This is a genomic window from Mycolicibacterium neoaurum (assembly GCF_036946495.1).
Classification (GTDB): domain Bacteria; phylum Actinomycetota; class Actinomycetes; order Mycobacteriales; family Mycobacteriaceae; genus Mycobacterium; species Mycobacterium neoaurum_B.
The window spans coordinates 173,015-230,685 of the sequence record NZ_JAQIIX010000001.1 but is presented as its reverse complement, the minus strand read 5'-3'; the positions used below and the strand labels follow the sequence as shown (position 1 = coordinate 230,685).

At 67.5% G+C, this 57,671-nt stretch carries 52 protein-coding genes and 1 pseudogene (2 of these 53 running past the window's edge); 21 read left to right on the top strand and 32 right to left on the bottom strand.

The genetic code is table 11. The annotated features are described in order from the left end of the window. Window positions 1-556, bottom strand: partial view of a 2-isopropylmalate synthase gene (locus tag PGN27_RS00965; protein ID WP_335325183.1) — the 5' portion only. 1,082 nt of this gene lie to the left of the window's left edge; the window shows 556 of its 1,638 coding nt (coding positions 1-556); it begins with the start codon at window positions 554-556; its stop codon lies beyond the left edge, outside the window. A 191-nt stretch (window positions 557-747) separates the two neighbouring features. Between PGN27_RS00965 and PGN27_RS00960 the strand changes: the two genes are divergently transcribed. Both PGN27_RS00960 and PGN27_RS00955 read left to right on the top strand, forming a co-directional pair. Beyond that, the gene (locus PGN27_RS00960) at window positions 748-1,419 is read left to right on the top strand and encodes a FadR/GntR family transcriptional regulator (RefSeq protein ID WP_335325182.1); all 672 of its coding nucleotides are present in this window, start codon (window positions 748-750) and stop codon (window positions 1,417-1,419) included. Beyond that, entirely contained in the window at window positions 1,416-2,213 is a 798-nt protein-coding gene (locus PGN27_RS00955; protein ID WP_335324400.1) for an ABC transporter ATP-binding protein, read from the top strand. The genes PGN27_RS00960 and PGN27_RS00955 overlap by 4 nt, the downstream gene beginning before the upstream one ends. Here the strand turns inward: PGN27_RS00955 and PGN27_RS00950 are convergent. The 10 genes from PGN27_RS00950 to hisD form a co-directional block, all read right to left on the bottom strand. Then, the gene (locus tag PGN27_RS00950; protein ID WP_335324399.1) at window positions 2,210-3,214 is read right to left on the bottom strand and encodes a hypothetical protein; all 1,005 of its coding nucleotides are present in this window, start codon (window positions 3,212-3,214) and stop codon (window positions 2,210-2,212) included. The genes PGN27_RS00955 and PGN27_RS00950 overlap by 4 nt on opposite strands. Next, window positions 3,204-4,823, bottom strand: coding sequence for an N-6 DNA methylase (locus PGN27_RS00945; protein WP_335324398.1), 1,620 nt, complete (start codon window positions 4,821-4,823; stop codon window positions 3,204-3,206). Before PGN27_RS00945 ends, PGN27_RS00950 begins: the two co-directional genes overlap by 11 nt. A gap of 35 nt (window positions 4,824-4,858) precedes the next feature. Further along, the gene (gene hisI, locus PGN27_RS00940) at window positions 4,859-5,206 is read right to left on the bottom strand and encodes a phosphoribosyl-AMP cyclohydrolase (RefSeq protein ID WP_335324397.1); all 348 of its coding nucleotides are present in this window, start codon (window positions 5,204-5,206) and stop codon (window positions 4,859-4,861) included. A 113-nt stretch (window positions 5,207-5,319) separates the two neighbouring features. Then, entirely contained in the window at window positions 5,320-6,093 is a 774-nt protein-coding gene (gene hisF, locus PGN27_RS00935) for an imidazole glycerol phosphate synthase subunit HisF (protein WP_335324396.1), read from the bottom strand. A gap of 1 nt (window position 6,094) precedes the next feature. Beyond that, complete coding sequence (locus PGN27_RS00930; RefSeq protein ID WP_335324395.1) at window positions 6,095-6,907, bottom strand: inositol monophosphatase family protein; 813 nt, start codon at window positions 6,905-6,907, stop codon at window positions 6,095-6,097. Next, on the bottom strand, window positions 6,907-7,641 hold the full coding sequence (priA, locus tag PGN27_RS00925) for a bifunctional 1-(5-phosphoribosyl)-5-((5-phosphoribosylamino)methylideneamino)imidazole-4-carboxamide isomerase/phosphoribosylanthranilate isomerase PriA (RefSeq protein ID WP_335324394.1): 735 nt from the start codon (window positions 7,639-7,641) through the stop codon (window positions 6,907-6,909). Before priA ends, PGN27_RS00930 begins: the two co-directional genes overlap by 1 nt. A gap of 23 nt (window positions 7,642-7,664) precedes the next feature. Further along, window positions 7,665-8,291, bottom strand: coding sequence for an imidazole glycerol phosphate synthase subunit HisH (gene hisH / locus PGN27_RS00920; protein ID WP_335324393.1), 627 nt, complete (start codon window positions 8,289-8,291; stop codon window positions 7,665-7,667). A gap of 2 nt (window positions 8,292-8,293) precedes the next feature. After that, complete coding sequence (gene hisB, locus PGN27_RS00915; protein WP_335324392.1) at window positions 8,294-8,914, bottom strand: imidazoleglycerol-phosphate dehydratase HisB; 621 nt, start codon at window positions 8,912-8,914, stop codon at window positions 8,294-8,296. Beyond that, window positions 8,911-10,041: a histidinol-phosphate transaminase gene (locus tag PGN27_RS00910; protein WP_335324391.1), complete on the bottom strand. Its 1,131-nt coding sequence runs from the start codon at window positions 10,039-10,041 to the stop codon at window positions 8,911-8,913. Before PGN27_RS00910 ends, hisB begins: the two co-directional genes overlap by 4 nt. Further along, a complete protein-coding gene (gene hisD / locus PGN27_RS00905; RefSeq protein WP_335324390.1) occupies window positions 10,038-11,363 on the bottom strand; it encodes a histidinol dehydrogenase in 1,326 nt (441 codons plus the stop codon). Before hisD ends, PGN27_RS00910 begins: the two co-directional genes overlap by 4 nt. A gap of 66 nt (window positions 11,364-11,429) precedes the next feature. On the opposite strand from hisD, the gene PGN27_RS00900 reads away from it, so the two are divergent. The 4 genes from PGN27_RS00900 (at window position 11,430) to PGN27_RS00885 (ending at window position 14,362) form a co-directional block, all read left to right on the top strand. Further along, window positions 11,430-11,852, top strand: coding sequence for a nitroreductase family deazaflavin-dependent oxidoreductase (locus tag PGN27_RS00900; RefSeq protein WP_335324389.1), 423 nt, complete (start codon window positions 11,430-11,432; stop codon window positions 11,850-11,852). A 48-nt stretch (window positions 11,853-11,900) separates the two neighbouring features. Then, window positions 11,901-12,536, top strand: coding sequence for a LysE family transporter (locus PGN27_RS00895; RefSeq protein ID WP_335324388.1), 636 nt, complete (start codon window positions 11,901-11,903; stop codon window positions 12,534-12,536). A gap of 162 nt (window positions 12,537-12,698) precedes the next feature. Continuing rightward, a complete protein-coding gene (locus PGN27_RS00890; protein ID WP_335324387.1) occupies window positions 12,699-13,268 on the top strand; it encodes a hypothetical protein in 570 nt (189 codons plus the stop codon). Then, window positions 13,265-14,362 carry a PrsW family intramembrane metalloprotease gene (locus PGN27_RS00885; RefSeq protein ID WP_335324386.1) on the top strand — a complete coding sequence of 366 codons (1,098 nt, stop codon included), beginning with the start codon at window positions 13,265-13,267 and terminating at the stop codon, window positions 14,360-14,362. Before PGN27_RS00890 ends, PGN27_RS00885 begins: the two co-directional genes overlap by 4 nt. Here the strand turns inward: PGN27_RS00885 and nadC are convergent. The 3 genes from nadC to nadA are packed head-to-tail and all read right to left on the bottom strand — an operon-like array spanning window position 14,359 to window position 17,890. Then, window positions 14,359-15,219, bottom strand: coding sequence for a carboxylating nicotinate-nucleotide diphosphorylase (gene nadC / locus PGN27_RS00880; RefSeq protein WP_335324385.1), 861 nt, complete (start codon window positions 15,217-15,219; stop codon window positions 14,359-14,361). The genes PGN27_RS00885 and nadC overlap by 4 nt on opposite strands. Window positions 15,220-15,233: 14 nt before the next feature. Next, window positions 15,234-16,844 (bottom strand): L-aspartate oxidase, encoded by a 1,611-nt coding sequence (locus PGN27_RS00875; RefSeq protein ID WP_335324384.1) that lies wholly within the window; start codon window positions 16,842-16,844, stop codon window positions 15,234-15,236. Next, complete coding sequence (gene nadA / locus PGN27_RS00870) at window positions 16,841-17,890, bottom strand: quinolinate synthase NadA (RefSeq protein ID WP_335324383.1); 1,050 nt, start codon at window positions 17,888-17,890, stop codon at window positions 16,841-16,843. Before nadA ends, PGN27_RS00875 begins: the two co-directional genes overlap by 4 nt. Window positions 17,891-17,937: 47 nt before the next feature. On the opposite strand from nadA, the gene PGN27_RS00865 reads away from it, so the two are divergent. Beyond that, entirely contained in the window at window positions 17,938-18,630 is a 693-nt protein-coding gene (locus tag PGN27_RS00865; RefSeq protein ID WP_335324382.1) for an NUDIX hydrolase, read from the top strand. 43 nt (window positions 18,631-18,673) lie between these two features. After that, window positions 18,674-20,023 (top strand): lipase family protein, encoded by a 1,350-nt coding sequence (locus PGN27_RS00860; RefSeq protein ID WP_335324381.1) that lies wholly within the window; start codon window positions 18,674-18,676, stop codon window positions 20,021-20,023. On the opposite strand, the gene PGN27_RS00855 is transcribed toward PGN27_RS00860, so the two are convergent. From PGN27_RS00855 to bioB, 3 genes are read right to left on the bottom strand one after another with little or no spacing between them, the layout of a single operon-like run. Next, window positions 19,959-20,639: a DUF2567 domain-containing protein gene (locus PGN27_RS00855; protein WP_335324380.1), complete on the bottom strand. Its 681-nt coding sequence runs from the start codon at window positions 20,637-20,639 to the stop codon at window positions 19,959-19,961. The two genes, PGN27_RS00860 and PGN27_RS00855, sit on opposite strands and share 65 nt — an antisense overlap. Further along, on the bottom strand, window positions 20,636-20,884 hold the full coding sequence (gene bsaP, locus PGN27_RS00850) for a biotin synthase auxiliary protein BsaP (protein WP_418888510.1): 249 nt from the start codon (window positions 20,882-20,884) through the stop codon (window positions 20,636-20,638). Before bsaP ends, PGN27_RS00855 begins: the two co-directional genes overlap by 4 nt. 25 nt (window positions 20,885-20,909) lie before the next feature. Further along, window positions 20,910-21,905, bottom strand: coding sequence for a biotin synthase BioB (gene bioB / locus PGN27_RS00845; protein ID WP_335324378.1), 996 nt, complete (start codon window positions 21,903-21,905; stop codon window positions 20,910-20,912). A gap of 70 nt (window positions 21,906-21,975) precedes the next feature. Here bioB and PGN27_RS00840 point away from each other — a divergent pair, with 70 nt between their 5' ends. Further along, entirely contained in the window at window positions 21,976-22,560 is a 585-nt protein-coding gene (locus PGN27_RS00840; protein ID WP_335324377.1) for a TetR/AcrR family transcriptional regulator C-terminal domain-containing protein, read from the top strand. Here the strand turns inward: PGN27_RS00840 and PGN27_RS00835 are convergent. The 4 genes and pseudogenes from PGN27_RS00835 to PGN27_RS00820 form a co-directional block, all read right to left on the bottom strand. Next, a pseudogene (locus PGN27_RS00835) lies at window positions 22,550-23,073 on the bottom strand (2'-5' RNA ligase family protein). The gene PGN27_RS00840 and the pseudogene PGN27_RS00835 sit on opposite strands and share 11 nt — an antisense overlap. Before the next feature lie 3 nt (window positions 23,074-23,076). Beyond that, window positions 23,077-23,754, bottom strand: coding sequence for a dethiobiotin synthase (gene bioD / locus PGN27_RS00830; RefSeq protein ID WP_335324376.1), 678 nt, complete (start codon window positions 23,752-23,754; stop codon window positions 23,077-23,079). 10 nt (window positions 23,755-23,764) lie between these two features. Continuing rightward, window positions 23,765-24,901 (bottom strand): 8-amino-7-oxononanoate synthase, encoded by a 1,137-nt coding sequence (locus PGN27_RS00825; RefSeq protein ID WP_335324375.1) that lies wholly within the window; start codon window positions 24,899-24,901, stop codon window positions 23,765-23,767. A gap of 29 nt (window positions 24,902-24,930) precedes the next feature. Continuing rightward, the gene (locus tag PGN27_RS00820; protein ID WP_335324374.1) at window positions 24,931-26,223 is read right to left on the bottom strand and encodes an adenosylmethionine--8-amino-7-oxononanoate transaminase; all 1,293 of its coding nucleotides are present in this window, start codon (window positions 26,221-26,223) and stop codon (window positions 24,931-24,933) included. Between the two features lie 92 nt (window positions 26,224-26,315). Here PGN27_RS00820 and PGN27_RS00815 point away from each other — a divergent pair, with 92 nt between their 5' ends. The 4 genes from PGN27_RS00815 to treZ are packed head-to-tail and all read left to right on the top strand — an operon-like array spanning window position 26,316 to window position 34,614. Next, on the top strand, window positions 26,316-28,472 hold the full coding sequence (locus tag PGN27_RS00815) for an acetyltransferase SucT (protein ID WP_335324373.1): 2,157 nt from the start codon (window positions 26,316-26,318) through the stop codon (window positions 28,470-28,472). A gap of 1 nt (window position 28,473) precedes the next feature. Continuing rightward, window positions 28,474-30,603, top strand: a complete 2,130-nt coding sequence (glgX, locus tag PGN27_RS00810) for a glycogen debranching protein GlgX (protein ID WP_335324372.1) — start codon at window positions 28,474-28,476, stop codon at window positions 30,601-30,603. Window positions 30,604-30,616: 13 nt separating this feature from the next. Beyond that, on the top strand, window positions 30,617-32,881 hold the full coding sequence (gene treY / locus PGN27_RS00805) for a malto-oligosyltrehalose synthase (RefSeq protein WP_335324371.1): 2,265 nt from the start codon (window positions 30,617-30,619) through the stop codon (window positions 32,879-32,881). Then, a complete protein-coding gene (gene treZ, locus PGN27_RS00800) occupies window positions 32,881-34,614 on the top strand; it encodes a malto-oligosyltrehalose trehalohydrolase (protein WP_335324370.1) in 1,734 nt (577 codons plus the stop codon). The genes treY and treZ overlap by 1 nt, the downstream gene beginning before the upstream one ends. Here the strand turns inward: treZ and ilvA are convergent. Then, window positions 34,602-35,876: a threonine ammonia-lyase IlvA gene (ilvA, locus tag PGN27_RS00795; RefSeq protein ID WP_335324369.1), complete on the bottom strand. Its 1,275-nt coding sequence runs from the start codon at window positions 35,874-35,876 to the stop codon at window positions 34,602-34,604. The two genes, treZ and ilvA, sit on opposite strands and share 13 nt — an antisense overlap. A gap of 113 nt (window positions 35,877-35,989) precedes the next feature. On the opposite strand from ilvA, the gene PGN27_RS00790 reads away from it, so the two are divergent. Further along, window positions 35,990-36,181 (top strand): hypothetical protein, encoded by a 192-nt coding sequence (locus PGN27_RS00790; RefSeq protein WP_335324368.1) that lies wholly within the window; start codon window positions 35,990-35,992, stop codon window positions 36,179-36,181. Here the strand turns inward: PGN27_RS00790 and PGN27_RS00785 are convergent. Continuing rightward, window positions 36,178-36,588 carry a MerR family transcriptional regulator gene (locus PGN27_RS00785; protein WP_335324367.1) on the bottom strand — a complete coding sequence of 137 codons (411 nt, stop codon included), beginning with the start codon at window positions 36,586-36,588 and terminating at the stop codon, window positions 36,178-36,180. The genes PGN27_RS00790 and PGN27_RS00785 overlap by 4 nt on opposite strands. 60 nt (window positions 36,589-36,648) lie before the next feature. Here PGN27_RS00785 and PGN27_RS00780 point away from each other — a divergent pair, with 60 nt between their 5' ends. Next, on the top strand, window positions 36,649-37,092 hold the full coding sequence (locus PGN27_RS00780; protein ID WP_335324366.1) for a PPOX class F420-dependent oxidoreductase: 444 nt from the start codon (window positions 36,649-36,651) through the stop codon (window positions 37,090-37,092). A gap of 24 nt (window positions 37,093-37,116) precedes the next feature. Here the strand turns inward: PGN27_RS00780 and dnaE are convergent, their stop codons facing one another. Beyond that, window positions 37,117-40,659: a DNA polymerase III subunit alpha gene (gene dnaE / locus PGN27_RS00775; protein WP_335324365.1), complete on the bottom strand. Its 3,543-nt coding sequence runs from the start codon at window positions 40,657-40,659 to the stop codon at window positions 37,117-37,119. 131 nt (window positions 40,660-40,790) lie between these two features. On the opposite strand from dnaE, the gene PGN27_RS00770 reads away from it, so the two are divergent. Genes PGN27_RS00770 through PGN27_RS00760 form a run of 3 tightly spaced genes read left to right on the top strand, consistent with a single transcriptional unit; the run spans window position 40,791 to window position 43,260 of the window. Then, complete coding sequence (locus PGN27_RS00770) at window positions 40,791-41,720, top strand: efflux ABC transporter ATPase subunit, DrrA-related (RefSeq protein WP_335324364.1); 930 nt, start codon at window positions 40,791-40,793, stop codon at window positions 41,718-41,720. Continuing rightward, the gene (locus PGN27_RS00765) at window positions 41,717-42,454 is read left to right on the top strand and encodes an ABC transporter permease (protein WP_335324363.1); all 738 of its coding nucleotides are present in this window, start codon (window positions 41,717-41,719) and stop codon (window positions 42,452-42,454) included. The genes PGN27_RS00770 and PGN27_RS00765 overlap by 4 nt, the downstream gene beginning before the upstream one ends. Beyond that, the gene (locus tag PGN27_RS00760; RefSeq protein ID WP_335324362.1) at window positions 42,451-43,260 is read left to right on the top strand and encodes an ABC transporter permease; all 810 of its coding nucleotides are present in this window, start codon (window positions 42,451-42,453) and stop codon (window positions 43,258-43,260) included. The genes PGN27_RS00765 and PGN27_RS00760 overlap by 4 nt, the downstream gene beginning before the upstream one ends. Here the strand turns inward: PGN27_RS00760 and PGN27_RS00755 are convergent. After that, on the bottom strand, window positions 43,150-44,499 hold the full coding sequence (locus tag PGN27_RS00755) for a mannosyltransferase (RefSeq protein ID WP_418888509.1): 1,350 nt from the start codon (window positions 44,497-44,499) through the stop codon (window positions 43,150-43,152). The two genes, PGN27_RS00760 and PGN27_RS00755, sit on opposite strands and share 111 nt — an antisense overlap. Window positions 44,500-44,756: 257 nt before the next feature. Here PGN27_RS00755 and PGN27_RS00750 point away from each other — a divergent pair, with 257 nt between their 5' ends. Beyond that, a complete protein-coding gene (locus tag PGN27_RS00750) occupies window positions 44,757-46,067 on the top strand; it encodes a mannosyltransferase (protein WP_418888541.1) in 1,311 nt (436 codons plus the stop codon). Here PGN27_RS00750 and PGN27_RS00745 read toward each other — a convergent pair. The 5 genes from PGN27_RS00745 to lspA all read right to left on the bottom strand — a co-directional run bounded on the left by PGN27_RS00745 (window position 46,055) and on the right by lspA (window position 53,309). Next, window positions 46,055-47,356 carry a UDP-glucose dehydrogenase family protein gene (locus tag PGN27_RS00745; protein ID WP_335324359.1) on the bottom strand — a complete coding sequence of 434 codons (1,302 nt, stop codon included), beginning with the start codon at window positions 47,354-47,356 and terminating at the stop codon, window positions 46,055-46,057. The two genes, PGN27_RS00750 and PGN27_RS00745, sit on opposite strands and share 13 nt — an antisense overlap. Window positions 47,357-47,539: 183 nt before the next feature. Further along, a complete protein-coding gene (locus PGN27_RS00740; protein WP_335324358.1) occupies window positions 47,540-50,728 on the bottom strand; it encodes an MMPL/RND family transporter in 3,189 nt (1,062 codons plus the stop codon). Window positions 50,729-50,755: 27 nt separating this feature from the next. Next, entirely contained in the window at window positions 50,756-51,721 is a 966-nt protein-coding gene (rarD, locus tag PGN27_RS00735; protein WP_335324357.1) for an EamA family transporter RarD, read from the bottom strand. After that, complete coding sequence (locus PGN27_RS00730) at window positions 51,718-52,647, bottom strand: RluA family pseudouridine synthase (RefSeq protein WP_335324356.1); 930 nt, start codon at window positions 52,645-52,647, stop codon at window positions 51,718-51,720. Before PGN27_RS00730 ends, rarD begins: the two co-directional genes overlap by 4 nt. Beyond that, window positions 52,644-53,309, bottom strand: coding sequence for a signal peptidase II (gene lspA, locus PGN27_RS00725; protein ID WP_418888508.1), 666 nt, complete (start codon window positions 53,307-53,309; stop codon window positions 52,644-52,646). The genes PGN27_RS00730 and lspA overlap by 4 nt, the downstream gene beginning before the upstream one ends. A gap of 79 nt (window positions 53,310-53,388) precedes the next feature. On the opposite strand from lspA, the gene PGN27_RS00720 reads away from it, so the two are divergent. Continuing rightward, entirely contained in the window at window positions 53,389-54,312 is a 924-nt protein-coding gene (locus PGN27_RS00720; protein WP_335324355.1) for an asparaginase, read from the top strand. A gap of 3 nt (window positions 54,313-54,315) precedes the next feature. Here the strand turns inward: PGN27_RS00720 and PGN27_RS00715 are convergent, their stop codons facing one another. After that, complete coding sequence (locus tag PGN27_RS00715) at window positions 54,316-55,629, bottom strand: DNA polymerase IV (protein WP_418888540.1); 1,314 nt, start codon at window positions 55,627-55,629, stop codon at window positions 54,316-54,318. Window positions 55,630-55,713: 84 nt separating this feature from the next. Here PGN27_RS00715 and PGN27_RS00710 point away from each other — a divergent pair, with 84 nt between their 5' ends. Continuing rightward, window positions 55,714-55,926 carry an RNA-binding S4 domain-containing protein gene (locus PGN27_RS00710; RefSeq protein WP_335324353.1) on the top strand — a complete coding sequence of 71 codons (213 nt, stop codon included), beginning with the start codon at window positions 55,714-55,716 and terminating at the stop codon, window positions 55,924-55,926. A 23-nt stretch (window positions 55,927-55,949) separates the two neighbouring features. Here PGN27_RS00710 and ileS read toward each other — a convergent pair whose 3' ends face one another. Beyond that, window positions 55,950-57,671: the 3' portion of an isoleucine--tRNA ligase gene (ileS, locus tag PGN27_RS00705; RefSeq protein WP_335324352.1), read on the bottom strand. 1,437 nt of this gene lie beyond the right edge of the window; only the last 1,722 of its 3,159 coding nucleotides appear in the window; its start codon lies beyond the right edge, outside the window; its stop codon occupies window positions 55,950-55,952.

Genomic DNA, 57,671 nt, shown 5'->3' with positions numbered 1-57,671 from the left:
CGTAGTCGGGTTCGGTCAGGTTGAACACCTCCGGGGAGAACTCGAAGCGGATTCCCGGGTGGTCGCCGGCCAGCTCGAGCACATCGCGACCGCCGGAGAGGATCAGCTCACGCAGCTCGGCACGATCCTTGCCCAGCACGGCGGTTCGCCACGTCGGGGCGGTCGCGGTGTACAGGTGGATGACCACATCGTTGCCGATACCGCGCACCGATTCCACGGTGCGTTCGATGAGGTCACGCCGGGCCGGGGTGAACACCACGATGGTGACGTCCGACGGCGCGATATCGGATTCGGCGATGAGCCGGACGAAGTCGTAATCGGTCTGCGACGCGGACGGATACCCCACCTCGATTTCCTTGTACCCCATGGCGACCAGCAGTTCGAAGAACCGCTTCTTACGCGCGGGGTCCATGGGTTCGGCGAGCGCCTGATTGCCGTCGCGCAGATCGACCGGCACCCACAGCGGCGCTTCGACGAGTCTGGCATCGGGCCAGTGGCGTTGCCGCAGTGGAACTTCCACACGATCGTAGATATCGGTGTAGCGGTGCCACGGCATCGGAGAGGGTTGTTGACGGTTCCAGTTCACGAGCGTTTCCTTGTCGGTCGGGCTGAGTTCCGACCGGCGCGACCAAGCCCCACGACAGGGGGCCGGTCGGTCAGACCCTGTCGAGGCGGCGAAGGAGAAGCTGGCGCATCATGATGGCTAGACTGTACACGACTCCTCAGACAAGTAGAGAGGTCACCGTGATGGTGAGCCAGGTGCAGCGACACCCGCTGGCGGCGCAGGCCGCCGAACTGCTGTTGAACCGGATCCGCGACGGCGAATGGCCGCTCGGGCATCGGATACCCGGTGAGACAACGCTTGCCGCCCAACTGGGCGTGGGGCGCTCCACCGTGCGCGAGGCCATCCGAGAACTCGCCGGCCGTGGCGTGCTGGAAAGCAGGCAGGGCGCCGGCGTGTTCGTCACCGCACTGGACACCACCGAGGACTGGGATGTCGTCCTGCGCCGCGCCACCATCGCGACCGTCGTCGAGGCGCGTATCGCCATCGAGTCCGAGGCCGCGGCGCTGGCCGCCGTCCGCCGCACACCGGCGGATCTGCGGGAGATCCGGCGCACCCTGGCCGCCCGGGGCGTCGAGGGCCGCTCGATCCCCGACCACGTCGACGCCGATATGGCGTTTCACCGCGCGGTGATCGCGGCCGCCCACAACGAGGTGCTCCTGGGCCTGTTCGATGCCTTCCTGCCGCGATTGCGCGCCGCCATGATCGACATGCTCAAGATCGCACCCGTCGCCAGCGCGGCCGCCGACCACGATTGCCACCGGGAACTGGCCGACGCCATCACCGCACGGTCGGCCGCCGCCGCGTCCGCGGCCAGCCGAACCCACCTGAGCGCACTTCAGGAGACCTTCTCATGACGCCCGTCCTCGAGCTCACCGATGTCACCTTCCGCCGTGACGGCAAGCAGATCATCGACGGCATCTCGCTGACGGTGCAGGCCGGCGAGCACTGGGCACTGCTCGGTCCGAACGGGGCCGGTAAGAGCACCCTGCTCGGTTTCTGTGCGGCAGTGACGTTTCCGAGCAGCGGCACGGTCACCATCCTGGGTGCGCGGATGGGCACGACCGATCTGACGGTACTGCGCCGCTCGATCGGTCACGTCAACCCCCGGCACCGGCTGCAGTACCCGCTGACCGTGCGTGAGGTGGTGTTGACCGGTGTCACCGCCACCGTCGACACCGCGGCGCGCTGGACCCCGAGTGCCGAACAGGTCCGCCGCGCCGACGAGCTGATCGACACCGTCGGGCTCACCGCTCGCGCCGACGCGGTGTGGCCCACGCTGTCCCACGGTGAGCGCGGCCGCACCTTGATCGCGCGTGCCCTGATCGCCGATCCGAAGCTGCTGCTGCTCGACGAACCCAGCACCGGCCTGGACGTCGCGGCGCGGGAACAGCTGCTGGAAACCATCGACACGCTCGCCCATACGCATCCGGAGATGGCGTCGATCCTGGTGACCCACCATCTGGAGGAACTGCCGATCAGTACTACCCACGCCATACTCATCGGACAGGGACGCGCCGTGGCCAGCGGGCCTGCCCGCACGACGGTGACCACCGAGCACGTCAGCGCGGCATTCCGGCATCCGGTGACCGTCGGGTTCGAGGATGGCCGCTGGAGCGCACGCGCCACCGGCCGACGGGTACGCCGCTAGCGCTGCGTGGCGGCGTTGCGGCGGCGTCGCGCCTCGCGGTGCCGCGTCACCGGCGCGGTGTCGATCACCCGATGGGCCATCGTCGCCAGGAAGCGCGCGGGCTGCAGGTTGGCGGGCACCGCATCATGGCGGATCGCGACATGGGGCAGCGCCGCCAAGGCCTGATCGACGGCCGCCGTCTCGACGTCGACGATCTCGAACAGGGTGTCCGGATCCGCCTTCTCGACGCTGTCGACCTCATCGCCGGGGGTTTCCCCGATATCGGCGACGCCGTCGTCGTAGTCGATCATCACCAGGGCGACCGCGTGGTACGCGTCATCCTCGGTACCGAGCTTGCCAAGCAGGTCGACCATCCATTCCGCCTTGTCCGGTTCGGAGGTCAGGATGGTCGAGCGCAACCCGTAGACGAACCCGAGTGCGGCCAGCGGGTGGCGCAGCCGCAGGTTCTTGGCATCGCCGTAGCTCTCCTCGACGCGGTTCGCCGCGTTCTTACCGAAGCTGGAATCCATCCGCTTGGTGCTGATCAGCAGTTCGGGACCGGTGTCCCAGTCGGACATGATGACATCGACCTGTTTCATGTAGTGCTTGCCCAGGACACTGGCGCTGGAAGCGGATACGCCCTTCATCGAGCGTCGCAGCCGCTGCTCGATCAGCTGGCGCTCCCGCACGGGCAGCGCCTGCAGGAGATGGGAGATCGCACCGGGCATGATGCGCGGGTCGGTCGGGCGCGGCCAGACCGCATCGGAATCGAAGCCGGCACGGCGCAACTCGTAGGACATCCACACATCAAGCGCCAGGGCGGGCACCCCGGTGGTCGACGGTGCACCCAGATACAGCGGCACACCCAGCAGCTTGCGCAATACCCGGAAATCGGGTTCGAAGCTCAGCACATCACCGGTCCGGATCCAGGGGTTGGTGTGCTGCCCGCCGGGTGCGGCATCGGCAACGATCCGGTCGAAAATGGCCCATGCGGTGGCCTTTGTGGACGGTTCAGCGGGCACGGCGCGACCTTACCGCCCGCCGCGACGCCAGCGAATGACGAGCCGCCCGAACGGATTCCAGATCGACGTCCAGACCCAGCGCGTCATCGACCAGTGCCACCGCATCGAGCAGGCGACCACGCGACAGCAGACCGGCCACGCCACGCCGAACCGTCCGTAGCTCGGCCGCTCGTGCCACCACGACTTCGGGTGCGGGCACCAGCCAGCGATCGGCCTCCCGCGGCTCGATCTTGAGCACACCGCCGCCGTAGGCGCGCCCCACCATCTCGGCATGCAACACCGTCACCGAGTTCAGCGCGGCCAGCGGCAACAGGTCCCGGCCGAGCGTGGTGTGCTCGGCGCGCAGGTACACCCCGTGCACAGAATTGAGGTGATGCGCGTGCGCGCGATTGGTGACCAGCCGCGGCGTGTCGGCGTTCATACAGGTCAGCAGCAGGTCCGCCGGAGCGAGCAACGGCACCCGATACCAGGGTGTGCGGACGCGGCATTTGTAGGCCAGGTGCACACCGGCGGCCTGGCCCGCCGCGATGTACTGCCGTGCGGCGGAAGAGGGGCGGTCACCGGGCCGGAACAGGTGCACCGCACGGCCTTCGGCGCCCAGGACGCCGAGGTGCTGGGCCGAGAGCGACAGCCCGCGCAGATGGGCGCTGCCCGGCGGCGACAGCGTCAGCAGGTCGCCAGCGTCGAGACCGAGTTCGGCGACGCGCTCCGGCGACAATGCGAAATAGCCGTTGTTGCCGGTGACCATGCCGAGCGTGGTCTCACCCCAGCGTTCCAGCACATCGAATTGCCCTATGGCCTGCAGGCCATGCAAGACCTCGACCGGGCGTTGCCCGATCAGACCGCTGACCCATTTGTCCGAGGGATCCGCCGGTGACCAGTGCCGTTGTACCAGTTCGGTATTCAGCGAATCCGCATTGCGCGCACGGTGGATGACGGCGTGCCCGGACGGACCCGCGCCGAACCCGTCGGCCAGCAGCAGCACCACATCGGCCTCGGCCCCCGGGAAGACCTGCTCGTCGAACATCACCAGCTCGACGCTGGCGAACCGGTCGAAGAGGAATTTGCGCACCGCGGCGGCATAGTTGACGCTGAGCAATTCCGCGGGCAGCACCAGCGCCATCCGGCCGCCGGGCGCCAGGAACAGCGCGGAATGCACCGTGAACGCGGCCCAGCTGGACGCCAGCGCCGAAAGTGTCACCCCCGCATGCAGCGCCGCGCGGCGGGACTGTGCCCGTTGCCTGCCACGGAAGTCCTGATACCGGATATAGGGCGGGTTGCCCAGCACCGCGGTGTAGGTGGGCCGCGGAGTGACGTCGAAAAAATCGGCGGTGCGAACCGTCGCCCTGCCGCCGGCCTGGGCCACCCGGCGACGGGCGGTGGCCGCACTGGCGGCGTGGATCTCGACACCGTGCAATTCGGGGGTTTCGACGCCGAGGCTGCGCAACCGTTCGGTGGCCGCGACCAGGAAGGCCGCATCACCGGCGGAGGGTTCGAACACCGTGTCCGCGGGCTCGCGGACGGCCCAGTCGGCCAGGTAGCGGGTGATCGACGTCGGGGTGAAGAACGCACCGCGCGCCTTACGTGCGGCAGCGGTATCTTCGGTCACCCCGTCATTCTCAACGATGGCACCGACAAAACCGGTCAGCCGTCCCCGAGCAACTGGTCTGCGTCGAAACAACTGTGGTCACCGGTGTGGCACGCGCCGCCCACCTGGTCGACCTCCAGCAGCACGCTGTCCCCGTCACAATCCAGCCGAACCGAGTGCACGTACTGGGTGTGACCGGAGGTGGCGCCCTTGACCCACTGCTCGCCGCGCGAGCGGGAGAAGTAGGTCGCCTCGCGGGTTTCCAGCGTGCGGGCCAATGCATCATCGTCCATCCAGGCCACCATCAGGACGTCGCCGCTGCCCCGCTCCTGGACGACTGCGGTGAACAATCCGGCCTCGTTGCGCTTGAGCCGCGATGCGATGGCGGGGTCGAGATTGCCCATCAACGAACCTCGCTTCGATTCGCCGATGTCGCTTCGCTCATCGGACCCCACCTCGATTCGCCGATGTCGCTTCGCTCATCGGACCCCACCTCGATTCGCCGATGTCGCTTCGCTCATCGGACGGTGATCCCGTCGGCGGCCATCGCAGCCTTCACCTCACCGATGGTCAACTCGCCGAAATGGAAGACGCTGGCGGCGAGCACCGCGTCGGCACCGGCGTGCACGGCGGGCGCGAAGTGATCCACCGCCCCCGCGCCACCACTGGCGATCACCGGCACCGAGACCGCCTCGCGGACCGCGTGCAGCATCGGCAGATCGAAACCGGCCTTGGTGCCATCGGCATCCATCGAGTTCAGCAGGATCTCCCCCACCCCGAGCTCGGCTCCGCGGCGGGCCCATTCGACGGCGTCAATACCGGTGCCCCGGCGCCCGCCGTGGGTGGTCACCTCCCAGCCCGACCGCGTCGGCTCCTGGTCGCCGGGCACCGTGCGCGCGTCCACGCTCAACACGATGCACTGCGAACCGAACTGGCGGGACAGGTCGGCCAGCAGTTCCGGCCGCGCGATGGCGGCGGTGTTGACCGAGACCTTGTCCGCACCGGCGCGCAGCAGGATGTCGACGTCGGCGACCGACCGGACCCCGCCACCCACGGTCAGCGGGATGAAGACCTGCTCGGCGGTGCGACGCACCACCTCGAGCATGGTGCTGCGTCCCGACGAGGACGCGGTGACGTCCAGGAAGGTCAGCTCATCGGCCCCGGCGGCGTCGTAGGCCGCCGCCAGCTCGACCGGATCGCCCGCATCCCGGAGGTTCTCGAAGTTGACGCCCTTGACCACCCGGCCGTCGTCGACGTCCAGGCACGGGATCACCCTGACTGCGATGGCCATGTCAGTAATCCTCCGGTGCCCCGGCGGCGGCCACCAGCTCCAGGATGTCTCCGTGGATACCGGGGGCGGCGGCCAGCGCCGATTTCGATTCGATGGTCCATGGCTGCCCGGCCAGGTCGGTGACGATTCCACCGGCCGCCCGCACCAGCGCGACACCGGCCGCGTGGTCCCAGACATGATGACCGAAACTGATTGCCCCGCCCAGGATTCCGGACGCCACATAAGCCAGGTCGACCCCAGTGGCCCCGTGCATGCGGATCCGCGAGGACACCCGGCTCAGGTTGGCGAGCACCTCCACGCGGTAGCGGCCCGGAAACCGGCCGTGCGAGTCGATGTTGAAGGTCTGGATGCCGATGATGGATTCGGCAAGCCCGGTGGTGCCCAGGGCGGGCAGTTCGGTGCCGTTGTCGCGCAATGGCGCTCCGACCATGGCGGTGTAGCGGTTGCCGACAAACGGCAGCCAGGTCAGCCCGGCGACCGGAGTTCCCTCGTGCAGCAGCCCGAGCAGGATCGCGGCCATCGGTGAGCCTGCCGCGTAGTTGAACGTGCCATCGATCGGATCGAGCACCCAGACCAGCTCTGAATCCAGTGATTCTCCGCCGAACTCCTCGCCGTGCACCCCGATACCGGTGCGCTCGGTCAGCGCGGCCACCACCTGCCGCTCGATGGCCAGGTCCACCTCGGTGGCAAAATCGTTGCCCTGCTTGCGCACCGCCGAGTCGGCGCGGTGGCCTGCCACGAAGGGGCCCGACGCCTCGTCGAGGATCTCGGCGGCCGTCGCGACCAGGCCCGCCAGCTGCCCGGGTTCGAGCATCAGCCGCTGACCGCGCTGAGTGCCTCGGGAAGGGTGAATCGCCCTGCGTAGAGTGCTTTTCCGACGATGGCGCCCTCGACTCCACGATCGGTCAGGGTTGCGATGGCCCGCAGATCATCGAGGCTGGACACCCCACCGGAGGCGATCACCGGCGCCTCGGTGCGCTCGGTCACCGAGGCCAGCAGCTCCAGGTTGGGCCCGTTGAGGGTGCCGTCCTTGGTGACATCGGTGACGACGAAGCGCGAACAGCCTTCACCGACAAGGCGATCCAGCACCGGCCATAGGTCGCCACCATCGGTTTCCCAGCCGCGTCCGCGCAACCGGTACTCGCCGTTCTCCAGCTTCACGTCCAGACCGACGGCGACCTTGTCACCGTGCTCGGCGATCGCGGCGGCGCACCACTGCGGGTTCTCCAGCGCGGCGGTCCCGAGGTTCACCCGCCGGCAGCCGGTGCCCAGAGCGGCGCGCAGCGACTCGTCGTCGCGGATACCGCCGGAAAGTTCCACGGCGACGTCGAGCTTTCCGACGACCTCGGCCAGCAGTTCACGATTGGAACCGCGACCGAAGGCGGCGTCCAGATCGACCAGATGGATCCACTCGGCGCCGTCGCGCTGCCAGCCCAACGCCGCGTCCAGGGCCGAACCGTATTCGGTCTCGCTGCCGGCCACGCCCTGCACGAGGCGTACCGCCCGTCCCTCGACGACATCGACGGCGGGAAGAAGAATCAATGACACGTGCGGTTACCTTACTTGTCGTCTCAATCGAGGCTGTCGACCCAGTTGCGCAGCAGCGTCGCACCGGCGTCGCCACTCTTCTCGGGGTGAAACTGGGTGGCAGAGAGCGCGCCGTCCTCCACGGCGGCCAGGAAGGGCACCTGATGGGTCGCCCAGGTCAGCGTCGCGTCGGCCGCTCCGGTCCAGGTCTGTGCCGCATACGAGTGCACGAAGTAGAACCGGGTATCGGTGTCGAGGCCCTTGAACAGCACGCTCTCCGATGGCGCGTCGACGGTGTTCCACCCCATATGCGGGATGACAGGAGCGTCCAGCCGAGTGACCGCACCGGGCCATTGGGCGCAGCCGCGGGTCTGCACCCCGAACTCGACACCCTCGGTGAACATGATCTGCATTCCCACGCAGATCCCCAGCACCGGCCGGCCGGCGGTCACCCGCTCGGCGATCAGTCGCTCACCGTCGATCGCACGTAGCCCTGCCATGCAGGCCTCGTACGCGCCGACACCGGGCACCACCAAACCATCGGCCTGCAGCGCCGCGGCAGGATCGGCGGTCACCCCGACCTCGGCACCGGTGCGCTCCAGGGCACGCTGCGCCGAGCGCAGGTTCCCCGAGCCGTAGTCGAGAATGGTGACCTTCTTCGAAAGTCCCACGGTTACAACGTGCCCTTCGTCGAGGGCACACCGGTGACCCGCGGGTCGAATTCGACGGCCTGGCGCAGCGCACGGGCGACCGCCTTGTATTCGGCCTCGGTGATGTGGTGCGGATCGCGACCGTAGAGGGTGCGCACATGTAGTGCGATGCGGGCGTTGAAGGCCAGCGACTCGAACACATGCCGGTTGATCACGGTGTGATACGGCGCGGTCGAGCCGGCGCCGGATCCGGCAATGGTGAACTCCACCATGTAATCCGGCTCGCCGGTGTGCACGAAGTACGGTCGGCCGGACACATCCACCGCGGCATGGGCCAGCGTCTCGTCCATCGGGATGAAGGCGTCACCGAAGCGGCGGATACCCCGCTTGTCGCCGAGGGCCTGCCCGAGCGCCTGGCCCAGCACGATGGCGGTGTCCTCGATGGTGTGGTGGCCTTCGATCTCGGTGTCACCCTTTGCGTGCACCGTGAGATCGAAGCTGGCGTGGCTGCCCAGTGCGGTCAGCATGTGGTCGAAGAACGGCACGCCGGTGGTGATGTCGACCTGACCGGTGCCATCCAGGTCGATCTCGACGACGATGTCCGATTCGCGGGTCGTGCGTTCGACCTTGGCCCGGCGGCTCATGAGACTCCTTGGTTCTGCTTCAGGACGCCGGATTCGGCGATGGTGGCACTCACATCGAGGAAGACATCGTTTTCTTCGGCGAGGCCGACGGTGGTCCGCAGGTAGCCGGGCACGCCGACATCGCGGATCAGCACGCCGGCATCGAGATAGCGCTGCCAGACGGCCGGTGCATCGGCGAAACCGCCGAACAGCACGAAGTTGGCATCACTGGGGATGACGCGGTAACCCATGCCCGTCAGCGCCGACGCGATCCGACCGCGCTCCTCGATCAGTGTCTGCACACTGCCCAGGGTTTCGTCGGCATGGCGTAACGCGGCGCGTGCACCGGCCTGCGTCAGCGCGGACAGGTGATAGGGCAACCGAACCAACAGGATCGCATCGATGACGGCGGGATCGGCGATCAGGTAGCCCAGCCGGCCGCCGGCGAACGCGAACGCCTTGCTCATGGTGCGGGTCACGATGAGCTTGGCCGGATGGTCCGCGATCAGCCCGATGGCGCTGGGCTGCGAGGAGAACTCGCCATATGCCTCGTCGACGATCACGACCCCGGGCGCGGCATCGAGCACCCGGCGCAGCTCATCCGGCGTGACACTCTGCCCGGAGGGGTTGTTCGGGCTCGCCAGGAACACCACGTCGGGGCGGTGCTCGGTGATCGCCGCGACGGCACGATCGGTGTCCAGGCCGAAGTCCTCGGCGCGGGCCGCCTCCAGCCATTGGGTCTGGGTGCCGTCGGAGATGATGGGGTGCATCGAGTAGGACGGCACGAAACCGATGGCGCGCCGACCCGGACCGCCGAACGCCTGCAGCAGCTGCTGCAGGATCTCATTCGATCCGTTGGCCGCCCAGACATTGTCGACGCCGACGTCGACGCCGGTCTGGGCGCGCAGGTACTCGGCGAGATCGGTGCGCAGGGCCACCGCATCGCGATCGGGATAGCGGTGCAGTTCGGCGGCGGCATCACGCACGGACTCGGCGACATCGTCGACGAGCGCCTGAGTCGGCGGGTGCGGGTTCTCGTTGGTGTTCAGCCGCACCGGTACCGCCAGTTGCGGCGCGCCGTACGGCGATTTGCCGCGCAGACTGTCGCGCAGCGGAAGGTCGTCGAGGGTGATCCTGGCCGCGCTCACTGCTCGAACCTCCGCCGGACGGCCTCGCCGTGGGCAGGCAGATTCTCCGCCTTCGACAGCGTGATCACATGACCGGCAACATCTTTGAGTGCGGCCTCGTCGTATTCCACGACGTGGATACCGCGCAGGAACGTTTGCACCGACAATCCACTGGAGTGCCGGGCACACCCGGCGGTGGGCAGCACGTGATTCGACCCGGCGCAGTAGTCGCCGAGGCTCACCGGGGACCATGCCCCGACGAAGATCGCACCGGCCGAGCGCACCCGCGCAGCGACCGCCGCGGCATCCTCGGTCTGGATCTCCAGATGCTCGGCGGCATAGGCATTGACGACCTTCAACCCGGCCTCGACATCATCGACCAGCACGATCGCCGACTGCTTTCCGGTGAGCGCGACGGTGACCCGATCGCGGTGCACCGTGGTCTGCAACTGGGCGGCCACCTCCGCGTCGGCGGCGTCGGCCAGCGCCACGCTGTCGGTCACCAGCACGCTGGCGGCCATCTCGTCGTGCTCGGCCTGGCTGATCAGATCGGCGGCGACATGGCGCGGGTCGGCGGTGTGATCGGCAAGGATCGCGATCTCGGTGGGGCCCGCCTCGGCGTCGATACCGACCTGGGAGCGGCAGATGCGCTTGGCGGCGGTGACGTAGATGTTGCCGGGCCCGGTGATCATGTCCACCGGGGCGAGTTCTTCACCCGAGGTGTCGGCGCCGCCGTAGGCCAGCAGAGCCACCGCCTGCGCGCCGCCGACGGCCCACACCTCATCGACGCCCAACAGGGCGGCCGCGGCCAGGATGGTCGGATGCGGCAGACCCTGGAACGCCGGCGGGTTGGAAGCCTGCGGCGGACTCGCGATCACCAGCGAGTCGACACCGGCGGTCTGGGCCGGCACGACGTTCATCACGACGCTCGACGGGTAGACGGCGTTACCGCCGGGGACATAGAGCCCGACACGCTCGACGGGCATCCAGCGTTCGGTGACGACGGCACCGGGACCGAGCGTCGTCGTCGTATCGGTGCGGCGCTGGTCGGCATGCACCACTCTGGTGCGCTCGATGGCGACCTCGAGGGCGGCCCGCACATCGGCATCCAGGAGCCGGAGCGCCTCGTCCAGTTTCTCGGCGGGCACCCGGACGGCGTCGGGCAGCACGCCGTCGAAGGACTGACCGTATTCCAGCGCCGCCACGGCGCCGCGGGCCATGACATCGTCGACGATGGGACGGACCCGGGGAACCACGGCGTCGACGTCCACCCCGCCGCGCGGCAGGGTGGTACGCAGCCGGGCCACGGAAAGGTCCGCACCGCGCAGGTCGATGCGGGACATGAGCGATCCTGATGACGTCACGGGACTATTGTCCCAGAGCAGGCCAAATCGAATTCGGGAGCCGTCATGTCCGCGTCACCGTCACGAAAAGAACACCCCAATAACGCCACCGGTGTGCCAATGTTGGTGCCGCCCGCGCTGGAGAACTTCCAGATCAAGTACATCAACCCGCTGATGACGCCGTTGAGCCGCAAGATGCCGGGGATGAGTGTCATCCGGCACGTCGGGCGCACCTCGGGGACCGCCTATGAGACGCCGGTCACCGCTTATCGCAAGGGCGATGTGCTGGCCATCGGACTGATCCATGGGAAGACCAATTGGGTCAAGAATGTGTTGGCCGCCGGGTCGGCGGACATCACGGTCTCGGGCAAGGATCTGCACGTGGTCAACCCGCGGGTCCTGCCCGCGGGCACGGTCGACCGCTCCCTGCCGTTCCTCGCCAGGATGATGCTGCGCAAGACCGGGGTGTTCGTCGCCGATATCGCCTGACATCCGTAGGCGAAAATCGGTTGTGCCCTCCTGGAACAATCTGAGGTCATGACCTGGCAGGTATGGCTGGCGTTCGTCGGCGCCGCGATCGCGATCAGCATCGTTCCCGGCCCCGGCGCGGTGCAGTCGATGGCCACCGGGATGTCCGAGGGACTGCGTCGTGGTTGGTGGAGCGTGCTCGGGCTGCAGATCGGCCTGATGCTGCAACTGGTGTTGGTCGCAGCCGGAGTCGGTGCCATCGTCGCGGGTTCGGCGGTCGCGTTCACGGTCGTCAAATGGCTCGGCGTTGCCTACCTGGCCTATCTGGCGATCCGGCAATGGCGCGCGGCGCCAAGGGATCTGCGCGACGAGATGCAGGCTGCGGCACCGGGTAGCCGGCGCGCTCTGGTGCTGCGCGGATTCCTGGTCAACGCGACCAACCCCAAGGGGTTGGTCTTCTTCCTGGCCGCACTCCCCCAGTTCGTCACTCCGGCCATGCCGCTGTTGCCCCAGTATCTGGCGATCGGGCTGACGATGCTCGCCGTCGACATCGTGGTCATGGGCATCTACACCGGCCTGGCCGGGCGGATGGTCGGCTGGCTGCACAATGCCCGGCAGCAGACCTTCCTCAACCGCGCCATCTCGACGATGTTCGCCCTGGCCGCCGTTGTGCTGTCGCTGGTGCGCCGGGCTGCACCCGCCTGAGCCAGCAAATCCCATTTGGGCGCATTTTGTTGCCCAAGGAAGCCTTTTCCGCGCCAACGAATCGCGACAGCGATCACAGCCGCGGGGCAGTCCCCGCTCGGCGTAAACTGACAACTCCGTAAATACGCGCAAAAACCGCTGGTGTGCCGTAACTTCTGGCGCATGGCCGATCCCACCGCGCCGCCTCGCCGGCGTCGATTGACCCAGAAACCAGCCGCCTTTGCGCTCGGGCTCGGCATCCTCGCGGTGCCCCTCATACCGGTGACAGCTAATGCGGTTCTACCTGAGAGGGACTGGTCGGCGGATGCCGAGGACGTCACGCCGGTGGAATTGATCACCGACGACGGTGAGCGCATCGCGGTGGGTGCCATGGACGGCTGGCAGATCATCGATCGAGGTTCGTCGGTGATCATGGTCGAGGACGGCACCGTCGTCACGATCCAGGCCTATGACCGGATGGACCGCGACCCCTCGGCGGTGGCCCAGCGCCTGATGCGGGCCAACCGCCTCGAAGGGGTCAGCGCCGCACTCGACGGCGGGGTGATCAGCGGTAACGGCGCCACGCTCTCCGGCGACACCTGCGTTGCGGTGACCACCGATACCACCGGGACGTGCGCCTTCCTCTACGACGACGACGTTGTCGTATCGGTGATCGCCCTCACCGATACGGCCAGCCAAGGCCCCGATATCGAGACCATCGCCGGCCTGATCAGCAGGGAGAAGCAGCAGTGACCCAGACCGAGGCACCCGCCACGTCGACACCGAACGCCGTATCGAGCCCAGCCGGACCGGCCCGGGTGCCGGTGGTGTACCAGCCGCGTTCTGCGGTGTTCTGGCTGTACGTGATCACCCTGGTACTGAGCACCTACCTGCTGCTGAGCGCCGACGGCAGCGCCTTCGGCATGGTGATGGACGCGCAGCTCTGGTTGGCGCCACTGTGGATCGTCTTCATCGTCGTGCTGTTCTGGTTGATGTTCAAATTCGACCCGTACCGCAGCGCGCGGCGCTACCCGCAGGCGCTGCTCGCCGGAACCGCACTCGGGGGCACCACCGCATTGGTGATGGCCGTCAACGGCAACGTCGCGCTCGGCGGCGTCTGGTCGCGTTATCTGTCGCCGGAGACGATGGCGGCCTGGCAGGCGTCGCTGACCGCGCCGATCATCGAAGAAGCCTCCAAGGGCATGTGTGCGGCGGTCATCCTTGTGCTGTGTTCGTCGGTGTTCCACCGGATTTCGCACGCCCTGTTGGTCGGGATGTTCGTCGGGTTCGGTTTCGACGTCATGGAGGACCTGACCTACGCCACCCGGGAAGCGATCTACAGCCTGGACTCCGATCTCGCCGGTGCCATGCCGAACCTGATCCAGCGGGTGCTGACCGCAGTTCCCGCGCACTGGGCCTACACGGGGTTGTTCGCGGTGGGCGTCATGCTGCTGCTGCCCACCTTCACCGGTCCGCCGCAGTGGTCTTATGCCCGCCGGGTGCTGCTGGCCCTGCCGCTGATGGCCACCGCGTCCTTCATGCATTTCTTCTGGGACTCACCGATCGGCGGCGGATTGGTCAAGATCGCCGTCAGCCTGGTGGTGTTCCTGATCCCGGTGTGGTGGTTGCTGCGTTTCGAACGTCAGTGGGTGACCGAACGCATCGCGGCCGGACGCTCCGACGGGACTCTTGCCGCGGTGCCCGACGATGTTCTCGACTCACTGCCGACGCGCAAGGCGCGGCGTGCGCTGCGTAAGCAGGCTCGGCGTAGCGGCGGACGGCGTGCCAAGAAGGCGATGCGGCAGGTGCAGAACGACGCGCTGGAGCTGGTGCAGTCCTCGGGCTAACTGTCCAACCCGATGTCGAGCACCCGGACCGAATGGGTGAGCGCGCCGACGGCCAGATAATCGACGCCGGTGGCGGCGTACGCCGCCGCCGACTCGAGCGAAAGGCCGCCCGAGGACTCCAGTTTGGTGGCCGGTGAGCGACTGTCGCGGCGTTGCACGGCGATCTGGGTCTGCCACACCGGGAAGTTGTCCAGCAGCACCAATTCGACATCGGCACCGAGGATGTCGTCGAGCTGCTCGAGCGAATCGACCTCGACCTCACAGGCGATATCCGGCGCGGTGGCCCGCACCGCCGCAAGGGCGGCGAGCACCGAACCGGCCGCGGCCACATGGTTGTCCTTGATCAAGGCGGCATCACCGAGACCCATCCGATGGTTGACCCCGCCGCCCACCCGTACGGCGTACTTCTGCAGGGCGCGCATGCCGGGCAGGGTTTTGCGGGTGTCGCGGATGCGTGCACCCGTGCCGTCCACCGCGTCGACCCATTTGGCTGTCGCGGTGGCGATACCGGACAGATGACAGACCAGATTGAGCATCGTGCGCTCGGCCGTCAACAGACCCCGGGTGGGTGCCTGCACCCGCAGCAGCGCCTGACCGGGCTGCACCCGGGTGCCGTCGGCCAGCCGCTCGAGCACGGTGTAGCCGTCGGCACCCAACACGGCGTCGAGCACCAGGACGGCCACGTCGACACCGGCGGCGACACCGTGCTCACGTGAGGCCATGGCCGCGGTGGTGACCGCGTCTGCCGGCACGGTGGCCTCGGTTGTGACATCCGGGCCGTAGCGCAGGTCCTCGTCCAGCGCGCGCTCAATGAGGGCACGGGCCTCGGCGCGTTCGGCATCGGTCAGTGCGTGCATCTGCACTCCGTTCATCAGCTTGCCGCCAGCGGTGCGACCACCTTCGGCGCACCGGAATCATCGAGTCGCACGGTGGCGCTGTACGCCTGGGCGTCATCGCTGTCGGGATGGTCCGCGCGGTGGTGACAACCGCGGGATTCGTTGCGTGCCAATGCCGCCGCGGCCACGGCTCGTGCCGTGAGGGTAAGCGCCGCATCCTCGACACGCTGCCGGTCGGTCAGCGGGCGGTCGACGGCACCGGCGAGCACCGCGGTCAGCTGGTCCAGCCCGGCGGCATCGCGAACGACCGAAGCATCGCGACTCATGGCGTGCTGCAGCGTGCTGCGTTCCAGCATCGGCGCGCGCGGTGGGCCGTCGAACACCGCACGGGTGGCTCCCGCCTGCTCGGCGTGCGCGGCCGCGGCCCGGCCCGCGCGTCCGCCCATGACAAGGCCTTCCAACAGACTGTTGGAGGCCAACCTGTTGGCGCCGTGCATACCGGTGCGGGCCACCTCGCCCGCGGCGAACAAACCTGCCAGTTCGGTACGGCCGTGCACATCGGTGTGCACTCCTCCACAGCTGTAATGCGCACCCGGTACCACCGGGATGGGTTGGCGGACCGGGTCGATGCCGGCGGCCCGACAGGCCGCGGTGACGGTCGGAAAGCGCTCGGCGACATCGGGCACACCGGTCGCGTCGAGATAGACGCAGGCGTCCCCGGTGGCGCGCAGGCGCGCATCGATCGCGGCCGCGACCACATCCCGGGGCGCCAGGTCGCCGAGTGGATGCACGCCCGCGGTCACCGAACCACCGTGGCGGTCGACGAGAATCGCCCCCTCACCGCGCAGGGCCTCGGTGATCAGCGGTCGGCGGCCGCCGGCCGCTCCGGCGAACAGCATGGTCGGATGGAACTGGACGAACTCGATATCGCCGACCCCGACGCCGGCCCGCAAGGCCAGGGACACGCCATCGCCGGTGGAACCCACCGGATTGGTGGTGGCGGAATAGAGATGGCCCAGCCCACCGGTGGCGAGGATCACCGATGGCGCATGCAACAGTCCCGGTCCGGCCTCGCTGTGCACCAGCACACCGGTGACACCGGCACCGTCCCGGCAGATCTGCACCGCCACATGGTGATGGCGGATGTCCAGCCGCGCCGCAGCGGCATCGAGGGCGCGTTGCACCTCCGCTCCGGTGGCATCACCGCCGGCGTGGATGATGCGGCGGCGGGTGTGGCCACCCTCGCGGGTCAGCGACCACTGCCCGGGCCGGGATTCGTCGAACCGGGCCCCGTCGGCGACCAGTTCCGACACCGCGGCGTATCCGTCGGCGACGATGGATCGCACAGCGTCGGCATCGCATAGTCCGCCGCCGGCGGCCACCGTGTCGGCCACATGCGCCTGCACCGAATCCTCGGTGCTCGGCAGGACCACGGCGATCCCGCCCTGGGCATAGAAGGTGGCCGTCTCGCCGACCTTGCTGAGCACCACGACCTTTCGGCCCGCCCGCGCCGCGGCCAAGGCGGCGACCAACCCGGCGACCCCGGTCCCGATGACGACGACGTCAGCGCGCTGCTGCCAAAAGCCGGCACCACCGCACGCGCTGGTCCCCCGGGTCGCTGCGCTCCCGCCCCCGGGGGCGGTCATTCCCCGCCGCCGGGCTGCCCGATCTCGATCATGCGCTGCACACTCTTACGCCCGGCCGCGGCGACATCGGCGTCCACGTGCACCTCATCGGCACCCTCGACCAGGCAGCGCAGCAACGCCGCGGGGGTGATCATCTTCATATAGCTGCACGACGCCCGGTCGTTGACCGCGAGGAAGTCGACTTCCGGTGCCGCCCTGCGCAACTGGTGCAGCATGCCGACCTCGGTGGCGACCAGGACCTGGCGGGCGCGGGTCTCACGCGCGGCGTCGAGCATGCCGCCGGTGGACAGGATCTTCACCCGCTCCTCGGGCACGGCGCCCTCACCGGCGAGGTACAACGCCGAGGTGGCACAACCGCATTCGGGATGCACGAACAGCTCAGCATCCGGGTGCGAGCGGGCCTGCGCGGCCAGCTCGTCACCGTTGATACCGGCGTGCACGTGGCATTCACCGGCCCAGACGTGCAGATTTTTGCGGCCGGTGACACGGCGGACGTGCGCTCCCAGGAACTGATCGGGGCAGAACAGCACGGTGCGGTCTTCCGGGATGGAGGCCACGACCTCGACCGCGTTCGAGGAGGTGCAGCAGATATCGGTGAGCGCCTTGACTGCGGCGGTGGTGTTCACATAGGACACCACGACGGCGTCGGGGTACTCGTCCTTCCAGGCCCGCAGTTCGTCGGCGGTGATGGAGTCCGCCAGCGAGCAACCTGCGCGCTGATCGGGAATGAGCACCGTCTTGTCCGGGCTGAGGATCTTCGCCGTCTCGGCCATGAAGTGCACACCGCAGAACACGATCGTGCCTTCGGACGCCTCGGCGGCGATGCGCGACAGCGCGAGCGAGTCACCGACGTGGTCTGCCACATCCTGGATGGCCGGCAGCTGGTAGTTGTGCGCCAGCAGCGTCGCGTTGCGCAGATCAGCGAGCCTGCGCACCTCTGCGGCCCACTGCCCGTCGGGCACGATGCCGCCGTATCCGCCGGGGCCGTCGACGATGCGTGCAGCCAGCACGCTGGTGAGTGCGCCGGTGCGATCCAGGACCGTCATGGCAGTCTCCTTTTGCCTACCGAGGTTTTCGACTTATGATCGAAAACATGGCTCATCGTAGCACCGAACACGAAGTGCTCGCCGTCGTGCTCCAGGTTCGCCGGCTCGACACCAAAAATCCGCAGCTCAGCGTCTTGCTGTGGGAACGCGCGATGGATCCCGAACGCGGCGCCTGGGCACTGCCCGGCGGCCGCCTGCGTCACGACGAGGACATGATCAGTTCAGTTCGGCGCCAACTCGCCGAGAAGGTCGACCTGCGCGAACTGACCCACCTGGAGCAACTCGCGGTGTTCTCCGATCCGGCCCGGGTGCCGGGGGCGCGCACCATCGCATCGACCTTCCTCGGACTCGTGCCCTCCCCCGCCACCCCCGCGCTACCGCCGGACACCCGCTGGCACCCGGTGTCGAACCTTCCGCCGATGGCCTTCGACCACGGCACCATGGTCGAGAACGCATGCGCCCGACTGATCGCCAAACTGTCGTACACCAATATCGGTTTCGCCTTGGCACCAAGGGAATTCGCATTGTCGACATTGCGGGACATCTACAGCGCGGCACTCGGACACCCGGTGGACGTGACCAATCTGCAGCGGGTGCTCGAGCGGCGGCAGGTGATCACCAGGACGGGCACCACGGCCCGTTCCGGCCGCAGCGGCGGGCGGCCCGCGGCGCTGTACCGGTTCGCCGAGGACCGGTATCGGGTGACCGACGAGTTCGCAGCGTTACGGCCCCCAGGGTGAGTCGGACTGGATTCTTAGACGGTTCTTAAGTAACAATGCCCGGATGAACTTTGGCAGCTCCGCCGTATCGGATGCCGAATGGATCGGCGCCGTCCCGCATGAGGCGCTCGACCGACGCGCCCGCCCGCAGCTGCCCGAAGACGATCCGTTCTATGTGGCACCGGAGGGGTTCCAGCACGCCACCCCGGGCACCGTGCTGCGCAGCCGAGACGTCGAGCTGGCCTTCCTCGGCCTGATACCGCAGCAGATCCGGGCAGTACAACTGCTGTACCGAACCACCGATATGAACGGCAGGCCCGAGGCCGCCGCCACGACGATCGTCATCCCGGCGGAGCGTGGGCCCGAGCAGATCTGCCCGCTGGTCTCCTACCAGTGCGCGATCGACGCGATCACCTCGCGATGCTTTCCGTCCTATGCTCTGCGCCGCCACGCCATGGCGCCGGGCTCGGTGCCACAGTTCGAGATGCTGCTGATTGCCGCCGCGATCGCCGAGGGCTGGGCGGTCTCGGTGCCCGACCACGAGGGCGTCAACGGCAGCTGGGGTACGCCGTACGAGCCCGGCTACCGCGTCCTGGACGGCCTGCGGGCGGCTCTGAGCTCCGAACAGCTCGCGCTCTCCCCCGAGGCGCCGATCGGCCTGTGGGGCTACTCCGGTGGCGGGCTGGCCAGTGCCTGGGCCGCCGAGATGAGCGGAAGCTACGCACCGGAGCTCAATATCGTCGGCGCCGTCCTCGGCTCCCCGGTCGGCGACCTGGGCCGCACGTTCCGCAAGCTCAACGGCACCTTCGCCGCGGCCCTGCCCGCGCTGGTGGTCGCGGCGCTGGCCGATGTCTACCCCGGTCTGCAGCGGATCATCGCCGAGCACACCAGCGAATACGGCCGTGACCTGCTGGACCGGCTGCACCACATGACGACGGTGGAAGCCATCGTGCGGTTCTGGCGCACCGATATGGGCGATCTTCTCGATCAACCGCTGGAACAGATCCTGGCCACCCCCGAGGTGCAGCACGTCTTCGACGACATCAAGCTCGGTGCCGCGGTGCCGACCCCGCCGGTGCTGATCATCCAGGCCGTGCACGACGAGATCATCTCGGTGGACGGTATCGACGAGCTGGCCGACACCTACTCCTCCGGCGGCGCACACGTCACCTACCACCGGGACATGTTCAGCGAGCATCTGCTGCTGCATCCGATGTCCGCTCCGATGGCGTTGCGCTGGCTGTCCGATCGCTTCGCGGGCCGACCGCTCGGCGCCAACCTGGCGCGCACCACCTGGCCGACGCTGTTCAATCCGTCGACCTACCGCGGTATGGCGCGGTTGGCGGTCATCACGGCGAAGGTGCTGACCGGACGGCGTCTTCGCCGGCTGCCGCTGTCGGTTCTGGACCGCTGACCGGCACGACCGGCGGGTAGATCCCGGGATAGCGCGCCGGCGGCCACGCGCCGAGATCGTCACGAGAGGCCGATACGGCCAGCAACGCGTACGTCATCGCCGCCACCGCGGCCGGGAGCAGGAACGTGGCGGCCACGACGAGGGGGCCGTGGCCGAAGAACACCGCGGGAGCCTCCAACACGTAATGGACACGGTCGTTCTCGGTGACCGGGGCGGTGTCCACGTCGATGCTGCCGTAGCGCCAATGAACCAGCACCGCACCGATCCCGGCCGCGACCCCCACCGCGGCCGCCGCCCCCGCCGACAGCGCGGCCACCAGCACCGGACCTCGATGGGCTCGCCATTGCCAGACCGCCACGGCGGCGACGACGGCGACCACGCCCGCAAATCCGACGAGCAGGAACGCGCCGAGGAAGAGCTGGTCGGAGTCATTGCCCAGGTAGGCCTTGACCCGGTCACCGGATCGGGTGAGCGCGACGATGCCACGGGCCGGCGGCGCCAGCCATGCCCACAGCCCGCCGATCGGCACCCCGATCACCAACAACGCCAGGAACACCCGCAAAGCAGCGGCCCGCCGCGTGGTGCGCGGCGTTGCCGCAGGTTCGGCGACGATCATCGGCGCGCGTCGAGATCGATGGAGTCGACCGCGCCGTGCCGCGAGCATTTCGCCGACCAGCCGGTGGGGCGGACCTGGACGATCATCCGGCGCCCACACGCGGCGCAGAACCGCGGCGGTTCCAGACCCAACGCGGCCGCCGTCGGGATGGCCGTGCCTGCGTCGTCGCCGAGTTCGACGCCGGTGTAGAGGTTGTAAACACCGGCGGCCACCGGGGCCGGCAGCGCCTGGGATTCGTCGATCATCACCCTGTCAGTTCTACAGCGCGCCCTAGAGCGTCGCGTTGAGAGCCTTGATGGGCATCTGCAGATCATCGAGCAGTTCCAGATCGGCCTCGGCCGGCCGACCCAGTGTGGTGAGGTAGTTGCCGACGATGACGGCGTTGATACCGCCCAGGATGCCCTGCTTGGCGCCGAGGTCACCGAGGGTGATCTCACGTCCGCCGGCAAACCGCAACATGGTGCGGGGCAACGCCAGCCGGAACGCGGCGACGGCCTTGAGGGCCTCGGCGGCGGGCAGCACCTCCAGATCACCGAATGGCGTCCCCGGCCGCGGGTTCAGGAAATTCAGCGGCACCTCGTGCGGGTCGAGCTCGGCGAGATTGGCGGCGAACTCGGCGCGCTGTTCCAGCGTCTCGCCCATCCCGAGGATGCCGCCGCAGCAGACCTCCATACCGGCCTCGCGCACCATCCGCAGGGTGTCCCAGCGCTCTTCCCAACTGTGGGTGGTCACCACGTTGGTGAAGAAGGAACGGGCGGTTTCCAGGTTGTGGTTGTAGCGGTGCACGCCCATATCGGCCAGGCGCTGCACCTGTTCCTCGGTCAGCATGCCCAGCGAGCACGCGATCTGGATGTCGACCTCGTTGCGGATGGCCTCGATTCCGGCGGCGACCTGGGCGAGCAGTCGCTCATCGGGGCCGCGCACGGCGGCGACGATGCAGAACTCGGTGGCGCCGGTCTTGGCGGTCTGCTTGGCCGCCTCCACCAGGCTCGGGATGTCCAGCCACGCGCTGCGTACCGGGGAGGCGAAAAGCCCGGACTGCGAACAGAAGTGGCAATCCTCCGGGCATCCGCCGGTCTTAAGGCTGATGATGCCCTCGACCTCGACATCCGGCCCGCACCACTTCATCCGGACCTCGTGGGCCAGCTCGAGCAGATCGTCGAGTCGATCATCGGACAGCTGCAGCACCTGCAGCGTCTGCTCCTGGTCGAGACCGACACCGCGGTCGAGTACCTGCTCGCGCGCTACCGCCAGAATGTCGGTCATCAGTGAACCTCCGTCGTGGATGCCTTGAACACCGTTCAAGCTTGAACGGTGTTCAGGTTAAGGTAAGCGGGTGCAGCTCCACAAACGGGATGTGGTCGACGCGGCGACAGCACTGCTCGACGACTTCGGCATCGCCGACCTGACCATGCGCAGGCTGGCCCGTGACCTCAACGTCAGCCCAGGCGCGCTGTACTGGCATTTCGCCAACAAACAGGAACTGCTCGGCGCGGTCGCCGACCGGATCCTGCAACCGGCGCTGGAACAACCCACGACCGGCACCTGGCGTGAGCGGTTGGACACCGCGTGCCGCCGACTGCGCGACGCCCTGCTGTCACATACCGACGGCGCCGAACTGGTCTCGGCGAGTTTTGCGGCAGGTCAATCGACGGCGATGGCAGAGATCGTCACCTGGTTGAGCACCGCGGCGATCGAGGCGGGCGTGGCGGGCGCACATGCCGAACTGGCCGCCCGCACCGTCGTCTACTACGTGCTGGGGTTCACCGTCGACGAACAGTCCCGCCTGCAGTGGGACGCCGCGGGCGCCGACCTTCCCGAGAGCCAGACCGCGCTGACCGGTGATGCGGGCCAGCGCTTCGGATTCGGCCTGACCCTGCTGATCGACGGGATGGCGGCCTACAGGTCGCTCAGCCGGTGATCGGCTGCTCGATGCGGGCATTGCCGTCCCAATGACGTAGGCCGGCGAACCCGCCCTCGATCTCCTGCCCTACTGCGGCGATCTCGCACACCGCGGCCAGCTGCTCGGCCGCGACCCGACGGGCCACCGTCACGTGCGGCGTCCACCCGCCGGGACCGCTATGGGGTAGCGCACCGGACGTCATGTGCGGCAGGCAGATTCGATGCACCTGCGCATGCAGGTCCAGCAATTCGGCGGACGGGACCACCAGCAGCGCCACCGTGTAGCGACCGTGACCGAACACCACCGGCGCACCGAGGCGGCACGGCATCGGGAGGCGCGGGAGCGCCGCAACCGGTCGGTGTCGGCCGCGTGCGAGATGTCCTCGGCGACGGTCAGCGTGGTGTGCGGTCGGTTGCTCGCGCCGGTGTGATCGGCCTGGCTGGGTAGGTCGGCATCCTGCAGCGCGGTCCAGATCCGGCGCACCGCGGCATCGCCGGCGTCGTCGAGGGTCAACTCCACCGAATGGACCACGCGTCAGGCCAGTCCCGCGAGCCAGGGACGGTCGAAGGACTGCGCGGCGAGCGTCTCGAACTCCCGCGGAGTCACAGCCCCGGCGCCGGCAGGCAGCACCGCCCGGATCTCCCCCAGTTCTGCCAGCGCGGCCCGGTTCCCCTGCTCGGTGATACCGGGCTGCGACGGCCACGATCCGACGACCAGTCCGGCACTGTCCAGCCCGTGCCCGGCGAGGGCCTCCAAGGTCAGCGCGGTGTGGTTGAGGGTGCCGAGGCCGGGCGCGACGACCACCAGCACCGGAGCGCCCAGCTCTGCAGCCAGATCGCGCAGCGTCACGCCGTCGGCACCCAGTTCGACCAACAGACCGCCGGCGCCTTCCACGATGGTCAGCCGGCCGGGAGCATCGGCGGTCCGCACCGCGTCGAGCAATTCGGGCGCGGTCGGCAGTGCCAGCCCGGCCCGGTTCGCCGCCGCGACCGGGGCCAGCGGTTCGGGATAGCGCCAACCGCCGTGCAGCGCCGTGATACCGGCGAGCCTGCCGACCTCACCGAGGTCGTCGTCGCCGTCGACGGTTCCGGTCTGCACCGGTTTGCACACCGCCACATCGAGGCCGGCCAACCGCGCCGCACACGCCAACGCCGCGGTGGTGACCGTCTTGCCGACCCCGGTGTCGGTGCCGGTGACCATGACGATGCTCATCTGTTCTCGCTCACCCGAGAACCTCGGTCAGCACCTCACGGGCCAGCGCCATCTCCTCCGCGGTGAGGGCTGCCCTGGCCGTCAATCGCAGCCGCGAGGTACCCGCAGGCACCGTCGGTGGGCGGAAGCAGCCGACCCGCACGCCGCGGTCCAGACACGCCGAGGCAGCGGCGACGGCGACCTCGGGGTCGCCGAGGATGACCGAGACGACGGCCGAGGTCGGTTCCTCCGCGACATCGCAGATCCGGGCCAGTTCGGCCGCCCTGGCCAGTACCGCGCCCGCCAGCTGGGGCTGCGCGATCAACACCTGCAGCGCTGCCAGCGCGGCGCCGACGGCAGCCGGGGCCAACCCGGTGTCGAAGATGAAGGTGCGCGCCGTGTCGATGAGATGGGCCCGCACGACGGCCGGGCCGAGCACCGCCCCGCCCTGACTGCCGAGCGCCTTGGACAGCGTCGTGGTCATCACCACATCGGGCGCACCCGCCAAGCCGACCTCGTGCAGCACACCCTGCCCCCCGGCCCCGCGCACCCCGAGACCGTGCGCCTCGTCGACCACCAGCAGGGCGCCGAACCGACGGCACACCTCGTGCAGTTCGCGCAGCGGGGCCAACACCCCGTCGGTGCTGAACACCGATTCGGTGACCACCACGGCACGCTCCTCGGACCGGGCCGACAGCGCATCGGCGACCGCCGCGATATCGCGGTGCGGGGTCACCGCGACGCGGGCCCGCGACAGCCGGCACGCGTCGACGATCGAGGCGTGCGTCAACGCGTCGGACACCAGCAGCGAGCCGGGGCCGGTGAGTGAGACCAGCGCGCCGATGTTGGCGGTGTACCCCGAGGAGAACACCAGCGCCGACTCGAAGCCGGCGAACTCGGCGAGCGCGGACTCGAAGTGCTCGTGCAGTTCGGTGTTACCGGTGACCAGGCGCGAACCCCCGGCGCCGGCACCCCAGGTGCGCAGCGCCGCCACGCCGCCGGCCAGCACATCGGGGTGCTGGGAAAGCCCGAGGTAGTCATTGGATGCCAGATCGAGCTCGGTGCCGACGGGCGGCCGGGCCCGCAACGTGCGGCGCAGCCCTTGAGCGCGGCGGCGCTCCTCGACACCGGCCAGCCAGGCCAGTGGGGAAAGACCGGTGCGTGTCACTGGACGTCCTTTCGACACTTGAACACCGTTCAGGTTAATGCACGCGCGACCGCCACCATGCCCGCACCGATCTGACTCACCTCGTCCGACGTACAGATGAACGGCGGCATGGCATAGACCAGCGTGCCGAACGGCCGCAACCACAATCCGTGCTCGAGCGCGGTCTCGGTGGCCAACGCCATATCGACCGGCTCGGTCATCTCGATGACACCGATGCCACCCAGCACACGAACATCGGCCACCGAGGCCAGCTCGCGCGCCGGTTCCAGTCCGGCCCGCAGACCCGCCTCGATACCGGAGACCGCACCGCGCCAGTCCCCTTCCAACAGCAGCTCGACAGCGGCCACGGACACCGCACACGCCAGGGCGTTGGCCATGAAGGTCGGGCCGTGCATCAACGCGCCCGGGTCACCGCTACTGATCGTCGCCGCGATCTCCGCGGTGCACAATGTCGCAGCCAAAGTGACATACCCGCCGGTCAACGCCTTGCCCACACACATGATGTCGGGGCTGACACCGGCGTGGTCGGCGGCGAACAACTTTCCGGTTCGGCCGAAACCGGTGGCGATCTCGTCGAAGATCAGCAGGACATCGTGGCGATCGCAGATCCGGCGCAGCTCGACCAGGTACCGCGGATCGTGAAAACGCATCCCACCGGCACCCTGCACCACGGGTTCGACGATCACCGCGGCGAGCTCGTCGGCATGCTCGGTCAACTGCGCCTCGAAGGCGGCCACATAGTCGGCGTCGAACGGACCGGGCACCGCGGGCGCGAAGACCTGGCGGACCAGCACATCGCTCCAGATGGCGTGCATACCGCCGTCCGGATCGCACACACTCATCGGCGTGAAGGTGTCACCGTGATACCCACCCCGCCAGGTCATCAGCCGGTGCTTGGCCGGCCGTCCTCGGCTGCGCCAGTACTGCAACGCCATCTTGGCCGCCACTTCCACCGAGACCGAACCGGAATCGCTGAAGAACACGGTCTCCAGTCCGGCCGGGGTGATGTCGACGAGCAGTCGGGCCAGCCGGGCGGCGGGCTCGTGGGTCAGCCCGCCGAACATGACGTGGTTCATGGTGGCCAATTGCGCGCTCAACGCGGCATCCAGACGGGGGTGTCCGTGCCCGTGCACCGCGGTCCACCACGAACTCATCGCGTCGAGGGCGTCGATCCGACGTCCGCGGTGATGCAGTTCGAGCCAGGCGCCACGCGCGGCGGTGGCCACCACCGGCGGCAGCGCCGCGGAGCCCATGGTGCTGTAGGGGTGCCAGATGTGCGCGGAGTCGATCGCGCCGATCTCGGCCGGCGTCAACGCGGGCATGGCTCCGGACACTATCGCCTCACCCGGGCGGTGTGACGCCACGCCCGTGGCCTGAGGCACCCAGGATAATTGGGTAGATTGACTCCCCGACCATGATGACCCTCGCTCCAGCCCGACCTGCGCGTACCGATGGCCCGGTGTCCAGCACCGGAACCCGCACCTCGGGCTTCTATCGGCATGACCTCGACGGACTTCGCGGTGTCGCCATCGCACTCGTCGCGGTGTTCCATGTCTGGTTCGGGCGGGTCTCCGGCGGTGTGGACGTCTTCCTGGCGCTGTCGGGCTTCTTCTTCGGCGGACGGCTGCTGCGTTCGGCACTGGACGAGGCGACCGCCATCAGGCCGGTATCCGAGGTCATCCGGCTGGTCCGCCGGCTGTTGCCGGCGCTGATCGTGGTGCTGGCCGCCGCCGCGGTGTTGACCATCCTGATCCAACCGGAGACACGCTGGGAGACATTCGCCGACCAGAGCCTGGCCAGCCTGGGGTACTACCAGAACTGGGAGCTGGCCAATACCGCCGCGGACTATCTGCGCGCGGGTGAGACCGTCAGCCCGCTGCAGCACATCTGGTCGATGTCGGTGCAGGGCCAGTTCTACATCGCCTTCCTCGCCCTGATCCTGGCGCTGGCCTACACGCTGCGCGGCAGGCTGGGCAGGCACCTGCGGACCGTGTTCATCGTGGTGCTCACCGCCGTCACCATCGCCTCGTTCATCTACGCGATCCACGCCCACAACACCGATCAGGCCATCGCCTACTACGACAGTTTCGCCAGGGCGTGGGAGCTGACGCTCGGGGCGTTGGTCGGCGCCCTGGTCCCCTACGTGCGCTGGCCGATGTGGTTGCGGACAGTCATCGCGATGATCGCCCTGGCGGCCATCCTGTCCTGCGGCTGGCTGATCGACGGTGTCCGCGAGTTCCCCGGACCGTGGACGCTGGTGCCGGTCGGGGCGACCATCCTGTTCATCCTGTCCGCGGCCAACCGCGCGGCCGACCCGCACACCGACGGCGCACTGCCCGCCCCGAACCGGTTGTTGGCGACCCGGCCGTTCGTCTGGCTGGGCTCGATCGCCTACTCGCTGTACCTGTGGCACTGGCCGCTGCTGATCTTCTGGCTGGCCTACAGCGGTAAGGAACACGTCGGCTTCGTCGACGGTGCCGCGGTGCTGCTGATCTCCGGCGTGCTGGCCTGGCTGACGATGCGTTACGTCGAGACCCCGCTGCGCTACCGAGCACCGGCGCGATCGACGACGGCGGCGACGGTTCCGTGGCGCGCGCGGCTGCGGCGCCCCACGATCGTGCTGGGCTCCTTCGTGACGCTGCTGGGCGTCACACTGACCGCGACATCGTTCACCTGGCGCGAGCACGTGACCGTCGAGCGGGCCAGCGGCAAGGAGCTCTCGGGGCTCTCGGCCAGGGACTACCCCGGGGCACGGGCGCTGATCAATCACGCGAAGGTTCCCAAGCTGCCGATGCGCCCGACGGTGCTGGAAGCAAAGAACGACATCCCCGAATCGACCCCGGCCGGGTGTATCAGTGACTTCGACAATGTCGACGTCATCAACTGCACCTACGGGGACAAAGAGGCCACCCGCACGATCGCCCTGGCGGGCGGCTCCCATGCCGAACACTGGATCACCGCTCTCGACCTGCTCGGCAGGCTCCACGATTTCAAGATCGTCACCTACCTCAAGATGGGCTGCCCGCTGACCACCGAGCAGAAGCCACTGGTGATGGGCGACAACCGTCCCTACCCGAAATGCCGGGAGTGGAACGAGAAGGTCATGCCCAGACTGCTGGCCGACAAACCGGACTACGTCTTCACCACCTCCACCCGACCGTGGAACATCAAACCCGGCGACGTGATGCCCAGCCAGTACCTCGGTATCTGGCAGGAGTTCCTGGACGCGGGAATCGACGTGCTGGCCATGCGTGACACTCCATGGCTGACGCGTAACAACAAGCCCTATTTTCCCGCCGATTGCCTGGCCAGTGGCGGCGACGCCATCTCCTGCGGTATCGATCGGGCTGAGGTACTGTCCGACACCAACCCCACACTCGACTATCTGGAACGGTTCCCCAACCTCAAGCCGCTCGATATGACCGACGCCGTGTGCCGACCGGACTTCTGCCGGGTAGTGGAGGGAAATGTGTTGATGTATCACGACTCTCACCATCTGTCGACAACCTACGTGCGCTCCATGACCAACGAACTCGGACGGCAGCTGGCAGCCGCGACCGGCTGGTGGTGACGTGGCCACGACGGTCTGGCCCGGTACGCCCTACCCACTGGGCGCCACCTATGACGGTGCAGGAACCAACTTTTCGTTGTTCTCCGAGGTCGCCACGCTGGTCGAACTCTGTCTGATCGCCAAGGACGGCACCGAGCAACGGATTCCGCTCGACGAGGTCGACGGCTACGTCTGGCACGCCTACCTGCCGACGGTGAGTCCAGGCCAGCGCTACGGCTTCCGGGTGCACGGGCCGTGGGATCCCGGCGTCGGGCAGCGCTGCGATCCGAGCAAGCTGTTGCTCGACCCCTACGGCAAGGCCTTCTACGGCAACTTCACCTTCGGTCAGGCGTTGTTCTCCTACGACCTGGAGTCCGACCATCCGGCCGTCACGCCGGCCGATCCCGCGGTGGACTCCCTCGGCCACACCATGACCAGCGTGGTGATCAACCCGTTCTTCGACTGGGGATCGGACCGTGCCCCCAAGACCCCTTACCACGAGACGGTCATCTACGAGGCTCATGTCAAGGGCCTGACCCAATGCCATCCCGACATCCCCGAGGACCTGCGCGGCACCTACGCCGGACTCGCCCACCCCGCGATCATCGAACATCTCAAGGCGCTCAACGTGACCGCCATCGAACTGATGCCGGTGCACCAATTCCTGCACGACCACCGGCTGCTCGACCTCGGCTTGCGAAATTACTGGGGCTACAACACGTTCGGCTTCTTCGCACCCCATTCCGAATACGCGTCGAACCGCCACGCCGGCGGCGCGGTGGCCGAGTTCAAGGCGATGGTGCGTTCCTTCCATGCGGCGGGTATCGAGGTGATCCTCGACGTGGTCTACAACCACACCGCCGAGGGCAACCATCTGGGTCCGACACTGAATTTCCGCGGAATAGACAACGCGGCGTACTACCGGCTACTCGACGGTGAGGAGCAGTTCTACAAGGACTTCACCGGTACCGGTAACAGCCTCAACGCCAGACACCCGCACACACTGCAGCTGATCATGGACTCGCTGCGGTACTGGGTGCTGGAGATGCACGTCGACGGTTTCCGTTTCGACCTGGCCTCCACGCTGGCGCGCGAATTCTACGATGTGGACCGGCTTTCGGCGTTCTTCGACCTGGTACAGCAGGATCCCGTGATCAGCCAGGTCAAGCTGATCGCCGAACCGTGGGATGTCGGCGAAGGCGGTTATCAGGTCGGCAACTTCCCTGGTCTGTGGACCGAATGGAACGGCAAGTATCGCGATACGGTGCGCGACTATTGGCGCGGCGAACCGGCCACCCTGGGCGAGTTCGCATCCCGGCTGACCGGGTCCTCGGATCTCTACGAGCACACCGGGCGCCGGCCCGGCGCCAGCATCAACTTCGTCACCTGCCACGACGGGTTCACCCTTGCCGACCTGGTCTCCTACAACGAGAAGCACAACGAGGCCAACGGTGAGGACAACCGGGACGGCGAGAGCCACAACCGATCCTGGAATTGCGGTGTGGAGGGGCCTACCGACGATCCCGCCGTCATCAGCCTGCGGTCCCGGCAGATGCGCAACATGATCGCCACCCTGATGGTGTCGCAGGGCACCCCCATGATCAGCCACGGCGACGAGATCGGCCGCACCCAGGGCGGCAACAACAATGCCTACTGCCAGGACTCGCCGGTCGCGTGGGTGGACTGGGCCAAACTCGACGAGAACGCCGAACTGCTCGAGTTCACCCGCAAGGCAGTGGCCCTACGCAAGAAGCACCCGGTGTTCCGACGGCGCCGGTTCCTGGCAGGCAACCCGATCCGCAGCGGTGAGCAGGTACGCGATATCGCGTGGCTGACCCCGGCCGGTGCGGAGATGACGCCGCAAGACTGGGGATCGGGGTTCGGTAAGAGCATCGCGGTCTTTCTCAACGGCGACGCCATCCCCGAGCCCAACGCGCGCGGTGAGCGGGTGCGCGACGATTCGTTCCTGCTGTGCTTCAACGCACACGACGAGGAACTCGATTTCGTGCTGCCACCCGATGATTACGCCGAAAAGTGGGTAACCGCGTTGGACACCGGCGACCCCGCCGGTGCCGACGAGGTGACCATATCTGCCGGCGAGAAGATCTCGCTGCAGCCACGATCACTTCGGGTGCTCAAGAAAACGACCTAGGCGGTAACGGCTGATGGGTGTCCCGGTCTCCACATATCGACTGCAGATGCGCGGGGACGCGTTCACTTTCGCCGATGCACTCGCCCTGCTCGACTACCTGGACGAGTTGGGGGTCAGCCATCTGTACCTGTCCCCCATCCTGACCGCCGCGGTGGGCTCGACGCACGGCTACGACGTCACCGATCCCACCACGATCTCCGCGGCCCTCGGCGGTCCCGACGGGTTTGCCGCTCTGTCGGCCGCGGCGCGCGAGCGGGGCCTCGGCGTGATCGTGGACATCGTGCCCAATCACGTCGGCGTGGAGGATCCCCGGGCCAACCCCTGGTGGTGGGATGTGCTCACCCACGGCAGGGATTCGGCGTACGGCGCGTACTTCGACATCGACTGGGATCTGGCCGACGGACGAATCGTGTTGCCGGTGCTGGGTTCTGACGATGACATCGCCGGGTTGGCCGTCGACGGCGACGTGTTGCGCCTGGGCGACCGGACGTGGCCGATCGCGCCGGGTACCGGCAGCGGCACCGTCGAGCAGGTCTATGGGCGCCAGCACTACAAGCTGATTGGCTGGCGCAACAACGTGTGCGGGTATCGCCGATTCTTCTCCATCACCTCGCTGGCCGGATTGCGCCAGGAAGACCCCGAGGTGTTCGCCGCATCGCATGCCGAAGTGGCCCGGTGGTTCAGCGACGGACTGGTCGACGGGCTGCGCATCGACCACCCCGACGGGTTGACCGACCCCGCCGACTACCTGGCGCGGCTGCGCGAACTCGTCGGCCAGGACGCCTGGATCGTGATCGAGAAGATTTTGGCCCCCGACGAGGCCCTGGACACCGCGCTGCCGGTCGATGGCGCCACCGGTTACGACGCGTTGCGCGAAGTGGGGGGCGTCTTCATCGATCCTTCCGCCCGGTCCGAACTCGACGGGCTCTACGGCGGTACCTCCGAGTACGCGAGCCAGATCGCCGAGCTCAAGAGGACGGCAGCGACGGTGACCCTGGCCAGCGAGCTGGCCCGGGTGCGCCGGACGATCGTCGCCGAGACGCGGACCGACCACCCACAGCTGCCCGAATCGATCACCGCACTGCTGACCCATATCGGCGTCTACCGGTTCGACTATCCCGCCCTCGCCGCACTGGGCCCGGTGGCGATCGCCGAAACCATCTCCGCCCGTCCGGATCTCGCTGCCCCACTGCAGATCGTGGCCACTGCACTTGCCGGAGCCGGCGAATCGGCCAAACGCATCCAGCAGCTGTGTGGTGCCGTCACCGCCAAAGCCGTCGAAGATTGTCAGTTCTACCGGGACGCTCGGTTGGTCACCCTCAACGAGGTCGGTGGCGAACCCGACCTGTTCGGTGTCAGCGCCGCCGAGTTCCATGCCCGCAACGCCACCAGGGCGGCGTTGTGGCCGCACGCGATGGTGACCACTTCCACCCACGACACCAAGCGCAGCGAAGACGTCCGGGCGCGCATCGGCGTGTTGTCCCAGGTGCCTGCGCTCTGGGCCGACCGGGTGGCACGCTGGTCGCAGGTGGTCATCGCTCCCGATGCAGATACCGCGCTGTTCCTGTGGCAGAACATCTTCGGCGTCTGGCCGGTGGATGGCGAGGTAACCGACGAACTGCGCACCCGGCTGCATGCCTATGCCGAGAAAGCGATCCGCGAGGCCGGTGTGCACACCACCTGGAACGACCCGAACACGGAGTTCGAAGCGGCGGTGCACGACTGGTTGGACGCCGTGCTCGACGGACCGGTGGGTACCGAACTCACCGCGCTGGTGGGCCGGCTCCAGCCGCACGCGCTCAATGATGCCGTGGGCCAGAAGCTGCTCGCGCTCACCGTGCCGGGCATTCCCGACGTCTACCAGGGCACCGAACTTCTCGACGACAGCCTGGTCGATCCGGACAACCGGCGACCGGTGGACTACTCGGTTCGTCGAAAGGCGCTCACCGAGCTGGCCGACCCCAAGATGCGGATCGTCAACGCCGCGTTGCGATCACGACGCGAACGGCCCGAGACCTACCTGAGCGGCGGATACCGCCCACTGCTGGCCGGCGGTCCGGCAGCCGATCATGTCCTCGCCTACTCCAGGGGCGCCGACGTCGTGGTGGCGGTCAGCCGATGCACCGCCCGGCTCGAAGACACCGGTTGGGGTGAGACCAGTGTGACGCTGCCCGAGGGTCACTGGACCGACCGATTGACCGGTCGCACGTTCGTCGGCGTCGCCGATGCAGCCGACCTGTTCGCCGAGCTGCCCGGCGTGCTGCTGGAGCGTGTGTGATGGCGACGTTCGAGGTGTGGGCACCCCGACCCGACCGGGTGCAGTTGGAGCTCGACGGTGTGCGGTACCCGATGGTGCGCGACGAGGCGAACTGGTGGCATGCCGATGTCCAGGCGCGTCCGGACAGCAGGTATGGATACCTGCTCGACGACGAGGACACGGTGCTGCCCGACCCGCGCTCACCCCGGCAACCCGACGGGGTGCACGGCGCCTCACAGCGGTGGCAGCCCGCGGCTCCGCCGGCGCCGTGGGCGGGCCGCTCGATCGAGGGCGCCACCATCTACGAGCTGCACATCGGGACCTTCACCCCGGCGGGCACCCTCGACGCGGCCGCCGAAAAGCTCGATCACCTGGTCGATCTGGGCGTCGATTTTGTGGAGCTGATGCCGGTCAACGCATTCAGCGGAAGCCACGGCTGGGGTTATGACGGTGTGCTCTGGTATGCCGTCCACGAACCCTACGGTGGGCCGGACGCACTGTTGCGCTTCGTCGATGCCTGCCATGGGCGGGGCCTCGGTGTGCTGATCGACGCCGTGTTCAACCACCTCGGACCGTCCGGGAACTACCTGCCGCGCTTCGGCCCGTATCTGTCCAGCGGCAGCAACCCGTGGGGCGAATCGATCAACATCGCCGACGACGGTGCCGACGAGGTGCGCCGCTACATCATCGACTGCGCGCTGCGCTGGATGCGCGAGTTCGGTGCCGATGGTCTGCGTCTGGACGCCGTGCATGCGCTGGTCGACACCACGGCCATTCACATCCTGGAGGAGCTGTCTGCCGAAACCGACAAGCTGGCAACGCAATTGGGTCGGCCGTTGGCGCTGATCGCCGAGAGTGACATGAATGATCCGCGGACCATCACGCCACGTGATCGAGGCGGGCTCGGGATGACGGCCCAGTGGGACGATGACATCCACCACGCCATCCACACCGCGGTCTCCGGCGAACGGCAGGGTTACTACGCCGATTTCGGCTCACTACAGACCCTGGCGCAGACATTGGGCCACGGCTTCTTCCACGCCGGCACCTATTCGTCGTTCCGCGGCCGGAGACACGGCCGCCCCCTGGACATCGCCACGGTGCCCGCGACGCGACTGGTGGCCTACACGCTGACCCACGATCAGGTCGGCAACCGCGCGGTCGGCGATCGACCATCGCAGAACCTGACACCCGGGCAGCTCGCGGTCAAGGCCGCACTTGCATTGGGATCGCCGTACACCGCCATGCTGTTCATGGGCGAGGAATGGGGTGCAAGCAGCCCCTTCCAGTTCTTCAGCTCGCATCCCGAACCGGAACTGGCCCGCGCCACCGCCGAGGGCCGCAAGGCCGAATTCGCCGCGCACGGATGGGATGCCGACGAGATCCCGGATCCACAGGACCCGGCAACCTTCGAGCGTTCCAAGCTGAGGTGGAGCGAGGTCGACCAGAGTGTGCACGCTCGCCTGTACCAGACCTACCGCGCCCTGATCGCGTTGCGGCACAACGAACCCGACTTCGCCGATCCGTGGCTGAGCCATCTGCGTATCGACTACGACGAGTCCGCACGCTGGATCATCATGTACCGCGGCAGTTTTGCGGTGATCTGTAACCTCGGCGACGTTCCGGTCACCGTGCCGGTGAGCGGCGAGGTCGCGCTGGCCTGGGAGCCGCCCTCACCAGGGGACGGCGGTACCCAGATCCCCGCGCAGTCGTTCGCGGTACTGCGGGATGTGCAGGCGGCTCAGGTCAGGTAGCGGTACGTCGGAGAACCCGGCTCGAGCAGTTCGACGTGGGCATCGGAGGCCTGCATGCGGGTCAACAGTCCGTCCAGGTCGCCGGCCGAGCCCATCTCGATGCCGACCAGGGCTTCGCCTGTCTCCCGGTTGTTGCGCTTGACGTACTCGAAGAGGGTGATGTCGTCGTTGGGCCCGAGCACCGTGTCGAGGAAGCCCCGCAGCGCGCCGGGCTCCTGTGGGAAGTCGACGAGGAAGTAGTGCTTGAGCCCACGGTGCACCAGGGAGCGTTCCAGGATCTCCCCGTAACGCGACACGTCGTTGTTGCCGCCGGAAATGATGCACACCACCGTCGCACCGGGGGTGATATCGGCCTCCAACAGCGCGGCGACCGACAGCGCGCCGGCCGGCTCGGCGATGATGCCCTCGTTCTGGTACAGGTCGAGCATCGCCGAGCACACCGCGCCCTCGTCGACCGCGGTCACCGACACCATGTCACCCGCGGCGGCCAAGGCGGCGAAGGTGTGCGTACCCGCGCGGGCCACCGCCGCCCCGTCGACGAACTGATCGACATGCTCCAGCGTCACCGGGGCGCCGGCCGCGAGGGCGGCCAACATCGAGGCCGCGCCCGCGGGTTCGGCACCGAGTACCGCGGTACCGGTGGTGCGCTCGGCAAGATAGGTGGTGATACCGGCGATACACCCGCCGCCGCCGATCGGGACGATCACCAGGTCCGGTTCACCGGGCAGCTGGTCGAGCAGCTCGACGGCGATGGTGCCCTGGCCGGCCATCGTGCGCGGGTCGTCATAGGGCGGCACCAGCGTCGCTCCGGTGCGGGCCACATCATCGAGCGCAGCCTGGGCGGCCATGTCATAGGTCTTGCCGCCGACGATCAGTTCGATGAACTCGCCCCCGTGGTAACGGATGCGGTCGCGCTTCTGCTTGGGCGTCTTGGCGGGCACGTAGACGCGTCCGTGCACGCCCATCGACCGGCAGGCCAACGCGAAGCCCTGGGCATGGTTGCCCGCCGAGGAACACACCACCCCGGCGGCGAGCTCCTCGGCGGTCAGCTGCATCAGCATGTTGTAGGCGCCGCGCAGCTTGTAGGAGCGCACCGCCTGCAGATCCTCGCGCTTGAGATAGACCTGCGCACCGGTGATCTGGGACAGCCGATCGCTGAACTGCAGTGGACTCACCGTGACCACACCCGAAATTCGCTCGGCAGCCTCATCCACGTCGGTGGCGGTCAGCGGCGAGGTGCTCTGGTTCAGATCGGTGGACACCCCGACAATGGTGCCACCACCTGGGCCGTCCGTGAAAATTGGCAATCGGACGTGACACGCCCAATACATAGTTTCGGTTGCCCGAACTCTGGGTTGCGAGTTATCGTGGTGCGGTGACGACCCAGACCGAATTCGCCATCGCCGGGGTGCCCTGGCCGATGCACAAGCTGCTCGCGCTGATCGTGGGCGTGCTGGTCCTGGCGCTGGTCGGCATGGTGACCGCGAGCATGGGCACCGCCGTCCTCACCGCCGCCGGTATCGCCACCGTGATCTGGGTGGCCGGCAGCATGGCTGCGCGCCGCTAGGTATCGACCGACACCGGTTGCAGATCGACCCCGCACGCGCACGCATCGATCGACGGGCACTGGCATTCCATCCCTCGGCGGATGGTCTCCTTGGCGCGCAGCAGCGAGGCGATGGTCGCGTCGATCTCGGCCAGCTTGGCCTGCGCCAACGCCCGGGAGGCGGGTCGACCCGGCGTGTCATCGCCGATCAGCACCGCGATGTCCTCCAGCGCAAACCCCGCCGTCTTGCATGCGCGAATGATCTCCAGCCGGACCAGCACCGTCTCCTGATAACGGCGTTGACCGCCCACCCGGTCCGGGGCGGGCAACAGCCCGACCTGCTCGTAGTACCGCAGGGTGGTCTGGGCAATCCCGGTACGGCGAGACACTTCGCCGATGGTCAACCCGGCCGCCAACGCCCCGGTCATTGCCGCCCCCTTCTCGACATCGCTTGACTTCGAGTCAACTCTAAGTTGTTCACTGGCGTCATGCCAGAAACAGATACCGACCTGACCACCCTGAGCCGATCCCGGTACGCCATGTTGCGCACCTACCGACGCGACGGTACGCCGGTCGACACACCGATGTGGTTCACACTGGACGGACGAACCATGTTGTTACGCACCAAGATCGGTCCCAAGACCCGTCGACTGCAGGCACACGCCGACGTCGAGGTGGCCGTCTGCGATCACCGCGGCGAGCACGTGGGCGACTTCCGTCCGGGCCGGGCCCGCTTGCTCACCGGCCAGGCGGCCGAGCAGGCCAATACCGCGCTGCACCGCCGCTACGGGTGGCAGTACAACGTCCTGCCGATGGTGAGGATCCCCGGTGTCACCAGCGTGCACCGCGACCTCCCGCTGCGCGAAAAGCTGCGTCGGGCAACGCATCGCGCGTTGTGGCCCGACAGCGCGATGGTGGCCATCGACCTGTAGGTCCGATCGCCGGTGCGGGTGGGATCAGCCGCCGAGACAACCAGGGCCGAGCAGTGCCTTGAGATCGCCCATCAACGCCGAGGACGGGGTGACCCGCAGTGACTGATCGAGCTCCAGAGTGGTGATGCGCTCACCGCTGATCAGCCGCAGATGCACCTGCGAGGTGCCGGGGTGCCGCGCCAGCACCTGCTTGAGCGCGGTCACCTTGTCCACTGTGCACTGCCGCGTCGGCAAGCTGACGGCGACGGGACGATCACCCTGGGCATTCGAGAAGTCGGGCACCACAAGGTCGTTGGCGATCAGCGAGATCCGATCGTCCCGGATGGCCACCTTCGCCCCGACGATGACCACCGCGTCATCGGCGATATCGGCGCCGAACGCCGAATAGGTCTGCGGGAAGAACAGCACCTCGATACCGCCGGTCAGGTCCTCCACCTGCGCCGAGGCCCACGGCAGACCGTTCTTGTTGACGCGGCGGTTCACCGAGGCGAGGATTCCGCCGATGCGCACCTGGGTGTCGTTGGCGATATCGCCTTCCAGGATCGCCGGGATCTGGGTGTCGACATGCGCGGCGAGCAGATGGGCGACACCGTCGAGGGGGTGGCCGGACACGTAGAGGCCCAACATCTCTCGTTCGAGCGCCAGCTTGTGCTTGTCCTCCCACTCTCCCTCGGGCACCGGGATGGTGAACACCGACTCCATCCCGGTGTCGGCGTCCCCGCCGCCGAACAGATCGAACTGGCCGATGGCCTCGGCCTTCTTGGTCCCGAGCACCGAATCGACCGCATCGGCGTGCACCAGGAACAGCCCCTTGCGAGGATGCCCCAGCGAGTCGAAGGCGCCGGCCTTGATCAACGACTCGGTCACCTTCTTGTTGCAGGCGGCGATGTCGATCTTGTTCAGATAGTCCGAGAAGTCGGTGTACTTACCCTTTTCGTTACGGGCGTTGATGATCGACTGGACCACATTGGCGCCGACATTGCGCACCCCGCCCAGGCCATAACGGATATCGTCGCCGACCGAGGCGAAGTTGTGCACCGACTCGTTGACGTCCGGGGGTAGCACGGTGATGCCGAGCCGGCGGCAGTCCGACAGGTAGATGGCGGCCTTGTCCTTGTCGTCACCGACCGAGGTGAGCAGACCCGCCATGTATTCGGCCTGGTAGTTGGCCTTGAGATAGGCCGTCCAGAAGGACACCAGACCGTAGCCGGCGGCATGCGATTTGTTGAACGCGTACCCGGCGAACGGCAGGATGGTGTCCCACAGCGCCTTCACCGCGGCCTCGGAGAACCCGTTGGCCGTCATCCCCTCCTTGAAGCCCTTGTACTCGGCCTCGAGCACCTCAAGCTTCTTCTTGCCCATGGCTTTTCGCAGCGCATCGGCCTTACCCATGGTGTAGGACGCGACCTTCTGCGCGATGAACATGATCTGCTCTTGGTAGACGATCAGGCCGTAGGTCTCGGCGAGGATCTCCTTGAGCGGCTCTTCGAGCTCGGGATGGATCGGTGTGATCGGCTGGCGACCGTTCTTGCGGTCGGCATAGTCGTTGTGCGCGTTCATACCCATCGGGCCGGGCCGGTACAGCGCCAGCACGGCCACGATGTCGTTGAAGCCGGTCGGCTGCATGCGCCGCAGCAGATCGCGCATCGGCCCACCGTCGAGCTGGAACACCCCGAGCGTGTCGCCGCGGGACAACAGCTCATAGGTCGCCGGATCATCGAGCGGGAGATGATCCATGTCCAGGTCGATACCGCGATTGGCCTTGATGTTCTCCAGCGCGTCACCGATGACGGTGAGGTTGCGCAGGCCGAGGAAGTCCATCTTCAGCAGGCCGATGGACTCACACGACGGGTAGTCCCAGCCGGTGATGATCGCGCCGTCCTGCGGGCGCTTCCACAGCGGGATCGCGTCGACCAGGGGTTCGGAACTCATGATCACCGCGCAGGCGTGCACGCCTGCGTTGCGGACCAGACCCTCCAGACCGCGCGCGGTCTCGTAGATGGTGCGCACATCGGGGTCGGTGTCGATCAGCCCCCGCACCTCGGCGGCTTCCTTGTACCGCTCGTGCTTCGGGTCGGTGATACCCGACAGCGGGATGTCCTTGGCCATGATCGGCGGCGGCAGCGCCTTGGTGATGCGGTCGGCGATGGCGAAACCGGGCTGGCCGTAGTTGACCCGGGCAGAGTCCTTCAGCGCGGCCTTGGTCTTGATGGTGCCGAAGGTGATCACCTGGGCGACCCGGTCGCTACCCCACTTGTCCGAGGCGTAGCGCACCATCTCACCGCGGCGGCGGTCGTCGAAGTCGATATCGATATCGGGTGCCGACGGGCGTTCGGGGTTGAGGAACCGCTCGAACAGCAGGCCGTGCGGGATCGGGTCGATGTTGGTGATGCCCATGGCGTAGGCCACCAGCGAACCGGCCGCGGACCCACGACCCGGGCCGACCCGGATGTTCACCGAGCGGGCGTAGTTGATCAGGTCGGCGACGATCAAGAAGTATGCCGGGAAGCCCTTGTCGCAGATGACCTTGATCTCGTAGTTGGCGCGGTCGATGTACTCCTGGGGAACCTGCGCGCCCGCGAACCGCCGCTCCGCCAGACCGGTCATCACCTCGTGGGTCAGCCAGGACTGCTGATCATGGCCGTCGGGCACCGGGAAGACCGGCATCCGGTCGCGCGGGGTCCACACGTCGGCGTAGGACTGCACGCGCTCGCCGATCAGCAGAGTGGAATCGCAGGCACCGGGCACCTGCGGATCCCACAGCGCCCGCATGTCGGCGGCGGACTTCAGGTAATAACCGTCACCGTCGAACTTGAACCGGGTGGGATCCGACAGTGTCTTGCCGGTCTGCACGCACAGCAGCGCCTCATGAGTCTGCGAGGCCTCGCGGGTGACGTAGTGGCAGTCATTGGTGGCCAGCGGCGGGATGCCGAGCTTGCGGCCCACCTCGAGGAGGCCGTCGCGGACCCGGCGCTCGATCTCGATGCCGTGGTCCATCAGCTCAAGGAAGAAGTTCTCCTTGCCGAAGATGTCCTGCCATTTCGCGGCGGCTTCCAGCGCCTCCCGCTCGTGCCCGAGCCGCAGCCGGGTCTGCACCTCCCCCGACGGACATCCGGTCGTGGCGATGATGCCCTCGGCATGCTCGGCGATCAGCTCGGCGTCCATGCGCGACCACTTGCCCAGCTGGCCCTCGAACGAGGCCAGCGAGGACAACTTGAACAGGTTGCGCAGACCGGCGGCGTTCTCGGCGACCATGGTCATGTGGGTGTAGGCGCCGCTACCGGAGACGTCGTCACCCTTCTGGCTGCGGTCACCCCACTGCACGCGCTTGGTGTCGAATCGCGAACCGGGGGCGATGTAGGCCTCGATACCGATGATCGGTTTGATACCTGCGGCGGTGGCCACGTTGTAGAACTCGCTGGCCCCGAACATGTTGCCGTGGTCGGTCATTCCGATGGCGGGCATCTCCAGGCGTTGGGCCTCGGCGATCATCGGCTTGACCTTGGCCGCGCCGTCGAGCATCGAATATTCGGTGTGGTTATGCAGATGCACGAACGAGGAGCCCATAGGACGACGATTCTATGGGTGCCGACCGACATCCCCGGGCGTGTCGCGGGCACGTGTCTGACACACCGCAGGCCGGGCCGGCCCGATCGGCCGGCGCCGACGGCGCGACACCGGTTGTATCGTGGGATTTCGTGATCGAGCTCAACGGTGTCGCCAAGACGTTCGGCGGCGTCACCGCTCTGCGGGACGTGAGCTTCGCGGTCCCCACCGGTTCGGTATGCGCCCTGCTCGGCCACAACGGTGCGGGCAAGACCACCGTGGTCAACATCCTCTCGACACTGGTGCGGCCCACGGCGGGCTCGGCGGTGGTGGCAGGCCATGATGTGGTCACCGAAGCCGCGCAGGTGCGCCGCGCCATCGGGGTCACCGGCCAGGACGCGGCGCTGGACCTGCGTCTGACCGGCCGGGAGAACCTGGTGCTGTTCGCCCGCCTGCGCGGGTTGTCGAAGAGCGGGGCCCGGGCCAGGGCCGACGAGCTGATCACCCAGTTCGACATGAGCGGGGCCGCCGACCGGCCGGTGAGCGGATACTCCGGCGGCATGCGCCGGCGCATCGACATCGCCGTGTCGCTGGTGGTGCAGCCCACCGTGCTGTTCCTCGACGAGCCGACGACCGGACTGGACCCGCGCAGTCGGCGAGACGTGTGGGATTTGGTCTCGGCACTGTCGGCGCAGCACATCACCGTCCTGCTGACCACCCAGTATCTGGAGGAGGCGGATGTGCTCAGCGACTCCGTCGTGATTCTGGATTCGGGCCGCGTGGTCGCCAGCGGGACGGCCGACGAACTGAAACGGCGAGCCGGGCCCGGCTACTGCCAGATGACGGTGATGCACGCCGAGGATCTGCCCCGCATCGCCGCGGCGCTCACCGATTTCGACGAGGTCGAGGTGGACGCGAAGGCCATGCGCGTCTCGGTGCCTGCCGCGCGCGGCACGGCGACGCTGTCGGAGGTGTTCCGACGCCTGGAGGACATCGGCGTCGAACTCCTCGACATCTCGTTGCGACGCCCGACGCTGGACGAGGTGTTCCTGCACCTGACCGCCCCCTCCCCCGCATCGTGAGCGCGCCGGTCATCCTGGCCGCGCGGCTCATGCGACGCAATCGGGTGGATCTGGCGTTCGCCGTCGTCGCTCCTCTGGTTGGCATCATCGGGCTGGTTTTCCTGCTGCAGGACGTCATCGTGACCGACGGGATGACCTACGCGCAGTACGTACTCCCGGCGGTCGTGGTGCAGGCGATGTTCTTCGGGGCGCTGACCACGACCGACCGTGCGGCCGCGGACAATGTCGACGGGATGAGCAGGCGGCTGCAGACCCTGCCGATCTCGCGGTACGCGCCGCTGACGGCGCGCATGTATTACTGCCTGGTGCGCGGCGTGCTCGCCGTCGTGGCCGCCACCCTGGGCGCCCTACCGTTCGGATTCCGATTCACCGGCGGAATCGGTTATGCTGCAGCTTTTTTCGCACTCGCACTGTTGCTGACCCTGGCGCTGTCACTGGGTGCCGATGCCGTGGGCGCGCGGGCGAAGCGCAGCGAGGTCGCCGGCCAACTGCTGCTGATCCCGCAGTTGCTGCTGGTCCTGTTGTCGACCGGATTGGCCCCGGCGGAGTCCTTCCCCACGGCGTTGCAGCCGTTCGTGTCGAGCCAGCCTGTCTCCCAGATCACCGAGGCCCTGCGCGATTTCACCGACGGCCGGGTTGATACGCCGAATGCGATGGCCAGCCTGGGTTGGTGCCTGCTGTTTCTTTGCCTCTTCGGCTACGCTGCCCTGCGCGAACAGCGACGAGTCCGATGACCCGGCCGCAACCGCAGCATCGTGGCGGGGCGAGGGCGCTGGCCAACGAGGTCTGGGTCTTCGCCGCCAGGTTGCTCGTGCAATGGTGCCGCCATCCCACGGTGCCGCTGCAGGCGCTGTTGTTCCCCGCCGTACTGCTGCTCACCTATAGCGTGCTGGTGGGCAAGTCGATGACCCGGATCACCGGCAACAGCGGACTCGACCTGCTCATCCCGGTGTGCGCGCTGGTCGGCGCCATGTCGGGGTCGGCGGCGTCGGGGTCGATGATGTCCCATGACCGCGAGAGCGGCTTGCTCACCCGCCTGTGGGTGATGCCCGTCCGCCGCGGTAGCGCGCTGGCGGGCATCGTGTTGGCCGAGGCCCTTCGCACGTTGCTGGGCACCGCGCTGGTCACCGCGATCGGCTACGGTCTCGGATTCCGCTTCCACGGCAACATCGCGGCGCTGGCGGGGTACCTGGTCATCCCGAGCCTGGTCGTGGCGGTCTACGCGATGATCGTCATCATCCTCGGGTTGCGCGGCGAGGGCCGTACCATCTTGGCCTGGTTCGGCACGTTGAGCGTCGGACTGGCTTTCGCCGCCGTCGTCCCCGCCGATAAGACCCCGGCGGCGCTGCGCCCGTTGGCCGAGCACCAACCCGTCGCCGCGGCGGTCGAGACGATGCGACTGCTGTCGGTGGGCGAGGCGGACATCGGACTACCGCTGGCCGTCACCGCGGTCTGGGTCATCCTGCTCGGGAGTATCTTCGGTCCCGCGGCGGTGCGCAGTTACCGGCGGGCGGCCGAGTCCGGGCCCGTCGGCGGCTGAGTCACCCACGGACTCGGCGCGTCGTCCCGTCACGATCATCCAGATCATCGTCGCGACAGCCGCCACGATGTAGACGAGTCCGGCCCACGCCAGATACCAGGGCTGACTGATGTCGTGGATGCTGGGCTGCGCCGAGGACAGCAGGGTCGGGACGCTGACCACCATCAGCACGAACCACGACCAACCCAGCAGGCGGGCACCGGGTTTCGCGCGCCAGGGCCCATGGAACAGCCAGATCAGCAGCGGCACCACCCACACCCAGTGGTGGGTCCATGCCACCGGCGAGGCCACCAGCCCGAAGATCTGGATCACCAACAGCGACGCCAGGCGGTCCCGTTCGCCGGCCACCGATCCCAGCGACCGCCACGCAAACACCGCGACCAGCGCGGTGAGCACCAGCGCGCCGATGAGCAGCGCCCCGGTGCCCACGTCATGGCCCACGATCCGCGACAACCCGCCGCGCCAGGACTGATTCCAGACCGACCCGACGGGAAGATCATGACCGGCCTCGCTCATGCGTCCGGGAAAGTACCGTCGCGTCTCGTCGGGCAATAACAGGTACCCGATGCCGACGGTCGCGAAGAACACCACTGCCGAGAAGAGGGCGGTCCCCCAGCGGCGTACACCCACGAAGTACACACCGGTGATGGCCGGGGTCAGTTTGATGCCGGCCGTCACCCCGATCAACAGACCGGACAACCACCAGCGTGTGCTGTAGGCGGCGTAGAGCACCGCGAGCATGAGGAAGATGCCGATCTGTCCGACCTGGATGCTGCCGCCGGGCGGCTCCATCCAGATCGCCACCGCGGTCCACAGCATGGCGATCCGCCGACTCCCACCACCGACGAAGCGCTGACTCAGACGCACGGTCGCGTACACCGCACCCACCAGGGCGATCTGCCACAGCAGCGCCGTGAGGCCGAACGGAAGCAGGTGCAGCGGATAGAACAGGATCGCGGCGAACGGCGGATAGGTGAACGGAAGCTGTTCGTTCTTCAACGGATCTGTGTAGAAGAACTCGTAGAGGGTGCCCGGATTGTTCAGGGCCGCGCCCCCGAGTACGTAGATACGTAAATCGAAGAAGGCGTCGCCCTCGACGAGGTAGTACCCCATGGTCGATGCCACCCGCAGGACCGCGCTGATCGCGAATATGGCCGGGGCCAGCGCTTTCAGACGCGCGAACCGATCCCGCGCCGACGGAACAGGATCCGTACTCACCGGGCGACTATAAGTCACCACGCCGCGCCCATGCTCGGCCGCGAGGGAGATCGCGCGGTTCCGCTCATCGGCTCGGCCGTTACCTCGGGTCGGACCGATCCACCAGACGACGAATCGGGTGGATCCGGTACGAAATCCGGTGAATCCAAGTAAAGGTGTGCCCCGATGCGCTTGTATGACAGCGATGACGTCATTAGGTTGACGCTGCGACGGGGTGGGTTTCGGGGTTGAATTCAGAGAAGCCCGCATTCTCGGTGTCAGTCGTAGACCGACGAAAAATCGATGATTGGAGTGCTGTGAAGCGTTGGGGGGAACGCGTGATACAGCTGGCGCCATGGTTGCTCATCGCCAGCATCGTCCTGCGATCGATCGGTACGACCGGCATCCCGGACATGTTCGTCGATCTGCGGGTGTACATCTTGGGTGGGGCCGCGCTGGATCACCCCGGCACGCTGTATCAGCTTAGTTATACGGATTTGCTCGGTGAGCAGTTGCCGTTCATCTACCCACCCTTCGCAGCCGTGCTTTTCTATCCGCTGCAATGGCTTCCGTTCTTCGTTGTTGCCTGGTTATGGCAATTCGCGACCATTGCCTGCCTCTACGGAATCGTGCGCATCAGTCAGCGCATGATCGGCAGAGGCGGTCACCGGATCGCCATGCTGTGGACCGCCGCAGCTATCTGGCTGGAACCGATTCGCCTGCTGCTCAACTATTCACAGGTGGGCGTGTTCCTGACGTTCGCGGCGCTGTACGCGGCCTTCACCTCGAGGTCCTGGCTGGCGGGTTTGCTGGTCGGCCTCGCCGCGGGGGTCAAGATCACGCCGGCCATCACGGGTCTGTACTTCGTGGCGATGCGGCGGTGGGCGGCCGCGGCGTGGTCCGTCGCGGCGTTCTTCGGCACCGTCGGCATCGCCGCACTGATCGCTCCGGGTGAAACACGGGAGTTCTTCGTCGCTCTGTTCAGTCGGGTCCCGGTCTCGACGGGCACCAGCAACAACCAGTCGCTGCTCGGCACCGTGTCCCGGATCGTCGGCTACGACGCCGGACGCACGGTCCTCGTCCCCATCGCGATCGCCGCCACCGCCGTGCTGTGCATATTCGCCTGGCGAGCGCTCGGCAGGACAGGAAACCGCGACATCCTCGGTTCACTGTTGGTGGTCCAGTTGTTCGGCCTGATGGCCTCGCCCATCGCGTGGACCCACCACTGGGTCTGGCTGGTGCCGCTGATGATCTGGCTGATCACCGGCCCATGGCGCGACCAGCCGGGGGCCCGCATCCTCGGCTGGGTGTGGTTCACGGTGTTGTTGGTCGGGATACCGTCGGCGTTGTCGCTGTTGCAGTCGAGCGTATGGACCATCTCCCGCCCGTGGTACCTCGCGTGGGGTGCGGCCGTGTACGTCCCGATGACGCTGGCGACGCTCACCTGGATGATCTTCGCCGGCCGGCGGGTCGACCGCGAGCGCGGAAGGGAACCTGTCGCTCTGGGTGCCCAGCACGTGGACACCGAGGTTTCGGTGGACCATGCCGTGCCGGTGCAGCCACAGCCGGTCACCCGGCCGGCCGGCTCACCTGTCCCTCAGACCAGGTAGGTCCACCCACACTTGATCCACCATTCCTTGTCCAGGCACAGCCTGCCGTCGATCACCGTCGTGTTCCGCACGATAGCGCTGAGGTCGGACGGGTTGATGCCGACGAACTCCGACCACTCCGTCAACACCATGACGAGATCGGCGTTCTCGCAGGCCTCGTCGACCGACGCCGCGTAGGACAGTGTCGGGAACACCGCCCGGGCGTTCTCGATCGCCTTGGGGTCATAGACCGTCACCGATGCACCCTGCAGCTGCAGCTGGCCGGCCACGTTGAGCGCGGGTGAGTCGCGGACATCGTCGGAATCCGGTTTGAAGGCGGCACCGAGGATGGCGATATTGGCGCTCTGCAATCCGACCGGACATGCCTTGCGGGCCACCTCCACCATGCGGGTGCGACGGCGCATGTTGACGTTGTCGACCTCCCGCAGGAAGGTCAGCGCCTCCGAAGCACCCAGTTCGCCGGCCCGAGCCATGAACGCCCGGATGTCCTTGGGCAGGCAGCCGCCGCCGAAGCCGATACCGGCGTTGAGGAAGCGACGGCCGATACGCGCGTCGTAACCGATCGCATCGGCGACGGCGGCCACATCGGCACCGACCGCATCGCAGACCTCGGCGATCGCGTTGATGAACGAGATCTTGGTTGCCAGAAAGGCATTCGCAGACACCTTGACCAGTTCGGCGGTCTCCGGATCGGTCAGGATGAATGGGGTTTCGCGCTCGAGGATCTGCGCGTACACCTCACGGGTGACGGCTTCGGCGCGCCCACCGGCCTGGCAACCCAGGACCACGCGGTCGGGCGTGATGGTGTCCTGCACGGCGTAACCCTCGCGCAGGAACTCCGGATTCCAGGCGATCTCGACGGTGATCCCATCGGCCAATTCCGTTGCGCGCCTAGTCAAATTGGCACATGTGCCCACGGGTACCGTGGACTTGCCCAGCACCACCACATCGCGTCGCAACAACGGCACGAGGGTGTCGACAACGGCATTGACGTAGCGCAGATCGGCCGCGGATTCGCCCTTCTTCTGCGGGGTTCCGACCGCGATGAAGTAGAGCTCACTCCATTCGGCGGCGTCTGCGTAGTCGGCGGTGATGGTCAACTTCCCGGCCTGCAGATGCTTGCGCAGCAGCTCGGCAACGCCCGGCTCGTAGAAAGGCACCTCGCCGTCGACCAACTTGGCGATCCGCTTCGGATCGGTCTCCACCCCGAGGACGTCATGGCCGAGCTCGGCCATACACACCGCATGGGTGAGCCCCAGGTATCCCAATCCGAACACCGTCAGACGCACATCGACCTCTCTGCCGCATATTGGTCACGCCGGATGCACCGACGGCTGACCTGGCCCGCCGACATGCCGGATAGCTACGTCGACGGTAGGGCGGATACCCCGCAGCAGAAACCTCGAACAGGTGAACATCGTGAGGCGGGTAGGCGAAGAGCCCCGGACAGGCCCGCACCGGATGAGCAGGCGCTAACGATCCCGCCACGCCGCGGTGACCATGGAGGCCTTCGCCACCGCGACACCGTAACCGACATCGGTGTCATCCTCGGCCGGGTCGTCGTCGACCGGGAAGGCTATCGGGGTGGTCTTCACCGGCTCGTCCCTGACCACACCGCGACGGTTCTGCAGGAACGTGAGGTGACTGCGCAGCTCGTTGGGCACCTTGTTGGGCCACCAATTCTTCTCCCCCAGCAGCACCGCGATCGCCGGCACCGTGATGGTGCGCACCACAAAGGTGTCCAGCAACAATCCGACACCGATGATGAAACCGGTCTGCACGATCGCCGCGATGCTGCTGACGGTGAGCGCCAGCATCGAGGCGGCGAAGATGAGGCCCGCGGAGGTGATGACACCGCCGGTCGCGCCGATGGTGCGGATGATGGCGACCTTGGTGCCCCGGTGCGCCTCCTCCCGGATCCGGGATATCAGCAGCAGGTTGTAATCGGCTCCGACGGCGACCAACACCAGGAACGTCATACCGGGGATGTTCCAGAAGATGGGTTGGCCGAGGATGAACTGGAAGAAGATCACCGCGATGCCGATCGCGGAGGCGTAGGACAACACCACCGAGATCACCAGGTAGATCGGGGCGACGATGGCCTTCAGCAGGAAGGTCAGGATCAGGAACACCACGATCAGGGTGACCAGCACGATGTACTGGAAATCGCCGTTGTAATAGCCGCGGACATCGTTCTGCACCGCGCTCAGGCCGACCATCGTGATATCGGCATCTTCCAACGTGGTGTTGGGCCGGGCGTTCTGCGCCGTCTCCACGATCTCGTCAACCTGGTCCATCGCATCGGTGCTCAGCGGATCCAGGGCGGTCTGGATGAGATAGCGCGCGGTGTGGCCGTCGGGAGAGATGAACAGCTGGGCGGCCTTCTCGAACTCCGGGCGGGTGAGGATCTGCGGCGGGATGTAGAAGCCGGACATCGACGGGTCGCCGGCATCGCGTTTCATCGCCAGCAGGAAGTCCGACGCCTGCGTCAGTCCTCCGCCCATCTGCCGGGTCTGATCGACCAGTAGCTGCACGCCCTGGGCGAGCAGGGCACTGGAATCGGCCAGTTTGTTGATGCCGTCGACCAATTCGTCGATCTGCTTTTCCACCGCCGCGGGGCTGTCCAGCCCCAGCTCCTCGACCGCGGTGAGCGAGCGCTCCAGGTTGTCGGTGACGCCGCTGACCGACTTCTCGAGGCTGTCGCCGGGCTGGGTGTTCTCCATCTGCTTGGACAGCTCATAGAGCTGCTGGATGGTGCCGTCATCGTAGGCGGCCATGATGTCGCTCATATCCGACCGCACGGCCTTACACACCGGGTCCATGGTGCACAGCGGGCTGGAGTTCAGCAGCGATACCATCGGCCCGAGCCAGATCGTGTGCAGCACAACCTGTTCGATGCCACCACCCATGGCACGGCCGACACCGCGCAGCAGGTCGACCATCCGGGCGGTGGCATCGATGCTGCGCAGTGTCTGGACTCCCCCGAAGTCCTGCTGCGTCTGGGCCAGCGACACCAGGATGGTCTTGATCGACCCCGCCGACCCGACGATCTCGTCGCGGATCTTGTCCAGGGCATCGGCCAGCGCGTGCGCGCCCTCGGACAGCTGGGTCAGCCGAGAATCGTTCTCGTCGATCAGGTTGGTCGCCTCGCCGAGCTTGTCGCCGACCTCACCGGCCTGATGGGTCGCTCGCGCCTCGGCCAGCATCTCCCCGTTGGGTCGGGTGATACCGCGGATGGCGTCGATATTGGGGATCTGGCTGATCCGGAAGGCCATCTGCTCCATATCCGCGAGCGCACGCGGGGAACGCAGATCCTGAGTCGGCGAGTGGATCACGATGAACTGCTGCAGCGAGTTGCTGATCGGGAAATGCTCGTTCATCCGCTCGTAGGCCTGGTTGCTGTTCGAGTCCTCCGGGAGATTTCGTCGATCGTCGTAGTTGAAGTCGATCAGCAATGTGCAGGCCGCCAGGCCGACGAGAAGGAGCAGGCTGACGGTGAGGTTCAAGACGGGACGACGCACCACGTTGACCCCGGAACGCCGCCAGAACCGTCCGGTGATGTCCTTGCGCGGGTTGACCCAGCCGCGCCGCCCGGCCAGCACGATGAACGCGGGCAGCAGTGTGATCGATCCGAGGAAGCCGATCGTGATGGTCGCCGCCAGCGCCGGTCCCACGCTGGAGAACACACTCAATGTGGCGAACGACAGACCGAGGAAGGTGATGGCCACCGTGCCCGCCGAGCCGGCGATCACCTCGCCGATCGACACCATCGAGGCGATGATCGCGGCATCGGTCTTCATACCGCCGCGCAGATGTTCCTGATAGCGGCTGAAATAGAAGACGGCGTAGTCGACGCCCGCGCCGATCATCATGCCGGTGATCAGCACGATCGTCTGCGGCGCCAAACCCAACCCGAGCAGGCCCAGCCCGGCCACCACCTGCTGGGCGACAGCCAGCGAGATACCGATGCTGACCAGCGGGATGAGCATCGCGATGATATTGCGATAGACGATGATCAAGATCAGCAGCACCGTCACCACGGTGGAGACCTCGATGATGAACTGATCGCGCAGTGCGATATCGGTGACATCGTCCATCGTGGCAGCGGCACCGACGATGACGGGCTCCAAAGTGGTCCCGGCCGTCGTCTCGTTGATGATGGCCAATGCTTCGCGGTACGCCGCGAGGCCGTCGGCGCCGCCCATTGCACCGTTCAGACCCACCGGCAGGTTGAAGGCCTTGTTGTCCTTGCTGACCATGCCGGCCCGCAGCTCGGGGATCTCGACGAAGTTCTGGGTCGCCGATACCGCCGGGGACGCGCCCAGCTTGGCCACCAGCTGCCGGTAGGTCTGCTCGTCGGCGTCGGTGAGCCCGTCCTCGTTGATCAGGACGACCGCGATGAGGTTGCCCATGTCGTTGCCCTCTTCACCCTCTTTGGTGAAGGCCTCTGTCATTTGCTGGTTGGCGACAACGACAGGCGAATCCGACGGCACGAAGTCCGGCGGATTCTTCTGTGCAACCACCGCCAACGGCGGGATGGCTGCGAACAGGGAACCGGCGATGACCAGCCATGTGGCGATCATGAGCACCGGATGACGCACGATCATCTTGCCGTTGGCGGCAAGCAGACCGTGGATGGTCACCTTAGGACGTCTGGGCATTGGCGACTAGGCTACATGGTGTTGCTGTTAACACGTCCCGCCACGATCATCCGGCGCGGTGGCCGGTCTGTCCGGGTGCCTCTGCGAGGTGCCGATGTGGCGGCTGTTGCGCGCACGTGACCGCAGTAGCGAGTCGATGGTGAAGATCGCCAGCGCCACCCAGATCAGCGCGAACCCCGCCCAGCGGGCCGGAGGCATCGGTTCGCCGCCCACCGCGATGCCCCAGGACAATTGCATCACCGGGGTCAGATAGAACAGCAGCCCCATGGTCACCAGGGCCAGCCGTTGAGCCGCTGCCGCGAAGAGCAGCAGCGGCAGTGCAGTGAGCACGCCTGCCACGATCAACAGCAGACTGTGCCCGGTCCCGGACCCGAGGAACGTCCCGGTGCCGTCATGCTGCAGATACACCAGATAACCCAGCGCCAACGGGGTGGCCAGGCCCGCCTCGACGCCGACGCTGACCCGCGGGTCGACCGGCACCACTTTTTTCACCGCGCCGTACAGAGCGAAGGACAGTGCGAGCCCCAACCCGATATAGGGCGGCGCGCCCAACTGCCAGGTCAGCACCACCACGCCGGCGATGGCGACGGCCAGTGCGACCCACTGCGCGCCGGCCAGACGTTCGCGGAACACCAGCAGCCCCAGTAGCACGGTCACCAGCGGATTGATGAAGTAGCCCAACGCCGCATCGACGACGTGACCGTTGTTCACGGCATACACGTAGATCGCCCAGTTGGCCGAGATCAGCACCGATGCGATCGCCAGCAGGCCCCAGGTGCGGGCGGTGATGGCGCGCAGATCCGCGACCCGGCGCACCGCCACGATGACGATCGCCAGGAAGGCGGCGCTCCAGACGATCCGGTGTGCCAGGATCTCCACCGCGCCCGCGGGTTTGAGCAGCGGGAAGAACGCCGGGAACAGCCCCCACATGCCGTAGGCGCCGATACCGAACACCCACCCACTGCGCTGCCGATCGGCGGCGCGCACCGTCACCGGTCGTTGGCGCGCACGCGGTCCAGTGCGGCCTGCAGATCGGCCGGATACGGACTGGTGATCTCCAGCCATCGTCCGTCGTCCGGGTGCGCGAAACCCAACGAACGGGCATGCAGCCACTGCCGCTCCAGGCCCAGCTTCTTGGCGAGGGTCGGGTCGGCCCCGTAAGTCAGGTCACCGCAGCACGGGTGGTGCAGCGCCGCGAAGTGGACCCGGATCTGATGGGTGCGTCCGGTCTCCAGATGGATGTCGAGCAGGCTGGCCGCGACGTGCGCCTCGATGGTGTCGTAGTGGGTGACGCTGTCGCGGCCGCTCTCGGTGACCGCGAACTTCCAGTCGTGGCCGCGGTGTCTGCCGATCGGAGCGTCGATGGTGCCGCTGGACGGATCCGGATGACCCTGGACCAGCGCGTGGTAACGCTTCTCCACCGTGCGCTCCTTGAACGCCCGCTTGAGCACCGTGTAGGCCCGCTCGGAGATCGCCACCACCATTACCCCCGATGTCCCGACGTCCAGCCGTGACACGATGCCCTTGCGCTCGGCCACACCGGATGTGGTGATCCGAAACCCGGCCGCAGCCAACCCACCCAGCACCGTCGGGCCGGTCCAGCCCACCGATGCGTGCGCGGCCACGCCGGCCGGCTTGTCGACGACGACGATGTCGGCATCGGAGTACAGGATCGACATGCCCTCGATCTCGACGGGCGTGTTCTCCACCGGCGCAGGGGGTTCGGGCAGCCGCACCTCCAGCCAGGCGCCGGCGACGAGTTTGTCCGATTTACCGGCGGCGGTCCCGTCGAGCTCGACACCGCCCTCCTCGGCGATGGCGGCGGCCGCCGTCCGGGACAACCCCAGCAGACGAGCCAGGCCCGCATCGACGCGCATACCGGCCAGGCCTTCGGGGACGGGCATCGAGCGAGTGGTCATGAGCTCGGCGTGTCCGACGGATCGTTCGGCTTGTCCGTCGCCGACGCCGAAGCGGGCAACTCGCTCTCCGGTGCGGGGTTCTGCTGTCCGACAGGCTCGGCCTTGTCGGTCTCCGGTCGCTGACGGCCGGTCGTGTCGTAGTCGAAACCGAACAGCGACAGCACCACCAGCAGGATCGCCCCACCCACCACGGCGGGATCGGCGACGTTGAACACCGGCCACCAACCGATGGACAGGAAGTCGACGACGTGCCCGCGCAGCGGACCAGGAGACCGGAAGAACCGGTCGACCAGATTGCCCAGTGCACCGCCGAGGATCATGCCCAGCCCGAGCGCCCACCAGGGGGACACCAGCCGACGGCCCATCCAGACGATGCCGATGACCACCCCGGTGGCGACCAGCGTCAGTACCCATGTGTAGCCGGTGGCCATGGAGAAGGCCGCGCCGGAGTTGCGCACCAACGTCCAGGTGACGGTGTCACCGATGATCGACACCGGCTGCCCGGGCACCAGCAGCCGGACGGCCAGCACCTTGGTCACGATATCGAGGATCAGCACCACACCGGCGATGGCGAACAGCAGGCGCAACCGCTTACGTGGTGGCGGTGGTGCTGCGTCGGGCGCGCCGGCCGGTGGGACGGCGCCCGTCGATTCGTCGGTCACCGGACCATCATCCCAAACGGTTGGGCCCGCGCCGCCATGCCGTCCTGGTCTGCGGTGACGATGGTGGACAATCGCTGCCATGCCCGCCATCACCGTCATCAGCACCGGCGGCACGATCGCCACCAGTTCCGGGTCTGACGGCGTTGCTCGCCCGACCCGCAGCGGCACGGACCTGACGGCCGGTCTGGACGTACGGGTGCGTGAGTTGATGTCCGTGGACAGCTCGGCGCTCGAACCTGCCGACTGGGATCGGATCGCCGACGCGGTCCGCGCCGAAGGCCGCCACCCTGACTGCGGTGGCATCGTCATCACCCACGGCACCGACACCATGGAGGAGACGGCGCTGTGGCTGCAGCTGACCCATGACGTTGCGGTGCCGGTGGTACTGACCGGGGCGCAGCGCAGTGCCGACGCCCCCGATCCCGACGGTCCGGCCAATCTGCGCGACGCCATCGCCGTGGCGCGATCGGCCCCGGCCGCCGTGCTGGTCGCGTTCGCGGGGACCATCTGGCAACCGTTGGGTCTGTACAAGGCCGCCACCGAAGACCTGTCCGGGTTCACCGGCACCGCGGTGGGCTCGGTGCGCGACGGGCGCGTCGATATGTCCGCGCCGCCGCGCGGCCCGCGGTTCGCGGCGTTGCGCGCGGCCGCCGCGCCGCGGGTGGACATCGTGACCGCCTATCCGGGTGCGGATGCGGTCGGTATCGACGCCTGTGTGGCGGCCGGTGCGCGCGGGATCGTCCTGGAAGCCCTCGGCGCAGGCAACGCCGGACCCGCCATGATCGACGGGGTCCGCCGTGCGGTGCGCGCCGGGCTCGCCGTCGTCATCGGCACCAGGGTCCCCGGTGGCCGGGTGCGCCCGATCTACGGACCGGGCCGGGAGCTCACCGATGCCGGGGCCGTACCGGTGCCCGGCATCCGCCCGGCCCAGGCGCGGGTACTGCTGATGGCCGCGCTGGCCGCCGGCGCAACCGCCGACGATGTCTTCGCCCGCTGGGGCTGACGATCAGGCCGGATCGAGGGTGTCCAGATAATCGCGCCAGTCCAGACTGTCGACCGGGTCGGCGCGGCTGATATCGGGCAGATCGGCCGGGAACGTCCGCGCGATCCCCGGTCCCGATGCCCGGGTCTCGAAACGCACCGTCATCACCCCGTGTCCGGCACCCTGCACCCACCCGTGGCCGTGATCGGTGTGCCGCACGTCGTCACCGACCCGCCAGGACTCCGGCCCGGTGCGCAGTGGTAGCGGTGTGCGACTTTCCGGCACGTCCTCGTCGACGAGGTCCAGATCGGGGAACAGGGACTCCTGCTGCACATCGGAAAGACCCGAAAACCCGATGCCGACAAGACGTATCGGCCCCACCTCGAGCGGGTCGAGCAACAGCCGACGGGCGGTCGCCACCAGGGTCGCGGCGTCGGTGCTGGCATACGGCAGCGTCGCCGACCGGGTCAGGGTCGCCATGTCCGATTTCTTCAGCTTCACCGTCACGGTCCGCGCACCCCGGCCGTCCTTGAGCAGGCGGCGGTGCGCGTGCTCACCGATGGTGGTGATCGCGTCGCGGAGCTGATCGAGGGTGCGCAGATCCTCGGCGAAGGTCGACTCGGCGCTGATCTGCTTGGCCGGGGCGTTCTCGGCCACCGGGCGGTCATCGATCCCGCGGGCCAACCGGTGCAGTGCCGGACCGACGGTGGCACCCAGCACATCGGCGACCTCGCCGTCGCTGAGCGCGGCGAACGCCCCGATGGTCTCGATACCGAGCCGGCGCAGGCGATCCTCGGCCACCGGGCCGATCCCCCAGAGTTTGCGGACCGGCAGCGCCGAGAGCAGCGCCTGCTCGTCGGCGCGTCCGATGATCCGGATACCGTCCGGTTTGGCCAGCCCCGAGGCGATCTTGGCGACCTGCTTACCCGAGCCCGCCCCCACCGACGCGATCAGTCCGGTCTCGGCCCGCACCCGAAAACGCAGGGCTTCGCAGAATTCCGCGACCTCGGGCACGGCCGCGCCGACCAGTTCGGCCGGTTCGCCGAACGCCTCGTCGAAGGACAGCTGTTCGAGCACCGGCACCACCGACCGCACGGTGGCGAATACCCGCCGACTGGCGGTTCCGTACACCGCGCCACGCGGCGGCAGGACCACCGCGCCGGCGCCGACCAGCCTGCGCGCCTGGTGCATGGGCATCGCCGAACGTGCCCCGAAGACGCGTGCCTGGTAGCTGGCACCGGCCACGACGCCGCGGCCACCGAGACCGCCGACCAGTACCGGACGATGCCGCAGGGTGGGCCTGGTCAATTGTTCGACCGAGGCGAAGAACGCATCCATGTCCAGATGCAGAACCCACCGATGCACACCTGGATGCTAGGCGCACGGTCCGACGATGCGACCGCACGCCACTACCCTGGCCGCATGGACAACGTGCCGATCCGCGACGAGTCGATCCGATTGGGGCAGTTCCTGAAGCTGGCCGGTTTGATCGACAGCGGCGCGGATGCCAAAGCGGTGATCGCCGACGGCCTGGTCACCGTCAACGGCGAGGTCGATCTGCGCCGCGGTCGCCAGCTGCGACCCGGTGACGAGGTGTCCTTCGCCGACAGATCGGCCAGGGTCGCGACGGGCTGAGACGGACGCCGACGTTCGGGCGCTCAGGCCTTGGCGATGGTCACCAGCACGCCCTCGCCGACATCGTGGCCGTCGGCGACGTCGCCGAACTCGAAATCCGTTGCCAAGATCTCACCGGCGATCAGATCGCGGTGGGTGGCCGCCCACTCGGCGAACTGCGCAGGCACCGACATGCGTACCGAGATGCGGTCGGAGACGTCCAGTCCGGTGGTCTTGCGCAACTCCTGCAGCTCACGGATGCGGTCCTTGGCCCAGCCTTCGGCTTCCAGTTCCGGGGTCACGTTTCCGTCGAGCACCACCAGACCGGCCCCGTCGGGCAACGCCGCGGTCCACTCCGGGTCCGCGGCAACGAGTTTGGAGGTGAACTCGGTCGGCAGCAGGGTTGCAGGCCCGGCGGTGAGCGTGCCGTCCGCGTTGAGCACACCATCGCCGGCCTTGACCGCCTTGATGGCCGCCTGCACGTCCTTGCCGATCCGCGGCCCCGCCGCACGGGCATTGACCGCCAGCTCGAACCGGCCGTAGGTGTCGATCTCGTCACTGAGCTCGACGGCCTTGACGTTCAGCTCGTCGGCGATGAGGTCCGCGAACGGCGCCAAGCTGTCCGGATCCTGCACCGCGACGGTCAGTTTCGGTAGCGGCAACCGCACCCGCAGCTTCTTGGCCTTGCGCAGCGAGGAGCCCGTCGAGCACACCTCGCGCACCTGGTCCATGGCGGCCACCAGAGCGGGATCGGCGGGCAGCTCATCGGCGGACGGCCAGTCGGTCAGGTGCACCGACCGTTGTCCCGTCACTCCGCGCCAGATGACCTCCGAGACCAGCGGCAGCAGCGGAGCGGCAAGCCGCCCGGTCACCTCCAGCACCGTGTGCAAGGTGTCGATCGCGTCGGCATCCTCGTCCCAGAACCGTGAACGCGACCGTCGCACATACCAATTGGTCAACGCCTCGGTGAACTGCCGCAGCTGGTCACATGCCCCGGAGATATCGCAGACGTCCAGCGATGCGGTCAACTCGTCACGCAGGGCGGCGAGCTTGGCCAGGATGTAGCGGTCCAGCACATGGGTCGAATCGGTGCGCCAGGTGCCCTTGGCCGGGGCGTACAGGGTCAAGAAGGTATAGGCGTTCCAGAACGGCAACTGCACCTGCCGCACACCCTCGCGGATGCCCTGCTCGGTGACGATCAGATTACCGCCGCGCAGGATCGGTGAGGCCATCAGGAACCAACGCATGGCATCGGAGCCGTCGCGGTCGAAGACCTCCGACACGTCCGGGTAGTTGCGTAGCGACTTGCTCATCTTCTGACCGTCGTTGCCCAGCACGATGCCGTGCGAGACACAGGTTTTGAACGCCGGCCTGTCGAAAAGTGCGGTGGAGAGCACATGCATGGTGTAGAACCAGCCGCGGGTCTGCCCGATGTACTCGACGATGAAATCGCCGGGGAAATGCGCATCTTCGGTGCCGTCCGGACCGGTGACGCCGTCGAACCACTTCTGGTTCTCGAACGGGTAGTGCACCTGCGCATACGGCATCGACCCGGAGTCGAACCAGACGTCGAGCACGTCCTCGATGCGCCGCATGGTCGATTTGCCGGTCGGATCATCGGGATTGGGGCGGGTCAGCTCGTCGATGAACGGCCGGTGCAGGTTGTCCGGCCGGACCCCGAAATCGCGCTCCAGCTCGTCGAGGCTGCCGTAGACGTCGGTGCGCGGATAAGCGGGGTCGTCGGATACCCACACCGGGATGGGCGT

Excerpts from the sequence above, each read along its gene's own strand:
- PGN27_RS00960 (WP_335325182.1), top strand. The coding sequence starts at position 748 with ATGGTGAGCCAGGTGCAGCGACACCCGCTGGCGGCGCAGGCCGCCGAA.
- PGN27_RS00955 (WP_335324400.1), top strand. The coding sequence starts at position 1,416 with ATGACGCCCGTCCTCGAGCTCACCGATGTCACCTTCCGCCGTGACGGC.
- hisI (WP_335324397.1), bottom strand. The coding sequence starts at position 5,206 with ATGGGCAATCTCGACCCCGCCATCGCATCGCGGCTCAAGCGCAACGAG.
- hisF (WP_335324396.1), bottom strand. The coding sequence starts at position 6,093 with ATGGCCATCGCAGTCAGGGTGATCCCGTGCCTGGACGTCGACGACGGC.
- PGN27_RS00930 (WP_335324395.1), bottom strand. The coding sequence starts at position 6,907 with ATGCTCGAACCCGGGCAGCTGGCGGGCCTGGTCGCGACGGCCGCCGAG.
- hisB (WP_335324392.1), bottom strand. The coding sequence starts at position 8,914 with ATGAGCCGCCGGGCCAAGGTCGAACGCACGACCCGCGAATCGGACATC.
- hisD (WP_335324390.1), bottom strand. The coding sequence starts at position 11,363 with ATGTCCCGCATCGACCTGCGCGGTGCGGACCTTTCCGTGGCCCGGCTG.
- PGN27_RS00900 (WP_335324389.1), top strand. The coding sequence starts at position 11,430 with ATGTCCGCGTCACCGTCACGAAAAGAACACCCCAATAACGCCACCGGT.
- PGN27_RS00895 (WP_335324388.1), top strand. The coding sequence starts at position 11,901 with ATGACCTGGCAGGTATGGCTGGCGTTCGTCGGCGCCGCGATCGCGATC.
- PGN27_RS00890 (WP_335324387.1), top strand. The coding sequence starts at position 12,699 with ATGGCCGATCCCACCGCGCCGCCTCGCCGGCGTCGATTGACCCAGAAA.
- nadC (WP_335324385.1), bottom strand. The coding sequence starts at position 15,219 with ATGCACGCACTGACCGATGCCGAACGCGCCGAGGCCCGTGCCCTCATT.
- PGN27_RS00875 (WP_335324384.1), bottom strand. The coding sequence starts at position 16,844 with ATGACCGCCCCCGGGGGCGGGAGCGCAGCGACCCGGGGGACCAGCGCG.
- nadA (WP_335324383.1), bottom strand. The coding sequence starts at position 17,890 with ATGACGGTCCTGGATCGCACCGGCGCACTCACCAGCGTGCTGGCTGCA.
- PGN27_RS00865 (WP_335324382.1), top strand. The coding sequence starts at position 17,938 with ATGGCTCATCGTAGCACCGAACACGAAGTGCTCGCCGTCGTGCTCCAG.
- PGN27_RS00860 (WP_335324381.1), top strand. The coding sequence starts at position 18,674 with ATGAACTTTGGCAGCTCCGCCGTATCGGATGCCGAATGGATCGGCGCC.
- PGN27_RS00855 (WP_335324380.1), bottom strand. The coding sequence starts at position 20,639 with ATGATCGTCGCCGAACCTGCGGCAACGCCGCGCACCACGCGGCGGGCC.
- bsaP (WP_418888510.1), bottom strand. The coding sequence starts at position 20,884 with ATGATCGACGAATCCCAGGCGCTGCCGGCCCCGGTGGCCGCCGGTGTT.
- bioB (WP_335324378.1), bottom strand. The coding sequence starts at position 21,905 with ATGACCGACATTCTGGCGGTAGCGCGCGAGCAGGTACTCGACCGCGGT.
- bioD (WP_335324376.1), bottom strand. The coding sequence starts at position 23,754 with ATGAGCATCGTCATGGTCACCGGCACCGACACCGGGGTCGGCAAGACG.
- PGN27_RS00820 (WP_335324374.1), bottom strand. The coding sequence starts at position 26,223 with ATGCCCGCGTTGACGCCGGCCGAGATCGGCGCGATCGACTCCGCGCAC.
- PGN27_RS00815 (WP_335324373.1), top strand. The coding sequence starts at position 26,316 with ATGATGACCCTCGCTCCAGCCCGACCTGCGCGTACCGATGGCCCGGTG.
- treY (WP_335324371.1), top strand. The coding sequence starts at position 30,617 with ATGGGTGTCCCGGTCTCCACATATCGACTGCAGATGCGCGGGGACGCG.
- treZ (WP_335324370.1), top strand. The coding sequence starts at position 32,881 with ATGGCGACGTTCGAGGTGTGGGCACCCCGACCCGACCGGGTGCAGTTG.
- PGN27_RS00785 (WP_335324367.1), bottom strand. The coding sequence starts at position 36,588 with ATGACCGGGGCGTTGGCGGCCGGGTTGACCATCGGCGAAGTGTCTCGC.
- PGN27_RS00780 (WP_335324366.1), top strand. The coding sequence starts at position 36,649 with ATGCCAGAAACAGATACCGACCTGACCACCCTGAGCCGATCCCGGTAC.
- dnaE (WP_335324365.1), bottom strand. The coding sequence starts at position 40,659 with ATGGGCTCCTCGTTCGTGCATCTGCATAACCACACCGAATATTCGATG.
- PGN27_RS00760 (WP_335324362.1), top strand. The coding sequence starts at position 42,451 with ATGACCCGGCCGCAACCGCAGCATCGTGGCGGGGCGAGGGCGCTGGCC.
- PGN27_RS00740 (WP_335324358.1), bottom strand. The coding sequence starts at position 50,728 with ATGCCCAGACGTCCTAAGGTGACCATCCACGGTCTGCTTGCCGCCAAC.
- PGN27_RS00730 (WP_335324356.1), bottom strand. The coding sequence starts at position 52,647 with ATGACCACTCGCTCGATGCCCGTCCCCGAAGGCCTGGCCGGTATGCGC.
- PGN27_RS00720 (WP_335324355.1), top strand. The coding sequence starts at position 53,389 with ATGCCCGCCATCACCGTCATCAGCACCGGCGGCACGATCGCCACCAGT.
- PGN27_RS00715 (WP_418888540.1), bottom strand. The coding sequence starts at position 55,629 with ATGGATGCGTTCTTCGCCTCGGTCGAACAATTGACCAGGCCCACCCTG.
- PGN27_RS00710 (WP_335324353.1), top strand. The coding sequence starts at position 55,714 with ATGGACAACGTGCCGATCCGCGACGAGTCGATCCGATTGGGGCAGTTC.